The 57,671-nt window shown below is 77.3% G+C and carries 46 protein-coding genes and 2 riboswitches (2 of these 48 cut by a window edge); of the genes, 17 read left to right on the top strand and 29 right to left on the bottom strand.

Going from position 1 to position 57,671, the window contains the following annotated elements:
• Positions 1–1,749, bottom strand: the 5' portion of a protein-coding gene (locus ACFVXN_RS05855) for a glycosyltransferase (protein WP_389228745.1). It extends 138 nt beyond the left edge of the window; 1,749 of the gene's 1,887 nt are visible here — the first part of the coding sequence; it begins with the start codon at positions 1,747–1,749; its stop codon lies beyond the left edge, outside the window.
• 144 nt (positions 1,750–1,893) lie between these two features.
• Between ACFVXN_RS05855 and ACFVXN_RS05850 the strand changes: the two genes are divergently transcribed.
• Positions 1,894–3,183 carry an EAL domain-containing protein gene (locus tag ACFVXN_RS05850; protein WP_389228742.1) on the top strand — a complete coding sequence of 430 codons (1,290 nt, stop codon included), beginning with the start codon at positions 1,894–1,896 and terminating at the stop codon, positions 3,181–3,183.
• Positions 3,184–3,201: 18 nt separating this feature from the next.
• Here the strand turns inward: ACFVXN_RS05850 and ACFVXN_RS05845 are convergent, their stop codons facing one another.
• The 3 genes from ACFVXN_RS05845 to ACFVXN_RS05835 form a co-directional block, all read right to left on the bottom strand.
• Complete coding sequence (locus ACFVXN_RS05845; protein ID WP_389228739.1) at positions 3,202–4,047, bottom strand: aminotransferase class IV; 846 nt, start codon at positions 4,045–4,047, stop codon at positions 3,202–3,204.
• Between the two features lie 100 nt (positions 4,048–4,147).
• The gene (locus ACFVXN_RS05840; protein ID WP_389228736.1) at positions 4,148–4,813 is read right to left on the bottom strand and encodes an ANTAR domain-containing protein; all 666 of its coding nucleotides are present in this window, start codon (positions 4,811–4,813) and stop codon (positions 4,148–4,150) included.
• Positions 4,814–5,080: 267 nt separating this feature from the next.
• Positions 5,081–5,839, bottom strand: coding sequence for an ANTAR domain-containing protein (locus tag ACFVXN_RS05835; RefSeq protein WP_389228733.1), 759 nt, complete (start codon positions 5,837–5,839; stop codon positions 5,081–5,083).
• A gap of 114 nt (positions 5,840–5,953) precedes the next feature.
• Here ACFVXN_RS05835 and ACFVXN_RS05830 point away from each other — a divergent pair, with 114 nt between their 5' ends.
• The gene (locus tag ACFVXN_RS05830; protein WP_389228730.1) at positions 5,954–6,562 is read left to right on the top strand and encodes a DinB family protein; all 609 of its coding nucleotides are present in this window, start codon (positions 5,954–5,956) and stop codon (positions 6,560–6,562) included.
• 84 nt (positions 6,563–6,646) lie between these two features.
• On the opposite strand, the gene ACFVXN_RS05825 is transcribed toward ACFVXN_RS05830, so the two are convergent.
• Positions 6,647–8,302, bottom strand: coding sequence for a diguanylate cyclase (locus tag ACFVXN_RS05825; RefSeq protein ID WP_389228727.1), 1,656 nt, complete (start codon positions 8,300–8,302; stop codon positions 6,647–6,649).
• 154 nt (positions 8,303–8,456) lie between these two features.
• On the opposite strand from ACFVXN_RS05825, the gene ACFVXN_RS05820 reads away from it, so the two are divergent.
• A complete protein-coding gene (locus ACFVXN_RS05820) occupies positions 8,457–9,350 on the top strand; it encodes a formate/nitrite transporter family protein (RefSeq protein WP_389228724.1) in 894 nt (297 codons plus the stop codon).
• Here ACFVXN_RS05820 and ACFVXN_RS05815 read toward each other — a convergent pair.
• The 9 genes from ACFVXN_RS05815 to ACFVXN_RS05775 all read right to left on the bottom strand — a co-directional run bounded on the left by ACFVXN_RS05815 (position 9,341) and on the right by ACFVXN_RS05775 (position 21,775).
• Positions 9,341–10,339 carry a D-alanyl-D-alanine carboxypeptidase family protein gene (locus ACFVXN_RS05815; protein WP_389228722.1) on the bottom strand — a complete coding sequence of 333 codons (999 nt, stop codon included), beginning with the start codon at positions 10,337–10,339 and terminating at the stop codon, positions 9,341–9,343. The genes ACFVXN_RS05820 and ACFVXN_RS05815 overlap by 10 nt on opposite strands.
• Before the next feature lie 207 nt (positions 10,340–10,546).
• On the bottom strand, positions 10,547–10,810 hold the full coding sequence (locus ACFVXN_RS05810; RefSeq protein ID WP_389228719.1) for a hypothetical protein: 264 nt from the start codon (positions 10,808–10,810) through the stop codon (positions 10,547–10,549).
• A gap of 130 nt (positions 10,811–10,940) precedes the next feature.
• Positions 10,941–13,718: a hypothetical protein gene (locus ACFVXN_RS05805; protein ID WP_389228717.1), complete on the bottom strand. Its 2,778-nt coding sequence runs from the start codon at positions 13,716–13,718 to the stop codon at positions 10,941–10,943.
• Positions 13,719–13,774: 56 nt separating this feature from the next.
• Positions 13,775–17,134: a hypothetical protein gene (locus ACFVXN_RS05800; protein WP_389228714.1), complete on the bottom strand. Its 3,360-nt coding sequence runs from the start codon at positions 17,132–17,134 to the stop codon at positions 13,775–13,777.
• Complete coding sequence (locus ACFVXN_RS05795; protein ID WP_389230485.1) at positions 17,131–17,799, bottom strand: ABC transporter ATP-binding protein; 669 nt, start codon at positions 17,797–17,799, stop codon at positions 17,131–17,133. Before ACFVXN_RS05795 ends, ACFVXN_RS05800 begins: the two co-directional genes overlap by 4 nt.
• 44 nt (positions 17,800–17,843) lie before the next feature.
• Positions 17,844–18,830 (bottom strand): ABC transporter ATP-binding protein, encoded by a 987-nt coding sequence (locus ACFVXN_RS05790; protein WP_389228711.1) that lies wholly within the window; start codon positions 18,828–18,830, stop codon positions 17,844–17,846.
• A 117-nt stretch (positions 18,831–18,947) separates the two neighbouring features.
• The gene (locus ACFVXN_RS05785; protein ID WP_389228708.1) at positions 18,948–19,415 is read right to left on the bottom strand and encodes a hypothetical protein; all 468 of its coding nucleotides are present in this window, start codon (positions 19,413–19,415) and stop codon (positions 18,948–18,950) included.
• Positions 19,416–19,479: 64 nt separating this feature from the next.
• Positions 19,480–20,727 (bottom strand): amidohydrolase family protein, encoded by a 1,248-nt coding sequence (locus ACFVXN_RS05780; protein ID WP_389228705.1) that lies wholly within the window; start codon positions 20,725–20,727, stop codon positions 19,480–19,482.
• Between the two features lie 4 nt (positions 20,728–20,731).
• Positions 20,732–21,775, bottom strand: coding sequence for a LacI family DNA-binding transcriptional regulator (locus ACFVXN_RS05775; protein ID WP_389228702.1), 1,044 nt, complete (start codon positions 21,773–21,775; stop codon positions 20,732–20,734).
• Between the two features lie 276 nt (positions 21,776–22,051).
• Between ACFVXN_RS05775 and ACFVXN_RS05770 the strand changes: the two genes are divergently transcribed.
• The 6 genes from ACFVXN_RS05770 to ACFVXN_RS05745 all read left to right on the top strand — a co-directional run bounded on the left by ACFVXN_RS05770 (position 22,052) and on the right by ACFVXN_RS05745 (position 29,101).
• Positions 22,052–23,899, top strand: coding sequence for a chorismate-binding protein (locus tag ACFVXN_RS05770; RefSeq protein ID WP_389228699.1), 1,848 nt, complete (start codon positions 22,052–22,054; stop codon positions 23,897–23,899).
• A gap of 198 nt (positions 23,900–24,097) precedes the next feature.
• Complete coding sequence (gene dinB, locus ACFVXN_RS05765; RefSeq protein WP_389228696.1) at positions 24,098–25,270, top strand: DNA polymerase IV; 1,173 nt, start codon at positions 24,098–24,100, stop codon at positions 25,268–25,270.
• 97 nt (positions 25,271–25,367) lie between these two features.
• Positions 25,368–26,297: a UbiA family prenyltransferase gene (locus ACFVXN_RS05760; RefSeq protein ID WP_389228693.1), complete on the top strand. Its 930-nt coding sequence runs from the start codon at positions 25,368–25,370 to the stop codon at positions 26,295–26,297.
• A gap of 49 nt (positions 26,298–26,346) precedes the next feature.
• Positions 26,347–27,468, top strand: coding sequence for a type III polyketide synthase (locus ACFVXN_RS05755; RefSeq protein ID WP_389228690.1), 1,122 nt, complete (start codon positions 26,347–26,349; stop codon positions 27,466–27,468).
• Positions 27,465–28,031, top strand: a complete 567-nt coding sequence (locus ACFVXN_RS05750; protein WP_389228687.1) for an isoprenylcysteine carboxyl methyltransferase family protein — start codon at positions 27,465–27,467, stop codon at positions 28,029–28,031. Before ACFVXN_RS05755 ends, ACFVXN_RS05750 begins: the two co-directional genes overlap by 4 nt.
• Entirely contained in the window at positions 28,028–29,101 is a 1,074-nt protein-coding gene (locus ACFVXN_RS05745; RefSeq protein WP_389228684.1) for an NAD(P)/FAD-dependent oxidoreductase, read from the top strand. The genes ACFVXN_RS05750 and ACFVXN_RS05745 overlap by 4 nt, the downstream gene beginning before the upstream one ends.
• Positions 29,102–29,192: 91 nt before the next feature.
• Here ACFVXN_RS05745 and ACFVXN_RS05740 read toward each other — a convergent pair whose 3' ends face one another.
• Positions 29,193–30,176, bottom strand: a complete 984-nt coding sequence (locus ACFVXN_RS05740; RefSeq protein WP_389228681.1) for a diguanylate cyclase domain-containing protein — start codon at positions 30,174–30,176, stop codon at positions 29,193–29,195.
• Positions 30,177–30,317: 141 nt separating this feature from the next.
• On the opposite strand from ACFVXN_RS05740, the gene ACFVXN_RS05735 reads away from it, so the two are divergent.
• Positions 30,318–31,130 carry an alpha/beta fold hydrolase gene (locus tag ACFVXN_RS05735; protein ID WP_389228678.1) on the top strand — a complete coding sequence of 271 codons (813 nt, stop codon included), beginning with the start codon at positions 30,318–30,320 and terminating at the stop codon, positions 31,128–31,130.
• A 22-nt stretch (positions 31,131–31,152) separates the two neighbouring features.
• Here ACFVXN_RS05735 and ACFVXN_RS05730 read toward each other — a convergent pair whose 3' ends face one another.
• From ACFVXN_RS05730 to ACFVXN_RS05710, 5 genes are all read right to left on the bottom strand, one after another.
• Positions 31,153–31,920 carry a class I SAM-dependent methyltransferase gene (locus ACFVXN_RS05730; protein ID WP_389228675.1) on the bottom strand — a complete coding sequence of 256 codons (768 nt, stop codon included), beginning with the start codon at positions 31,918–31,920 and terminating at the stop codon, positions 31,153–31,155.
• A 17-nt stretch (positions 31,921–31,937) separates the two neighbouring features.
• Positions 31,938–34,358: a family 43 glycosylhydrolase gene (locus tag ACFVXN_RS05725; RefSeq protein WP_389228672.1), complete on the bottom strand. Its 2,421-nt coding sequence runs from the start codon at positions 34,356–34,358 to the stop codon at positions 31,938–31,940.
• Between the two features lie 91 nt (positions 34,359–34,449).
• Entirely contained in the window at positions 34,450–36,609 is a 2,160-nt protein-coding gene (locus ACFVXN_RS05720; protein ID WP_389228669.1) for an iron ABC transporter permease, read from the bottom strand.
• 21 nt (positions 36,610–36,630) lie between these two features.
• Complete coding sequence (locus ACFVXN_RS05715; RefSeq protein WP_389228666.1) at positions 36,631–37,632, bottom strand: ABC transporter substrate-binding protein; 1,002 nt, start codon at positions 37,630–37,632, stop codon at positions 36,631–36,633.
• A gap of 95 nt (positions 37,633–37,727) precedes the next feature.
• Positions 37,728–38,543: an ABC transporter ATP-binding protein gene (locus ACFVXN_RS05710; protein WP_389230482.1), complete on the bottom strand. Its 816-nt coding sequence runs from the start codon at positions 38,541–38,543 to the stop codon at positions 37,728–37,730.
• 160 nt (positions 38,544–38,703) lie between these two features.
• On the opposite strand from ACFVXN_RS05710, the gene ACFVXN_RS05705 reads away from it, so the two are divergent.
• The 6 genes from ACFVXN_RS05705 (at position 38,704) to ACFVXN_RS05680 (ending at position 44,356) form a co-directional block, all read left to right on the top strand.
• Complete coding sequence (locus ACFVXN_RS05705; protein WP_389228663.1) at positions 38,704–39,888, top strand: NAD(P)/FAD-dependent oxidoreductase; 1,185 nt, start codon at positions 38,704–38,706, stop codon at positions 39,886–39,888.
• Positions 39,889–39,923: 35 nt separating this feature from the next.
• Positions 39,924–40,032, top strand: a riboswitch (TPP riboswitch).
• 49 nt (positions 40,033–40,081) lie between these two features.
• Positions 40,082–40,747, top strand: a complete 666-nt coding sequence (locus tag ACFVXN_RS05700; protein WP_389228660.1) for a YkoF family thiamine/hydroxymethylpyrimidine-binding protein — start codon at positions 40,082–40,084, stop codon at positions 40,745–40,747.
• Between the two features lie 49 nt (positions 40,748–40,796).
• Entirely contained in the window at positions 40,797–41,372 is a 576-nt protein-coding gene (locus ACFVXN_RS05695) for an ECF transporter S component (RefSeq protein WP_389228657.1), read from the top strand.
• Positions 41,362–43,071, top strand: coding sequence for an ABC transporter ATP-binding protein (locus ACFVXN_RS05690; RefSeq protein WP_389228654.1), 1,710 nt, complete (start codon positions 41,362–41,364; stop codon positions 43,069–43,071). Before ACFVXN_RS05695 ends, ACFVXN_RS05690 begins: the two co-directional genes overlap by 11 nt.
• Positions 43,068–43,838 (top strand): energy-coupling factor transporter transmembrane component T family protein, encoded by a 771-nt coding sequence (locus ACFVXN_RS05685; RefSeq protein ID WP_389228651.1) that lies wholly within the window; start codon positions 43,068–43,070, stop codon positions 43,836–43,838. Before ACFVXN_RS05690 ends, ACFVXN_RS05685 begins: the two co-directional genes overlap by 4 nt.
• A 35-nt stretch (positions 43,839–43,873) precedes the next feature.
• A complete protein-coding gene (locus tag ACFVXN_RS05680) occupies positions 43,874–44,356 on the top strand; it encodes a glutathione peroxidase (protein ID WP_389228648.1) in 483 nt (160 codons plus the stop codon).
• Positions 44,357–44,515: 159 nt separating this feature from the next.
• On the opposite strand, the gene ACFVXN_RS05675 is transcribed toward ACFVXN_RS05680, so the two are convergent.
• Positions 44,516–45,193: a GPP34 family phosphoprotein gene (locus tag ACFVXN_RS05675; protein ID WP_389228645.1), complete on the bottom strand. Its 678-nt coding sequence runs from the start codon at positions 45,191–45,193 to the stop codon at positions 44,516–44,518.
• A 100-nt stretch (positions 45,194–45,293) separates the two neighbouring features.
• Here ACFVXN_RS05675 and ACFVXN_RS05670 point away from each other — a divergent pair, with 100 nt between their 5' ends.
• Positions 45,294–45,896, top strand: coding sequence for a class I SAM-dependent methyltransferase (locus ACFVXN_RS05670; protein ID WP_389228642.1), 603 nt, complete (start codon positions 45,294–45,296; stop codon positions 45,894–45,896).
• Positions 45,897–45,947: 51 nt separating this feature from the next.
• Here the strand turns inward: ACFVXN_RS05670 and ACFVXN_RS05665 are convergent, their stop codons facing one another.
• The 8 genes from ACFVXN_RS05665 to ACFVXN_RS05630 all read right to left on the bottom strand — a co-directional run.
• Positions 45,948–46,160 carry a hypothetical protein gene (locus tag ACFVXN_RS05665; RefSeq protein ID WP_389228639.1) on the bottom strand — a complete coding sequence of 71 codons (213 nt, stop codon included), beginning with the start codon at positions 46,158–46,160 and terminating at the stop codon, positions 45,948–45,950.
• Positions 46,161–46,245: 85 nt separating this feature from the next.
• Entirely contained in the window at positions 46,246–49,857 is a 3,612-nt protein-coding gene (locus ACFVXN_RS05660; RefSeq protein ID WP_389228636.1) for an ATP-binding cassette domain-containing protein, read from the bottom strand.
• A 106-nt stretch (positions 49,858–49,963) separates the two neighbouring features.
• Positions 49,964–51,673 (bottom strand): dipeptide ABC transporter ATP-binding protein, encoded by a 1,710-nt coding sequence (locus ACFVXN_RS05655; RefSeq protein ID WP_389228633.1) that lies wholly within the window; start codon positions 51,671–51,673, stop codon positions 49,964–49,966.
• Positions 51,670–52,581, bottom strand: a complete 912-nt coding sequence (locus tag ACFVXN_RS05650) for an ABC transporter permease (protein WP_389228630.1) — start codon at positions 52,579–52,581, stop codon at positions 51,670–51,672. The genes ACFVXN_RS05655 and ACFVXN_RS05650 overlap by 4 nt, the downstream gene beginning before the upstream one ends.
• Positions 52,578–53,558: an ABC transporter permease gene (locus tag ACFVXN_RS05645; RefSeq protein WP_389228627.1), complete on the bottom strand. Its 981-nt coding sequence runs from the start codon at positions 53,556–53,558 to the stop codon at positions 52,578–52,580. The genes ACFVXN_RS05650 and ACFVXN_RS05645 overlap by 4 nt, the downstream gene beginning before the upstream one ends.
• A complete protein-coding gene (locus tag ACFVXN_RS05640) occupies positions 53,540–55,171 on the bottom strand; it encodes an ABC transporter substrate-binding protein (protein WP_389228624.1) in 1,632 nt (543 codons plus the stop codon). The genes ACFVXN_RS05645 and ACFVXN_RS05640 overlap by 19 nt, the downstream gene beginning before the upstream one ends.
• An 80-nt stretch (positions 55,172–55,251) precedes the next feature.
• Positions 55,252–55,366, bottom strand: a riboswitch (SAM riboswitch).
• An 89-nt stretch (positions 55,367–55,455) separates the two neighbouring features.
• On the bottom strand, positions 55,456–56,553 hold the full coding sequence (locus ACFVXN_RS05635; protein WP_389228621.1) for an LLM class flavin-dependent oxidoreductase: 1,098 nt from the start codon (positions 56,551–56,553) through the stop codon (positions 55,456–55,458).
• A 12-nt stretch (positions 56,554–56,565) separates the two neighbouring features.
• Positions 56,566–57,671: the 3' portion of an LLM class flavin-dependent oxidoreductase gene (locus ACFVXN_RS05630; protein ID WP_389228618.1), read on the bottom strand. It continues 7 nt past the right edge of the window; the window shows 1,106 of its 1,113 coding nt (coding positions 8–1,113); its start codon lies off the right edge, out of view; its stop codon occupies positions 56,566–56,568.

The following is a 57,671-nucleotide window of genomic DNA, read 5'->3' as shown; positions in this document are numbered from 1 at the left end:
GTACGCCGGGTTCGCGATGCCCCAGATCACCAGGCGGTACCGGCGGCGCTTGAACGCGCCCATCATCGAGACGTAGATCATCAGGGCGCTGCCGACGCCGAGGTTGAACATCGACAGCCAGAGCACCCACCCGGGGAACAGGAACGCGAGCTGCTGGGGGTCCAGGAACAGCGACGCGAGGAACACCCCGTAGAGCAGGGGCACCGCGAGGAACGTCGCGGGCGTCCCGCCGACCAGGAACAGGAACGACAGCGTCTGGCGGAGCCCCGCGACCCGGACCAGCCGGAACGGGTTGCGCAGGTGCACGAGGGTGGTCTGCATGTAGCCCTTGATCCACCGCGACCGCTGGCGCACGAAGTTCGGGTACGAGGTGTTGGCCTCCTCGTACGTGGTCGAGTCGATCACGCCGACCCGCATCCCCTCGGCGGCGGCGCGGATGCCGAGGTCCGCGTCCTCGGTGACGTTGTACGGGTCCCAGCCACCGAGCCGGCGCAGGCCGCTGACCCGGAAGTGGTTCGACGTGCCGCCGAGCGGGATCGCCAGCCGGCCGTACTCCAGCCCGGGCAGCATGTAGTCGAACCAGAACGAGTACTCCAGCGTGAACATCCGGGTCAGCGGGTTCTCGTCCGCGTTGAAGTAGTTGAGCGCCGCCTGGACGCAGACCAGCTGCTCGCCGGCGTCCCGGAACGCCAGGACCGCCTTCTTCAGCTGGTCCGGCTCGGGCTTGTCCTCCGCGTCGAAGATGACCAGGAACTCCCCCGTGGCGAACTCCAGACCGACGTTGCACGCCTTCGGCTTGGTCTGCGGGGCGCCCGCCGGGACCGTGATGAACCGGAAGTGCGCGGGCGGGTTCGCGGCCTCCGCCGCGGCGCGCGTCTCGGTGTCGTCCTCCTCGACGAGGATCAGCACCTCCAGCAGGTGCGCCGGGTAGTCGAGCGCACCCAGGTTCCCGATCAGGTTGGCGACGATGTTCGCCTCCTTGTACACGGGCACGAGCACCGTGTACCGGGGCAGGTCGGTGTCGGCCAGCGCGGCGAGGGCCGCGGCGTCCGTGCGGGTCACGTGCTCCATCCGCGCGCCGCGCAGCGAGGCCCAGAACTTGAAGCCCGTGCCCACGAGGAACGCCAGGCCGACGACCACCGACAGCGTGACCACGACGGCCCGCGGGCTGGCCACGGCGGCGAGCGCGACCGCGATCACGGCCAGCACCAGCGCGACGCGCTGCCACGGCACGAGCACCTGCCGCGCGGAGTGCGCGGGCGAGCGGCCCCACAGGCCGAGGCTCGCCCGGTCGCGCAGGTCGCTGCCGTACCGGTCCAGCACGGCCTGCTGGAACTCCCAGCGGTCGGCGAGCACGAGGAACGGCTCCTCGCCGAGCGTCGCGGCGATCGACGCCCGCCGCTGGGGCGTCGGCTCGTCGGTGATCGCGACGACCAGCACGCCGTCCGCGCGCCGCTCCAGGGGGAGCCAGTGGTCGCCGAGCACCGTGCCGACGTCGACGCCGGGGGTGTCCAGCGCGTCGAGCGCGGCGGCGGTGCGACCGGGGACGGCGTAGGGGATCTCCCAGAGGTCGGCGAGCGCGCGGGTCAGCGACTCGGAGTCGATGGCGCCGATCGAGACCAGCACCTCGCCGATGTACGCGCCCGACTCCTGTGCGACCCGCGCGGCGGCGTCCAGGGTGGTCTTGCCCACGAGGCCGCGGTCGACCAGTTGGTCGCCGATGCGTCGGTCCTGCTGGTGGCGTGCCACGCCCGCTCCTGTCCCCCGGTGGTGTGCGTGTCACGCTACCCATCGACCGGCGGTCACGCGGTCGGAGGGTTCCGGCGTGGCGGCGTGGCGCACCCGACGCCCCAGGACCTTCAGGTCTGCGCCGTCGTGGCCGATGAGAGGGGCGTGACCCTTCTGTCCGCCGATCCGCTCCCCGACCGGGTCCCGGTGCCGGAGCTGCTGCGGACCGGCGCCGTGCACTGCGCCTACCAGCCCGTGGTGGAGCTCGCGACCGGCGCCGTGCTGGGCCGCGAGGCGCTGCTGCGCACCCCGCAGGGGTCCGGCTGGGGCTCGCCCCTGGACGTGCTCGACGCCGCCGAGGAGGCGGGGATGCTCGGCGAGCTCGAGCGCGCCGCGATGACCTACGCCCTGACGGACGCCGCCCGAGCGTCCGGCGGCGTCGCGCAGACCCTGTTCCTCAACATCGAGCCGCGCACGCTGTCGCGGCACCTGCCGCTCGTGCTCGAGACGCTGGCGCAGCGCGCCCCGCAGGTCCGCGTCGTCGTGGAGATCACCGAGCGCGCGCTCGCCCTCGACCCCGCCGGGATGCTCGACGCGGCCGCGCGGCTGCGGTCGGTCGGCTGCGCGATCGCCCTCGACGACGTCGGCGTGGTCCCCGAGTCGCTCGCGTTCATCCCCCTGCTCGCACCCGAGGTCATCAAGCTCGACCTGCAGCTGCTGCGGACCCTGGAGGACCCCGAGACGATCACCGTCGCGGGCGCGGTCCGGGCCCGTGCGGAGGCCACGGGCGCCCGGGTGGTCGCCGAGGGCATCGAGACCCGCGACGACCTGACCCGCGCGCTGGTGCTGGGGGCGGACCTCGGCCAGGGATGGTTCCTCGGCCGCCCGGCCCCGTCGCTGCCCGACGGCGAGCGGCACGCCGGCCGGATCCCCCGGCCGCACGCGCCCCTGGGAGGTCGGTCGACGCCGTTCGAGATCGTCGCGTCCCGGCGCGCCGTGCGCGTCGCGCCCAAGCAGCTGCTGCTCCCCCTGTCCCGGACGCTGGAGACCGCGGCGGTCACGCACCGCGTGCCCCCGCTGGTGCTCGGCGCGTTCCAGGACGAGCGGTTCTTCACCGGCCGGCCGGCACGCCGGTACGGCCGGCTCGCCCAGCAGCTGCCGTTCGTCGGCGCGCTCGGCACCGGGCGGCCGGAGGGCCTGCCCGCGGGCGTGCGCTGGGCCGCGATCGACCCCACCGAGCCCCTCGCGCGGGAGTGGATCGTGCTGGTGCTCGGCGCGCACGAGTCCGTCGCGCTCGTCGCCCGGGAGATCGGCGACGGCCGCTCGGGAGGACCCGGGAGCGCGGGCGACCCCGCGCGCACCTTCGAGTTCGCCGTCACCTACGACCACGGTCTGGTCGCCGAGGCGGCGCAGTCGCTGCTGCGGCGGTTCGGCGCGGAGGGCCGGGTCGGCTGAGGGCGTCCGCGACCCGCCTCAGGGGTCGTCGTGCTCGCGCTGCCGCTCCGCGAACACGCGGGCGACCTCCCGCGTCACCGGCCCGGGCGTGCCGGCGCCGAGCACGACGCCGTCCACCGCGACGACGGGCTGCACGTCCCGCGCGGTCGAGGTGAGGAACACCTCGTCGGACGTGGTGAGCGCGTCGTAGGGGAGGTCGACCTCGCGGCCCCCGGACCAGTCCAGCACCAGCGCGCGGGTGACCCCGGCGAGGCAGCCCGACGACAGCGGCGGGGTCAGCAGCTCGCCGTCCCGGACGACGAACACGTTCGTCCCCGTGCCCTCGCAGAGCAGCCCGCGCGTGTTGGCGAACACCGCCTCGCTCGCGCCCGCGGCGTGCGCCTGGGCGAGCGCCAGCACGTTCTCGCCGTAGGACGTCGTCTTCAGCCCGGTGAGGGCGCCGACGTCGTTGCGGCGGTACGGCACGGTGATGACCGAGGTCTGCGGGTCCGGGTCGTGGCCCGGTGTCAGGCCGAGCACGAGCGTCGGCGGGCCGTCGACGCGCCCGCTGCCCAGGAGCCCGGGGCCGCCGGTGAACGTGATCCGCAGGACGTCGAACCCGCTGGTCAGCAGCTCCCGGTTGGCGTCGACGACCTCGTGCGCGGCCCGGCGGACCGTCTCCGGATCGAAGCCGCGCAGCCCGATCCCCGCCGCCGAGCGTGCCATGCGGTCGACGTGCCGGGTCAGCGCGAAGATCCGGCCGTGGTCCACCTTGACGGCCTCGAAGACGCCGTCGCCGACCACGAACCCGTGGTCGCGTGCCGAGGTCGTCGCCTCGGCCTCGGGCACCAGCGTGCCGTTGACCCAGAAGACCGTCGAGGTCACGTCCACCGTCGCTCCCGTCCACGCCGCCGGCGCCCGGTGCGCCGTCGTCCGTCCGCGAGCGTACGCGCCGGGTGCGCCACCCGGCCCGCCGGGTGCGGGGTCAGGCCCGGCGGACCGGCAGCGCCCGGCCGTCGGCGGCCCGGCGCACGGCGTGCTGCACGACGGCCAGCGCGACGACCTCCAGGGGCCGGCCCTGGTCGGCGCTGAGCACCTGCAGGACCCGGCGGGCCGCGTCCTCGTCGCACCCGCGGGTCTCCATCAGCACGCCGACGGCGTGGTCCACGGTCGCGCGGTTGCGCCCGGCGACGCCGCCGGGGAGGGGCAGGCGGTCACGGGCCGGGATGGTGCTGTGCAGGTCGATCAGCGACGCGACCTGCTCGGCGAAGCCCTCGGTGCGCCGCACCACCTCGGGCCCGGCAGCGCCGGCGTCCTCGAGGTACAAGGTCAGCACCGCACCCCCGCCCCGGGCCAGCGCGGCCGGGACCGCCACGACGCAGCGGAACCCGTCGTCCAGCACGGGCCGCCACCAGGACGTGTCCCCGGCAGCGTCCCCGGGGTCGGTCGCGCGCAGGTCGGGCAGCACCACCGGCTCCCGCGAGTCGAGGACGGACCGCCACGGCCCGGACCCCGTCGCGGGCCCGCCGCCGACGACCCGGTCGCCCGAGCCCCCGACGAACCAGTCCGTCCCGCGCCGACGCGCGTGCACCGTGCCCTCGACGGCGCTGCCGGTGCGCCCGGCGACGATCTCCAGGAGGTCGTCGAGCACCGCGACCACGCTCCGAGCCGGTTCCGCGCCCGGCCACACCGCACACACCTCTGCCATCGTCCGCCCCCTGCGGCAGCGGGATGGGGGCCGGCCTCTTCGCCGAGGCGGCGCCGTGCGTGCGCTGCCGGCACGCACGGACATGGTGGCACGGCCCCCTCCCCTGTCAACCACGTGCGGCCCGGTCACGACCCGGCTGCCGCACCGGGGTCGCCCGGGCGGGTGACGGCGCGGCCGGCGCGGCGGGTACGGCTCACCCGGTCGCGGGGGTCACCGGCTCGGCGGCGCGGTCCCGTCCGGCTCCTCGTCCACGAGGTCGACCGAGCGCGCGAGGACCGCGGTCGCGAGGTCGACCACGCGCAGCCCCAGCGCCCACGCCCGGGCCCGGAGGAGCTCGGCGGCGTCGGCGGGCGGCAGGTGCGTCTGCGCGACCACCATGCCGACCGCGCGCCGCACGTGACCTGCGTCGTGGCCTCCGTCGCGGAGCGCGTCCGTCGCGCCCGCGTGCAGCGCCGGCGCCAGGGCGTCGGCGAGCACCTGCCCGTCGTGCACCACCTCGCCGCCCCGCGAGGACGGCAGCCCGTGCACGGTCAGGGCGCCCAGCGTGCCGGTGCCCGACCGGACCGGCCACGACCGCACCGCCACCGGTCCGGCCCCCGGCGCCGTCTCGACCACGATCTCGGCCGCGAGGACGCGGTACAGGGGCAGCGCGTCGGCGGGCCGTGCGTCGCGAGGTCCGTCCTCGGGCGACCCCGGCCCCAGCGGGACCTCGACCGACCGGCCCTCGCGGTACGCCCGCGCCCCGGGGCCGTCGCCCAGCATCTGCTCGAGCTCGCCGAGCCGCGCCGCCACCGGGTCGGTGGCGCAGGCCGGGGTGCCCCCGACGTCGCACGGGGCCGCCGTCAGCACGCCGCCGCGGGCGCCGAGCAGGTCGACCGCGCGGCCGCACGCCCGCTCGGCGGCCGGCGCCCCGGACGGGGTCGCGACCGCCCGCGCGAGCTCCTCCAGGAGGAGCAGCCGGTCCGTCACGGCGCCAGTGTGTGCCGGGGCGGCGGGGGGCGCACGTCGGGCCGGACGGGCTCCGCCGCCCGGGTGACGGGACCCGCCCGGTCGGGTGTCGGTGGTCACGGGCACACTGACCGAATGGACGAGAAGACGACCCTCCTGCGCTACCTCCGCGAGCAGCGCGACGGCCTGCTCGGCAAGCTCGACGGGCTCGGCGAGTACGACGCGCGCCGGCCGCTGACACCGACCGGCACGAACCTGGCGGGTCTCGTCAAGCACGTCGCGAGCGTGCAGCTCGACTACCTCGGGGTGGTGTTCGACCGGCCCTCGGGTCGCGCGCTGCCCTGGCTGGCCGACGACGCGGAGCCCGAGGCCGACCTGTGGGTGCCCGCGCACGAGACCCTGGCCGAGGTGCGGGAGCTGCACGCGTTCTCGGCCGCGCACGCCGACGCCACCGTGGAGGCGCTGCCGCTCGACGCGATCGGGCGGGTGCCGTGGTGGTCGGAGCGCAGCGCGACCGTGACGCTGCACCAGGTCCTGGTGCACCTCGTGGCGGAGACGGCGCGACACGCCGGGCACGCGGACATCCTCCGCGAGCTGCTCGACGACGCGCGCGACGGGGGCCCGACGGGCGGGTCGCTCGGCAACGGACCGCAGGACCCGAACGTGCCGGACCGGGACGCCGCGGCGTGGGCCGCCCACCGGGCCCGCGTCGAGGCGGGCGCCCGGGAGGCCGCCGGGGAGTGAGCCGCACCCCGCCGGGTACCGGTGCCTGACGCGACGGCGACGCCCGGCCCCGTCGACGGGGTCGGGCCGTCGGTACCGCCGCGGTCAGGCCACGGGCGGTCCGGAGAGGCACACCCGGTTACGGCCCTCGGCCTTGGCCCGGTACAGCGCGGCGTCGGCGCGGGCGAGCAGCTGGGCGACGGTCTCGTCCGCCTGCCGCACCGCGACGCCCATGCTCACGGTCAGCGTGGCGCCGGGCATCAGGTCGTCCCAGCGCAGCCCGGCCACGGTCGCGCGCAGCCGGTCGCAGACGTCGTGCGCCGGCGGCCCGCTGAGCCCGTCCAGCAGCACCGCGAACTCCTCGCCGCCGTACCGCGCGGCCAGGTCGTCGCGTCGCAGCGCGCGCTGCAGCACGTCGGCCACCCGCACCAGCACGGCGTCCCCCACCTGGTGGGACCACGTGTCGTTGACGCGCTTGAAGTGGTCGACGTCGACCAGCGCGACCGTGAACGCCGAGCGCTCCTGCGACCAGCGCTCGAGCTCGGTGTCGAGGGTGCGCCGGTTCGCGAGCCCGGTGAGGCCGTCGTGCGCGGCCTCGTGCGCGAGGCGCGCGTTGCTCTCCTCCAGCGCCTCGGACCGGCGGCGCTCCGCCTCGGCCTGGCGCTCGGCCTGCTCGACCTCCATCCGCGCGCCGAGCAGCGTGGCGCGGCGCTCGGCCTGCGCGTCGCCCATCCGCACGGTCAGCGCGTACAGCTCGCGCAGCTCGGCCAACGCCGCCGCCGTGTCGCCCAGGACCTCGTGCGCGTCGGACAGCACCCGCAGCAGCTCCATCCGCTCGGCGGGCCGGCTGACGGCGTCGCTGAGCGTCATGCCCGCGCGCGCCTCCGCGACCGCGTCCTCGAACCGCCCCGCCTCGGCGAGCAGCCCTGCGCGGATCCGGTGCAGCGTCAGCAGCTGGCCGGTCGACGGGAACCGGCGGAGCATCGACTCCGCGGCGTCGAGCACGGCCGCCGCCGAGACCGCGTCCCCCGCGAGCAGGTGCGCGGTCGCCACCGTGAGCCGGGCGTCCACGCCGGTGCGGCTCAGCCCGGCGGCGTCCGCCTCGTCGACGGCCTCCAGCGCGAGCGCGAGCGCACGCCGCGCGGAGGCGCGCGCACCGCGGGGGTTGTCCTGCGCCAGCCGGCGGCTCGCCTCCACGAACGTGCGCGCGAGGTTGGCGAGCGCGATCGAGGCACGGTCCGGGTCGCCCGCGGCCAGCCACAGCCGGCGGGCCTGGGTCAGGACGCCCGCGGCCTGCGGGGCGAAGTGCGGCATCGACGTGTAGACCGAGCCGAGGATCGTCAGGACGTCCGCCGTGCCCTCGGTGTCGTCGGCCTCGCGCCGCAGCTCCGCGGCACGGGTCAGCAGGTCGACGGCGTCCTCGAGCTGGCCGAGGTCGTGGTGCACGACGCCCTGGCGCGCCAGGGCCCGCGACTCCCACACCAGGGCGCCTCGCTCGCGCGCCAGGTGCTCGGCGCGGACCGCGTGCGCCAGGGCACGGCTGTCCTCCCCCAGCGCGTGGTGGGCGACCGCCGCGTGGTAGCGCAGACGCATCTCGGCGCCACCGGCCCGCTGGGCGGTCGCCGCGGGCAGCAGCTGCTCGGCGCGGCGCGCGCAGGCCGCCGCGTCGGAGTCGGCCAGGAGGGCGAGCTCGTCGACCGCCGTGTCCCAGTCCGTGAGGGGCGCGGTGGTCCCCGTCACCTCGGTGAGTGTCGCCGTCATGGTCCTTCGTCCTGCCCGCGGTCCGTCGCGGGTCACCCTGTGCATCGGGCCGCCCACCTGCGGCGATGAGGGTCCCGGGACCGCTTCACCCGGACCCGCGCGCGGTTCACCCGCAGTGACGGCGATCGCGCCCGACCTGTGGCACGGTGTGCGCGTGAGCATCGCCGACCCGCAGTCCCTGTTCCCGGGCAAGCAGTTCATCAGCACCGCCCTGGAGGCCCTCGAGACCAAGACGGCGATGTCCGGCGGGCTCGCGCGGCGCTACCTGCAGCGGGCGGCGATGGCGGGTGTCCTGATCGGCCTCATGTACGCCACGTACTACGCCGTGATCGCGGCGTTCGACGCCGTGCCGGCGGGCGACGCGACGCTGCGACCGGTCGGTCGGCTGGTCGGTGCGGTGGTGTTCGGCTGGGCGCTGGTGTTCATCTACTACTCGCGGTCCGAGCTGCTGACCTCGAACATGATGATCGTCTCGATCGGTGCCTACCACCGGCGCACCTCGTGGCTCCGCGCGCTGCGGATGCTCGGGCTGTGCTACCTGGGCAACCTGGTCGGCGGGCTGTTCGTCGCGGTGCTGCTGCGGTTCTCCACCCTGGCCGACGGCGGACCGGAGCAGCAGATGGTCGACTCGGTCGCGCACAAGCTCGCCTACGTCACCGACGGGCCGGCCGGCTGGGTGGACCTGCTGCTGCGCGCGGTGCTCTGCAACTTCTGCATCAACATCGCGATGCTGCTCGTCTACAACGGCCTCATCAAGAGCGACCTGACCAAGTGCCTGGTGATGATCACGGCGGTGTTCATCTTCGCGTTCCTCGGCCTGGAGCACTCGGTCGCGAACACCGTCCTGTTCTCGATCGTCGGCCTCCGCGAGGGCATCGACCTCGCGGCCGCGGCCGGCAACGTCGGGCTGGCGCTGGTCGGCAACTTCATCGGCGGCGGGCTGCTGATCGGCCTCTACTACGCCTACGTCAACGACGACAGCCAGTGGCTGCGCCAGCAGGCCGACGCCGCCGGGTCGGCGACGCCGCCCGCCCCGCCTCAGCGGTAGTCCGGGCCCCCGGGGACGCCGAACAGCTCCTCCAGCGTCGTGACCCCGCGCCGCTGCATCTCCGCGACCAGGTCGGTCCCCACGTACCGCAGGTGCCAGCCCTCGGGCGCGTAGCCGGTGACGGCCTGGTTCCCCGCGGTGTACCGGACCACGAAGCCGAACTCCGCCGCCCGTGCCGCGACCCAGGTGCCCTCGGGCGTCGCGTCGAAGCAGGACTGGAAGTCGCACTCCGGCCGGCTGCCGCTGCCGACGTCGACGGCGAGCCCGGTCTGGTGCTCGCTGTGCCCGGGCCGCGCGGACACCTCGTCGACGCGCTGCGGGCCGACCCGGGACGCCCAGTCGGCGTGCACCTGCTGCTGGTAGGCGGCGGACCGGAACCCGCTGCGCAGCTCGAGCCGCACCCCCTCGGCCGCGGCGGCCGCGAGCATGCGGGTCAGCGGGTCCTGGAGCGCGGCGCGGACCTCGTAGCCGCCGACGACCACCAGGTCGGTCGGGGCGAAGTCCGCGGGCGCGAGCGGCAGCGCCTTGTTCACGACCACCCACGGGCTGGCCGGGTCCGTGGTGGCGTACCGGGCGAGGTCGAGGCCCGCGGCCGCGGGAGGCAACGGCACCCGGAGCGGTGCGGTCGGGGCCGGCGCGGACGGCGCGGACGGTCCGGCCAGCAGGTCCCCGGCGCGGTCCGCGGGGCCCGTCGGCACGGTCGGGGCGGGCGTGGTCGGCGGTGCGGTGCGCCCCGCCGTCGGGACGGCGCGGGGACGCGGCGACGGGTCGGCGGGGGCGTCGGCTGCGACCTGCGGCGGCTCGGGTGCCGACGACGGCACGTCGTGCAGCAGGAGACCGACGGTGAGCGAGCCGACCGCGACCGTGGAGAGCACCTGCACCGTGCGGGCCCCGGTCCACCGGGTCCGCGGCGCGGCGGAGCGCTCGTCCGCGGGCGCGACGCGTCCGCCCGTCGAGGTGCGACGGGCGCGCGGGGGGCGGGAGGTCACGCCGGTGCTCCAGGGGATGTCGGACGGGGGTCGTCACCCAGTGTGGGGTGCGTCGACGCCGCGCGACAGTCCAGCGGCTGATCCGGGTCCGACGAGCGTTGAGTGGTCGCCCGCGGCCGACTGGGTGGCCGTGGCGGCGCGGCTTGCGTGGTCGGCCCCGGCGGGACTAGGTGGTGGACCGGCTCCCTCGCTCCGCGCTGCCGGCCGTCACACGCGCAGGTCGCGGTCCAGCGCGCCCAGGGCGGACGCGCGTCGGCCGTGGTCCAGGGCGAGGCCGCCGTCGGCGGTGCGCCGCACCGAGCCGGCCGCGACGAGCTCGGCGACCGCGTCGACGCCCTGGTGACGGTCCACCCACGTCCGGGCGTCCGCGGCGCTCATCGCCCCCGGCAGCAGGGCGGCCAGCAGGCGGGCCTTGGTCAGGGGCGGTGCGGTGCCGGTGAGGACGGCGGACTGGCCGACGGCGGTGGGCATGGGTGTCTCCCCGGGTTGCTGGGTCGCCCGGGCCGTGGGGTGGCCGCGGGTCGCGACCAGCCTGGGCGGCGCGGGGACCTGAGTACCGCCGTCGCCCCGACCGGGTCCGGACTGCGTAGGTGGTCCTCGGTCAGTCGGCGGCGCGCAGCACGTCCCCGAGCCGGTGCGTGCCGCCGCGCCCCTGCTCGAGCAGCACCACCGCCGCCGCGGTGACGGCCGCCACCAGCACGGGGACGGCACCGGCCGCCCACGCCACGTCCGCCCAGCGGATCCCGGCCCCGCCGACCAGCGGGCCGAGGACCACCGCCGAGACGATGGAGCCCGTCGCCGCGCCCGCCGCCGTCGCGACGACGGCGCCCGGTGCCAGCTCGGCGGCCGCGACCCGCCACGCCTCGGCATCGCCCAGCCCGACCGTGCGCAGCGTGTCGAGCGCCCGGCGGCGCGCCGGACCACCGCGCGCGGCCCCGACCAGGACCGTGAGCGCGACCAGGATGCTCAGGAGGCCGGCGCTCGCCCAGCCCGCGGCGGCGCGCGCCCGCGGCAGCACCTCGGCGCGCAGCTCGGCGAGGACCACCGCGCGCTCGGTCACGGCGAGCGCGCCGCCGTCGGACGCCGCCGGGCTGCCCGGCCCCGCCGTGCTGGCGGGCTCCGCCGGGCTGCCGTCGGACGTCGGATCGCCGCCGCGGGCCGCGACCGCTGCAGCCGACCCGGGCCCGACCAGCCAGGCGACGCCCTGGGCGCGGTCCACCTGCGGGGTGCCGGCGCGGACCTCGGCAGCAGGAATGAGCAGCACCGGGGCGTCCCCGCCTGCACCGGCAACGGCACCGGCGAACGGCACCTCGGTGGCCGCGACGGCCCGGGTCGACCCGTCGACCTGCACCTCCACCTCCCCCGCCGCCGCCGGCGCCGCCCGGCCCGCCGCTGCGGTCAGCGCACGGAGCGCCGCGGGGTCGCCGACCAGGACCCGCGCGTCGGTGCGCCCGTCGGCGGTGCGGACCCGCACCCCGTCCAGCCGCTCGGCCGTCACCACCAGGTCGACCCCGGGCTGCTCCGCCCACCCCGCGGCGAGCGTGGACAGGTCGGCGGCCGGTCCGGTCACCCGCACGTCGCCTCCGACCTCGTCCCAGGACGCGGCGACCCGGTCCCGGTCGACCGCGAGAGCGGCCGAGACGCTGACCACCAGCAGCGCGGCGGCGGTCCCGAGCGCCAGCAGCGGCAGCGCCGCCAGCCCGTCCGACCTGGCCCGCGCCAGCGCGAGCACCGGCACCGCGCGCCGGGACCGCTCGACCACGGGCGCGAGCCGACGCAGGACCACCGGCAGCAGGCGCGCGACCACGGCCGCACCGACCGCGGCGAGCGCCGCGGGAGCGGTGGCACCGAGCGCGTCCGGTCCGCCGCTGGTCCCCCGGGTCCCGCCGTGCAGGGTCACGACCGCGGCCCCGGCGAGCGCGACCAGGGCGAGCTCGACGGCGGTGCGCCGACCCGCGGCACCGGCCGTCCCGCCGTGCGGGGTGCCCGGGGGGTCGGCGACCCGGCGCGCGGTCAGCAAAGCAGCCCCGGGCAGCGCCAGCAGCGCCACCACCGCGGCAGGCAGCACGAGGGGCCCCGGCGGTGGTCCGGGCAGGACCGCCGCCGCGACCGCCAGCCCGGCACCGACGCCGACCACGACCACCACCAGCGCCTCGACGCCCTGCTCGACGCCGAGCGCCAGGAGCCGGGCGCCGCGGGTCCGGCGTGCGGCGAGCTCGCCCGTGCGGCGGAGCGCGAGCAGCCCGGCGGTGAGCAGCAGGAGCAGCACGCCGACGGCGACCACCCCGAGGACGAGGGCCCCGGCCTGCGCGCGCGCCCGCTCGACGTCGTCGAGGGCGCCGCCGAGCGTCGTGCCCAGGCCGGTGTGCACCGACACACCGGACGCCGCCGGGCCGAGCACGGAGGGCGACGCCCGGACCGCCGGCAGCTCGTCCAGCACGACCCGCGCGGCGCCCGCACCGAGACCCGGCGCCGGCGACAGCCGCACGGTGCGGGTGACCTGGCGCGGGTCGACCGCCTCGAGCAGGTCGGGCAGCGCCGCGTCGGACAGCACCGCGGCCGCCTCCGTCGTCGTCGCGGGCCCCGAGGTGGTGACCCGCGCGACCACGGCCTCGTCGAGCACGTCCCACGCCCGGGGCCGCTCCGGGGCGAACACCCCCGTGACGAGCAGCGTGACCCCGCCGCCCTCGGACGACTCGGTCGTCAGGGTCGAACCGACCCGCGCGCCCAGCGCCTCGGCGACGTCACGCGCCAGTCCGACCTGCACGGGTGCCGCTGCGGTGCCGGGGCCGGAGCCGGCCGCGGTGCCCGCGTCGGTGCCCGCCGCCGCTGCGTCCGCGCCGGCCGCCGCTGCACCCGTGCCCGCCGCGGCTGCACCGGTGCCCGCCGCGGCGGGGGCCTGCCCCGCCGTCCACGTCACGCCCGTGCCGTCGCCGTGCAGCCACGCGAGCCGGACGGTCGTCTCCCCCGCGGTGGGCGTGGCCGCGGCGCCGCCGGGGTCCGTGGTCGCCCGCAGCGCGAGCGGTCCCGAGGTCACGAGCGTCACCGGCGGTGCGAGCACGTCGCCGATCCGGGCGCCCAGACCCGTCGCGAGGGCGTCGGCGGCGTCGAGGGCGTGCGCGGCCGCCTCCGGGTCGGCGGCCTGCCCGGTCTGCGCGTACCCCACGGCGGCGGTGAGCACGACGTCCGCCGAGTCCCCGGCGCGCGCGAGCGCGTCCGCGACGGCGTCGTCCGCGACCCGTGCCACCGCCCGCGGCCCGGCGGAGGCCAGTGCGGTCACGAGGGCCAGCAGCAGCACGACGAGCAGCAGCGGACCCGCCTGCGCCCGTGCGCGCCGCGGCAGCGTCCGCAGGTCCAGGCCCAGCGCCCCCGGACGCACGACGTCCCGGCTCCGCCTGCCGACGCGACGGCGCGTGCTGTCGCGGTGCCGGGCGGTCACTCGGCGTCCCCCAGCCGCAGGTGCGCGGCGGTCGCGCGCCGCACCAGTCCGCGCAAGACGGGCACGACCACGACCGTCGACCCGAGCAGGACGACCGCGAGCAGCGTCGCCTCGGCGCCCCACGGCCACACGGCGAGCGCCCGCGGCACCGCGACCGCGCCGGACTCGGACACCGTGAGCGCCGGGGTGAGCACGCGGGCGACCACCGCCCCGACCGCCGTCCCCGCGGCGACCGCGAGCAGGTCGACGGCGACGTGCTGCGTCAGGTGGGTGGCCGCCACCGACCGCGGGGACGCACCGAGCGCGAGCAGCCGCGCGACTTCCTGACCCCGGTCGTCGGCGGTCTGCGCGCCGTGCAGCGCGGAGCCGACCAGCGCGAGCGCGACGGCCCCGACGACCAGCAGACCCAGCGCCGCCAGGACCCCGACGCGCAGGGGTCCGTCGCGCAGCGCCGTCGCCACCTCGGTCCGGACCGTGACGTCCGCGCCCGCCGCACGCAGCGGCGCAGCCCCGTCGGACGAGCCGAGCCACCAGCCGTCGACGAGCGTCGCCGTCTCCCCCGCGGCCAGCGCCGCGCGTGACAGCGCGTCGAGGTCGACCAGCACCGCGGGACCGTCCGGCGCGCCGGGGACGTACGGGAGCACGCCGACGACCCGGGCCGGGACCGTCGTCCGGCCGACGAGGACGTCGAGGTCGTCCCCGGTGGTGAGCCGCGCGTCGGCGGCCAGGCCGGCGCCCACCGCGACCGGCAGCACCTCCGGCACCGCGAACCCCGCGAGCAGCACGTCCGCGGGTCGCAGCGTGAGGTAGGGGACGTCCACCTCCGCGGTCAGGAGCAGCCCGACGCCACCGTCGGCCCCCGCCGGGTCGGGTACCAGCGTCGGGTCCAGCACCGTCGCGGGCTCCCCCGTGGGGGGTGCCGGCACCGCCGCGGTCCAGGCGGCGGCGTCCGCGGCGTCCGCCCCGTCCGCACCCGCCCCCGTCCGCTCGGCATCCGGGGCCGACCAGCCCACCGACACCGCGACGTCCGCGGTCCGCCCGGCGTCGAGCCCGGCGAGGTCGGGAGACGCCAGCGTGACCAGCACCGCCACCACCCGCGCGGGGCCCGCGGTGCCGCCCGGGACGGCCGCCCGGACGTCGTGGGCCGCCCCGTCGAGCGGCACCTCGTCCGCGGGTGCGGCGACCCGGGCGCCGTGGCCGTCGTCGAGCACGAGGGTCGCGGTCGCGTGCAGGGCCACGGGCGCGTCGGTGCTGCCGGAGACCCGCAGCGCGACGCCCCCGTCGTCCTCGATCCGGGCGGGCAGCACCGGCGGGTCGGCGGCGTCGGGCGCCAGGGCCGTCAAGGGGGCCGCCCAGTCCGCGCCGCCGGGCAGGAGGTCGGCGGTGAGCGCCGCGCGGGTGTCGACACCCACGAGCCGGATGGCGTCCTCGCCGGTGACGAGCGTGCCCAGCCCGGTGACCCGGTCGGTGACGGGCAGCGCTGCCGGGTCGGCGGCGCGGACGGCGGCACCCTGGCCGAGGAGCTGCCCGGGCACGTCGACCGCCGTCGCGGCGGCCGGCACCCGCGCCGCGGCCTGCGCACCGGCCGACCGGTCCCAGGTGGCGGCCCACGCCACGCCCGAGGTCGCGGTGGCCGTGGCCAGCACGAGCAGCAGCAGCGCCGTCGCCGAGCGGGGCCGGCGTGCGGCCTCCAGCGCGGCCAGCGGCAGCACGAACCCGCGGGACCGGGCCGCCCACCGCTCGCCGGCACGGGCGGCCGGGGGCACGAGGCGCAGCGCCAGGACCGACCCGGCGACCAGGGCCAGGACCGGCGCGAGCACCCGGACCGGGTCGCCGCCGGCGACCCCCGCGACCGCGCCGAGCCCCGCCACCGGTCCGGTCCCGTCGCCGGACCGCAGGCGCAGGACCGCGAGGACGGCCAGCACCACCAGCAGGACGTCGGCTCCGGACCGCGCGAGCCGCCGTCCGGCGCGCGCACGTGCCCGCCGGCCGCCCGGGGGTCGCGGCGCGGGCAGCAGCAGCGCGAGGACGAGCACCGCCGCGCCCGCGCCCACCACCGCCGGCAGCGCGGACCCCGCGTCGCCCGGCCCCACGGGCCGCAGCCCGGCGGCAGCGAGGGCGGGCACCCGCACCACCAGCCCGTACCCGACGGTCGCGACGGGCACGGCGAGCACCGCGGCGAGCACCGCGAGGACGACCGCCTCCACGCCCTGCTGGCCGAGCAGCTGCCGGGTGCTCGCCCCGCGGTCGCGCAGCAGGTCGCGCTCCGCCGACCTGCGGGTCGCCACCAGCCGGCCGGCGAGCAGCAGCGCCGCGCCGGCGAGCGCCAGCCCCACCAGCCCGCCGACCACGACGACCGACCCGGTCACCTCGTGCTGGCGGAGCGCCCCCGACAGGGTGTCGGGGAGCGCGGACCGGACGACGACGCGGTCGGCTCGGTCGCCCAGGTCGCGGACCAGCTGGGCCCGCAGCCCCGGGACCGCCCGGGCCACCGCGGTGAGGTCGTCCGGCCGCGCGTCCGCCGCGTCCGGGCGGACGAGCACCGCCACCGCGCCGGCACCCGTCGCCGTCGACGGCGCGCCCGGAGCGAGCACGAACGGCCCGTACGCCGGCGAGCGCTGCCGACCGGACGTGCCGGGCCGGTCGTGGTCGAGGTCGACGCCCGCGCCGCGGAGGCGGTCCCGGTCCCAGACCGCGCCGTCGGTGCCCGGAAGCGGGGACCACGCCCCCACCACCCGGACCGCGGTGACCGGGTCGGCGCCGGGTGGGCCGTCCGCGGTGGCACCGAGGTCGAGCACGTCGCCGACGGCCAGCCCGAGCGCGTCCGCGGCCGCGAGCGGTACCGCCACCTCCACGGCCCCCGCGTCCCCACCGGCAGCGTCCTCGGCGACCCCGCCGGCCACGGCCCCCGTCGCGGGCCAGCGCCCCGTGACCAAGCGACCGGCCTGCGCGACGTCCGGCGCGTCGACCAGGTACGCGAAGGACCCCGTCGTCCCGCCCGCGCCCACGCCCGCCGGCAGCCGGAGCAGCGGCGACTCGACCCAGGTGGTGGTGCGCACCGGCAGCGGGGTCGCCGCGGCCTCGACGGCACCGGCCACGGCAGCGGCGAGCGGCGCCGGGTCCGCCGCGCCGTCCGCGGGCACCACCCGCGCCACCACCTGGCTCCGGGCGGGGTCGACGTCGCCGAGCGCGGTGCTCAGGGCGTCCTGGCGCCCGGCGGTGAGCAGCAGCGTCCCCGTGCCGAGCACGGCGAGCGCGACCAGCGCGGTCGCGAGCACGGCGAGCAGCAGCGGCGCCTGCGTGCGGGCACGCCGGAGCACGAGGCCCGGCGCGGCGGCCGCCCACCCGGCCGTCATGCGGGCTGCACGTGCCCGTCGACCAGCCGGACCGCCCGGTCGGCGAGGCCGATCATCACCGGGTCGTGCGTGGAGACGACGGCGGCCATGCCCTCCGCCTCCACGACCGCCCGGATCAGCGCCATCACCGCGAGCCCGGTCTCGGTGTCGAGCTGACCCGTCGGCTCGTCCGCGATCAGCAGCCGCGGCGACCCGGCCAGCGCGCGGGCGATCGCGATCCGCTGCTGCTGGCCGCCGGAGAGCTCGTCGGGCCGCAGCGCGGCGTGGCCCTCCAACCCGACCAGGCGCAGCAGCAGCGCGACGCGGCGCTCGCGGTCGGCGACGGGCAGGGCGCGCAGCCGCAGCGGGACGGCGACGTTCTCCGCGGCGCTGAGCACCGGCACCAGCCCGAACGTCTGGAACACGAACGCGACGACGTCCCGGCGCAGCCGCACCTGGCCCGCGCGGTCCAGGGTGGCGACGTCCGTGCCGTCGACGTGCACGGTGCCCTCGTCGGGCCGGTCCAGCCCGCCCACGAGGTTGAGCAGGGTCGTCTTGCCCGACCCCGACCGCCCCACCAGCGCCACGAGCTCACCGGGGGCCACGTCCAGGTCGATGCCGCGCAGCGCGTGCACGGCGGCGCGACCGCTGCCGTAGGTCCGGCGCACTCCCCGGACGCGGACCATCGGGGTCGTCGCTGCAGGTGCCGGAGGCGTCGTCGCGCCGGTGCTCACGCGGCACCGTGGCGACGGCGGCGCCGCTCGGGGGCGGGGGCCGTGCCGGTGTCGGCCCGTGTGGTGTCCGGTCGCACCGCGACGTGGTCGTCCTCCAGCGCGAGCCGCACCCGGCGGGTCAGGTCGAGGGCCTCCCGGTACTCGCGCGGGACCTGCACGCGCCCGGCGCGGTCCATCACGGCGTACTCCTCGGCGACGAACCCGTGCGCCCCGTCCGTGCCCACGTGCGCCCGCCGCAGCACCTCCGTGCTCGTCCGGCCGTCGCGGATCGCGACGGTCCGCTCGACCTGCCCGCTCACCGCGGGGTCGTGCGTGACGACGACGACCGTGGTGCCGGCCTCGCGCTGCGCCGCGCGCAGCGCCTCGAACACCTGCTGACCGGTGGTGGTGTCGAGCTCGCCGGTGGGCTCGTCGGCGAGCAGCACCTGCGGGCCGTTGGCCAGCGCGACGGCGATCGCGACCCGCTGCTGCTCGCCGCCCGACAGCCCGGCGGGTCGGCGGTCGCGCGCGTCGGCGAGGCCGACCAGCTCCAGCAGCTCGTCGACCCGGGTCCGGGCGGTGCGGTGCGGGCGGCCGGCGAGGGTCAGCGGCAGCGCGACGTTCTGCCGCGCGGTGAGGTACGGCACGAGGTTGCGGGCGGTCTGCTGCCGGACCGTGCCGACGACCGTCCGGCGGTACGTCACGCGGTCGCGCGCGCTGAGCGCCCCGAGGTCCCACCGTCCGACCCGCACGGTGCCCGCACTGGGCGCGTCCGCGGCGGACAGGATCCGCAGCAGCGTCGACTTCCCGGAGCCGGACGCCCCGACGACCGCGATCATCTCCCCGCGCCCGACCAGCAGGTCCAGCCCCTGGAGGGCCTGCACCTCGACGCCCCCGGTCCGGAAGATCCGCACGACCGCGTCGCAGACCACCAGCGCCTCCCGGCCGAACTCCTCGGGCGCGGCGAGGCGCGCACCGAGCTCGTCCACGACGGTGTGCTGCACGGCGGCCTCTCCTTCGGGTGCGACGCGTGCGGATGCTATCCCGCGGACGACCTGGCGGGGCAGCCCCGGACGGGCGCGTCACCCGCGCGCAGCACGCCGCCCCGCACCACCCGCCGGTCAGGCCTCCGGCCGCGCCTCGTGCCCGGGCCGCCCCTGCGTCCGGTTGCGCTCCTTCAGCTGGGACTCGTAGACGTGCCGACGCCCGTCGAGCAGCCGGTCACGGGTGCGGCGCTCGGCGTCGGCGAACGTCCGGTAGTACCCGTCGTCGAAGTCCTCGACGACCTGGAACGTCCACCGGCCCGCCAGGACGTTGCGGCCGACGACCTCGGCGCGCAGCTCGTCGGCGATCTGCGGGTGGCCGGCGGCGGCGAGCCGGTCGAGGGCCTCGGCGAGCTCGGCGTCGGCACGGCCGATGAGCCGGTGGAACGCGTAGAGCATCCCGCGCGCGTGCTCGACCACCTCGAACGCCGCGGTGACGCCGCCGACGGCCTCGACCACGTCGTCGGGCACGCCGGCAGGCGGCAGGTGAGCGGGGTCGGGGTGCTCGGCGTCGCCGCCGGCGACGTCCTCGTGCGCGCGGGTCATGCCGCCATCCTCACCACGCCGGGTGCCCGGGCGCACGCCGGGCGTCCGGGCACCCGGCGTGCGCTCAGGCCCGCTCGGCCAGCACCCGCCCGCCGCCGAGCACGAGCTCGCGGGGCGGGGTCCGCACCAGCGCGTCGAGCGGGTTCTCCGCGTCGAGCAGCACCAGGTCCGCGCGCGCACCCACGACGAGGTCGTGCCCGTCCCGGCCGACCGCCCACGCGCCGTCGGTCGTCGCGAGCCGCACCACCCGCAGCAGGTCCTCGTCCCGCACCAGGCTCGAGGCGCGGGCGAGCTGCCACGCGATGCCGAGGGTGTCGCCGGTGCCGTAGGGGCTCCACAGGTCCCGGATGCCGTCGGTGCCGAGCCCGAGGCGGACGCCGGCCGCGGCCAGCTCGGCGACGGGCAGCTGCGGCAGGCGCAGGGGCGCGACCGTCGTCATCGCGATCCCGAGCGCGCCCATCCGCGCCAGCAGGTCCGCGCGCTGCGCGTCGGGCAGCTGCGCGACGGCGAAGCCGTGCGCGATGGTGACGCGGCCCTGCAGCCCGAGCCGCTCCGTGCGGTCGGCGACCAGCTCGATCTGGAAGGCGCCGAGCTCCGCGGGGTCGTGCAGGTGCAGGTCGACGCCCACGCCGTGCTCGGCGGCCAGGGCCAGGACGGCGTCGACCTGGCCGACGGGGTCGCGGTCGATGGACGCCGGGTCGAGCCCGCCGACGTGCTCGGCACCCGCACGGGCGGCCGCGTGCAGCAGGTCCAGCACGCCGGGCCGGCGCAGCACGCCGTCCTGCGGGAACGCGACGACCTCGACGTGCAGCGCGCCGTCGTACGCCGCGGCGGCCTCGCGCACCGCCTCGATGCCGCGCAGGCCCACGCCCAGGTCGACGTCCACGTGGCTGCGGACGGCCGTCGTGCCGTGTCGCACCAGCTCCGCCAGCACCGCCGCGGTCGTGCGCGCGCCGGGGATGCCGAGCTCGTCGCGCCGCGCGCGCTCGTGCCGGATCCGGCCGTCCGTGCCGCCCTCGCCGCCGTAGGACTGCCACGGCAGCCCCCACCACGACTTGTCGACGTGCGCGTGGGCGTTGACGATCCCCGGCAGCGCGAGCAGGCCCCGGCCGTCCACCACGTCGCCGTCCACCCGCCCGCCGTCGACCTCGGCCGCACCGGCGGGCGACGGGCCGGCCGGCGTGATCGCGGTGATGACCCCGCCGTCGAGGTGCAGGTCCACGGGGGCGCCGCCCCACGGTCGCACGTCGCGGACCAGCCGGACGGTGCGCAGCGAGGGGGTCGGGGGTGCGTCGAGCGCGTCGGTGCTCATCGCCTCATCCTGCCCGCGGCGGCGCGAGGGTCGTGCCCGGGACCACGGGGCACTCGACCAGCGTGCGCAGCCCGTCCTCCGGGGGCGGGTCGCCGTGCAGGATCCGCGCGAGCAGCAGGACCGCCTGCCGGCCGATCTCGCCGCGCGGCGGGTCGAGCCGGGTCAGGTCCACCAGCGCCGCGTCGGCGCGCGCGGGCGGGAGCAGCGAGACGACGCTCAGGTCCTCGGGGACCCGCAGCCCCGCGTCGCGCGCCCGCAGCACCAGCGCGGTCGCCAGGGCGGCGTCCTCGACGACGAGCAGCGTCGGGTCGTCGGCGGCCCGCACCGCCGCCCACGCGGCCTCGGCGTCCTCCGGGCCCGCGGGCACGACCACGGGATCCACACCGGCCGCCGCGAACGCCTGACCGGCCCCGGCGAACCGGTCGCGCACCGACTCGCCCTCCCGGGGCAGGTGCAGGTGCACGACCCGCCGGTGCCCGAGGTCGAGCGCCTGCGCCACCACCCGACGCGCGCCGCCGGCGTAGTCGACGCCGACCGACGGGATGCCGGGCGTGTCCCGACGACCGACGGCGACGACCCGGAACCCGCCCGTGACCAGCCGCTCGAGCTCGCCCGCGTCCATCTCGACGCCGAGCAGCAGCACCCCGTCCGCCAGCCGCAGCCGGCTGCCCTCGTGGAAGATCTTCCGGCGCCCGTCGGTGACCGGCGCGCTGGTGAACATCAGCAGGTCGCAGCCGACCTCCTCGGCCGCCTGCTCGATGCCGGTCAGCAGCGGTCCGTAGTACTCCTGGATCCGGGACGGGAACGCCGGCTCGTAGGTGAACACCCCGATGATCCGGTTGTCCATGCCCGCCAGCCGCCGGGCGGACGGGTCGGCGACGTACTGCGTCTCCTCGATCACCCGCAGCACGCGGGCGCGGGTCTCCTCCGGGATCCGGGTCTCACCGGCGCCGCCGTGGTTGAGCACGAGGGAGACGGTCGCCTGGCTCACCCCCGCGAGCTCCGCGATCTGGCGCTGGGTGACGCGTCCGCCGCTGCTGCGAGCCATCTGTGCTCCTCGGGTGCTGCCGGCCGCTCCCGCGACGGCACTGGGACGCTAATGCGTAGCACCGCACGCGGCAAGGCACCACGCCGCCCCCTGGCTCGTCGCCGTGCGCCCGGTGCTGCTGTGCGCCCGGTGCTACGGTGTGCGCCATGTTCGCGTCGCAGACCTCCTGGTGGCCCGCCTCCTAGGCGGACCTCGACGCGTCGACGACCGCCCGGACCGGCGGTCGTGCCAGCAGTGGCGGGCGGGCGCCGATCCCCGACCCGATCGGCTGCCCGCATGACCACCGCTCCCCTGCTCCGCACCCTCCTGACCGAGGACGCACCCCCGTTCGTCGTGCTCCGGCGCGGCGACGCCCCCGTGCTCGACGTGCTCGTCGGGGACGTCCTCGACGTCGACCGCCTCGCGGACATCCCCCTCGACGGCGCGACCGTCCTCGCCCTGGTCCCGTTCCGCCAGGTGCGCGAGCGCGGGTTCGTGGCGCACGACGACGGCGCCCCGCTGCGCTGCCTCGTCGTCCGCGACCGCGAGCAGGTGCCGCTGGCCGACGCCCTCGCGCTGCTGCCCCCCGAGCCCGTCGCGATCGACCCCGTCGGGTTCGACGTGCCCGACGAGGCCTACGGCGCGCAGGTCCGCGCCGTGATCGACGACGAGATCGGGCGCGGGGAGGGCGCGAACTTCGTCATCCGGCGCGACTTCGTGGCCCGCACCGACGCCGCGCCCGGCACGGCCGTGCTGTCGTGGCTGCGGGCGCTGGTCGAGCGCGAGCAGGGCGCGTACTGGACGTTCGCGCTGCGCACCCCCGGGCTCGCGGCGGCGGGGGCCACCCCCGAGCGGCACGTGTCCGTCTCCGGCGGCGTCGCCCGGATGAACCCGATCAGCGGGACGTTCCGGCACGGCGCCGACGCCCCCACCGGCGCGGAGCTGCTGGCGTTCCTCGCCGACGCCAAGGAGAGCGACGAGCTGTTCATGGTCGTCGACGAGGAGATGAAGATGATGAGCGCCGTCTGCCCCGACGGCGGTCGCATCCTCGGGCCGTACCTGAAGCAGATGTCCCGGCTCACGCACACGGAGTACGTGCTGGAGGGGCGCACCGACCTCGACGTGCGCGAGGTGCTGCGGCTGACGATGTTCGCCCCGACGGTGACGGGCTCGCCGATGGGCAACGCCTGCACGGTCATCGCCCGGCACGAGACGACGCCGCGCGGGTACTACTCCGGGGTGCTCGCGCTGTTCGAGCCCGACGCCGTGGGCGGGTACGCGCTCGACGCGCCGATCCTGATCCGCACCGCGTACCTCGACGACGCCGGCCGGGTCACCGTTCCGGTCGGCGCGACGCTGGTCCGGCACTCGTCGGCCGCGGGCGAGGTCGCCGAGACGCACGCCAAGGCCGCCGGGGTGCTCACCGCTATCGGCGCCGTCCCCCGCCCGACCGCCGGGCCCGCCCCTGTGCTCGCCGACGAGCCCGGCGTCGCCGCCGCGCTGGCGTCGCGCAACGACCGGCTCGCGACGTTCTGGCTCCGACCCCAGGCCGCCGAGCCCGAGCCCGGCCTCGCGGGGCGCACCGCCCTGGTCGTGGACGCCGAGGACCAGTTCACGACGATGCTCGCCCACCAGCTGCGGCACCTCGGCCTCGACGCCCGCGTCGTGCCCTGGGACGCCGTGCCCGACGACCCCGACGCGGACCTGCTCGTGCTCGGCCCCGGGCCGGGTGACGCCCGCCGCCTGGACGACCCCCGCGTCGCGCGCCTGCACGCGCTGCTGGCCGCGCGGCTGCGCACCGGGCTGCCGCTGCTCGCCGTCTGCCTCAGCCACCAAGTGCTCGCGTTGCAGGCCGGGCTGCCGGTCGCGCCGCTGGAGTCCCCGCGCCAGGGCGTGCGGCTCGAGGTGGACGTCCTCGGCGAGCCCGCGGCGATCGGGTTCTACAATACGTTCGCCGCGCGGGTGGCGCCGGGGACGACGCGGACGCCGCTGCTCGACCTCGAGGTCGGCGCCGACCCGGCCACGGGCGTGGTGCACGCGCTGCGCGGCCGGGCGGTCGCGTCGGTCCAGGGCCACCTGGAGAGCGTCCTGTCCGCCGACGGCCTCCCCACCCTGCGCCGCCTCACCTGCCACCTCCTCCCCTGACACCCCGGGGCCCCGCTCCCCTCCCGTCCACGCCCCTCCCGTCCACCCCCTCCCGTCCGCCGGGGGCGAGTGGTCACGACACGCTGCCGCGCGCCCCCGCGGACCAGCGTGTCGTGACCACTCGTCGGCGGGCGCTGGCGCGTGTCAGAGGTCGGGTCGAACATGTGTTCTATGGAGAGGTCGACTCGAGGGGCCGGGGTGCTGCACGCGGACCTGGACGCGTTCTACGCGTCGGTCGAGCAGCGCGACGACCCGCGGCTGCGCGGGCGGCCGGTCGCCGTGGGCGGCGGCGTGGTGCTCGCGGCGTCGTACGAGGCGAAGCGGCGCGGGGTGCGGACCGCGATGAGCGGCCGGGAGGCCCGGTCCCTGTGCCCGGGGCTCGCCGTGGTCCCGCCGCGGTTCGACGCGTACACGGCGGCCAGCCGGGCGGTGTTCGCGATCTTCGCCGACACCACGCCCGCGGTGCAGGGGGTCTCGATCGACGAGGCGTTCCTCGACGTGCACGGCCTGCACCGGATCGACGTCCCGCCGGTGCAGATCGGGGCGCGACTGCGGGCGCGGGTGCGGGCCGAGGTCGGCCTCACGATCACCGTCGGGGTCGCGCGCACGCCGTTCCTGGCGAAGGTCGCCAGCCGGGTCGCGAAGCCCGACGGCCTGCTGCTCGTCGAGCCGGATCGCGAGGACGCGTTCCTGCACCCGCTGCCGCTCGAGGTGCTCTGGGGCGTCGGCGAGGTCACCGCCGGCAAGCTGCGCGCCTACGGCCTGGCGACCGCCGGTGACGTCGCCGCGCTCCCGCCGCAGGTCCTCGTCGCGGCGCTCGGGCCGGCGATGGGCCGGCACCTGCACGCCGTGGTGCACGGGCGCACGCCCGAACGGGTCCGCACCGACCGGCGACGCGCATCCGTCGGCGCCCAGCGCGCGCTCGGCCGCGGACCGCACCGGCCCGAGCAGGTGCACGCCGCGCTGCTCGGCCTGGTCGACCGGGTGACCCGGCGGCTGCGCGGGGCGCACCGGCTCGCGCGGACGGTGGTGCTGCGGCTGCGGTTCGCGGACTACACCGCCGCGACCCGGTCCCGGTCGCTGCCCCACGCCACCGCGTCCGGCGAGCGGCTGGCCGCGGTCGCCGCTGCACTCCTCGCCGAGGCGGCGCCCCTGGTCGCCGAGCGCGGCCTCACCCTGGTCGGTGTGGCGCTCACCGGGTTGGAGACCGACGCGTGGGAGCAGCCGCAGCTGGACCTCGACGGCCGCGACCGGTCCGGGCTGGACGGGGCCCTCGACGCCGTGCGGGCGCAGTTCGGCTCCGGGGCGGTGCAGCGCGGGGCGCTGCTGCGCGGCGGCAGCGGGACGGAGGTGCCGCACCTGCCGGACTGACCGCTCCCCCGGCTGCGCGCACGCGGGACGGGGTGCTGCCGCGAGCGGCCTGCGGCAGGATGGCCGCGCCGAGCGACGCAGGAACGGGAGGGACGCCATGCCGCGGACCGCCACGCCCGACCCGGCGCCCCGCCGCGCACCGGTCGGCGCCGCGCGCCCCCCGGTCCGTCCCGTGACGGCGCTGGTCCGTCCCGTGACGGCGCTGGTCCGTCCCGTGACGGCGCTGGTCCGCGCCGCGCACGCGGCACCGGCCGCCGCGGTCACCGTCTTCGCCACCGCGTACGCGGCGGGCCCCGCGGACGCCGGGCCCGGCCGGTCGGCGCTGGTCGGTTCCGCGGTCCTGGCGGGGCAGCTGTCGGTGGGGTGGTCCAACGACTGGATCGACGCCGCCCGGGACCGGGCGGTCGGGCGCACCGACAAGCCCGTCGTCCGCGGGGACGTCACCCCGGCCGCGCTCCGGACCGCCGCGCTGCTGGCGGTCGCGGCGTGCGCGGGTCTGTCGCTCACGCTCGGGATCCGGGCCGCCCTCCTGCACGGCGTGCTGGTCGCCGCCGCGTGGGCGTACAACGCGCGCCTGAAGTCGACGGCGTGGTCGGCGCTGCCCTACGCGGTGGCATTCGGCGGGCTGCCCTCGGTCGCCACCCTCGGCGCCGGGCCGGGTGCCGGTGCCGCGCCCTGGTGGGTGACGGCCGGCGGTGCGCTGCTCGGCGTCGGCGCGCACCTCGCGAACGTGCTGCCCGACCTCGAGGACGACGCGGCCACGGGCGTGCGGGGCCTGCCGCACCGGCTCGGTCGGCGCTGGACCGCGTTCGGCGCGGCCGCCGTGCTGCTCGCCGCCGTGCTCGTCGTCGTGCTCGGCAGCCCCGGGGCGCCCGGACCGCCTGGGGTGGCCGCGCTGGGCGGGGCGGGAGCGCTCGCGGGGTCCGCCGTCGTCGTCGCGCTCCGCCGCCCGACGAGCCGCTGGCCGTTCACCGCCGCGATGCTCGTCGCCGGTCTGGCGGTCGTGCTGCTGGTCACCACCGGCTGAGACCCCGCCACCGGTCGCGGGCCGCGACCCCCCGCGAGAGGATCCGCGCATGTCCCGAGTCGTGGCCGTGGTCCCCGCACTGCCCGAGCACGTCTACGACCAGGCGGACATCACCGCGGAGATCGGCGGGATCGTCACCCGCGACCCGCGCCGGCGCGCCGTGCTCGAGCGGGTCCACCGGTCGAGCGGCATCGACACCCGGCACCTGGTGCTGCCGCTGGAGAAGTACGCGGGGCTGTCCAGCTTCGGTGAGACGAACGACCTGTTCCTGCGCGAAGGCACCGAGCTGGCCGCTCGCGCCGTGCACGACGCCCTCGACGCGGCCGGCCTGCGCCCCACGGACGTCGACCACCTGTTCTTCACCACGGTCACCGGGGTGTCCGCGCCCTCGCTGGACGCCCTGCTGGTCGAGCGGATCGGGTTGCGCCCCGACGTGCGCCGGGTGCCGAGCTTCGGGCTGGGCTGCGCGGGCGGCGCCGCGGGCCTCGCCCTCGTGCACGACCACCTCGACGGGCACCCCGACGACGTCGCCGTGCTGCTGTCCGTCGAGCTCTGCTCGCTGACGCTCCAGCACGACGACGACTCGACCGCGAACCTCGTCGCGAGCGGCCTGTTCGGCGACGGGGCCGCAGCCGTCGTCGTGCTCGGCGACCGCCGCGCGGCCGCGCTCGGTCTCGACGGACCCGCGGTCGTCGGCACCCGCAGCGTGCTCTACCCCGGGACCGCCGGGGACCTCGGCTGGCAGGTGGGCGCGTCCGGGCTGCGCATCGTGCTGTCCGGCGCGATGGCCGACACGGTCGCCGCCCACGCCGCCGCGGACGTCGACGCGCTGCTGGCCCCGCTCGGCGCGACGGTCGCCGACGTCGACCGCTGGGTCGTGCACCCCGGCGGGCCGAGGATCCTCGACGCGGTCCGCGACGCCCTCGACCTGCCCGAGGCGGCGCTCGCGGTCAGCCGGGCGACGATGGCCCGCACCGGCAACCTGTCGTCCGCCGCGGTGCTGCACGTGCTCGCCGCGACCCTCGCCGGCCCACCGCCCCGACCCGGCGGGCTCGGCGCCCTGGTGGCGTTCGGCCCCGGCGTCGGCGCGGAGCTCGTCGCCCTCCGCTGGCCCGGCACGCCCGACACCACGACCCCTGCCCCCGCCCCTGGAACCGAGGAGACCGCATGAGCTCCGTCGCGTGGTTCGACCTGCTGGTCGCGCTCACCGCCCTGGAACGCCTCGCCGAGCTGGTGGTGTCCGCCCGCAACGCCCGCTGGTCCGTCGCCCGCGGCGGCGTCGAGTCGGGCCGGGGCCACTTCCCGCCGATGGTCGCCCTGCACACCGGCCTGCTGCTCGCGTGCGTGCTCGAGGTGCACGTCGCCGACCGGCCGTTCGTCCCGTGGCTGGGCTGGGTCGCGCTCGCGCTGGTGATCGGCAGCCAGGCGTTGCGCTGGTGGTGCATCGCGACGCTCGGCCCCCGGTGGAACACCCGCGTGATCGTCGTCCCGGGCCTGCCGCTGGTGTCGACGGGCCCCTACCGCTGGATCCCGCACCCCAACTACGTCGCCGTGGTCGTCGAGGGCATCGCCCTGCCGCTCGTGCACACGGCGTGGGTGACCGCGCTGGCGTTCACGGTGCTGAACGCGGTGCTCCTCCTCGGGTTCCGGATCCCCGCCGAGGAACGCGCCCTGCGCGCCGCGACCGCCACCGGGGTCGCCGACGGACCCACCACCGCACCCGCCCGGCCGTGACCGCGTACGACGCCGACGTCCTCGTCGTCGGCGGCGGCCCGGTCGGACTGGTCGCAGCGATCGAGGCCCGGCTCGCCGGGTACACCGCCCTGGTCGTGGAGCCCCGGTCCGGCGCGATCGACAAGGCGTGCGGCGAGGGCCTGATGCCCCGGGCCGTCACGGCGCTGCACCGCCTCGGCGTCGACCCCGCCGGGCGCGACCTCGCGGGCATCGCCTACGTGCGCGACGACCTGCGCGCCGAGCACCGGTTCGCCGGCCCGCCCGGGCGCGGGGTCCGTCGCACCGTCCTGCACGCGGCGCTCGCGGACCGCGCCGACGCGCTGGGGGTCGAGCGGGTCACGGGGCGGGTCCTGCAGGTCACCCAGGACGAGGACGGCGTGGTCGCCGGCGGGGTGCACGCACGGTGGCTGCTCGCGTGCGACGGCCTGCACTCGACGGTCCGGCGGCTGACCGGCCTGGAGGCGAGGCCGCCGCGTGCCGTGCCCGCCGCCGTGTCCCGCGTCCTGGCACGCTCCGGGCCCCGGACGGCCCGTCGGTTCGGCGTGCGCCGGCACTACCGCGTGGCCCCGTGGACCGACCTGGTCGAGGTGCACTGGGGCCGCCGGACCGAGGCGTACGTGACCCCCGTCGCCCCGGACCTGGTGGGTGTCGCCCTGCTCGGCGCCGCGCCGGTCGACGTCGACGCGGAGCTCGCGGCGGTGCCGGCGCTCGCCGACCGGCTCGCGGGGGCGGCCGTCGACGCGGCGGACCGGGGTGCGGGTCCCCTGCGCCAGCGCACCCGCGCGCGGACCGCGGGCCGGGTGCGGCTGGTCGGCGACGCCTCCGGGTACGTCGACGCCCTCACCGGCGAGGGCCTCCGGCTCGGCTTCGCGCAGGCGCGCGCCGCGGTCGCGCACCTGGACGACGCCGCCGGGTACGAGCGGGCCTGGCGCACCGAGACCCGGGACTACCGCCTGCTCACCTCCGCCCTGGTGGCCGCCGCGACGTCGCCGCTGCGGGGCGCGCTGGTCCCGGCGGCGGTGCGGCTGCCGCCGGTGTTCGCCGGCGCGGTCGAGCGCCTCGCGCGGTGAGCGCCGGGCCGGGAGCGCCCTGCCCGGCGCACGTCACCCGGTCACGTCCCGGATCGCGTCGTCGGTCACGCCACCGGGTCGAGCCCGGGCGTCACGCCACCGGGTCGGTCACGACCGTGCGGGTCGGCTCGGCGTCGGCCTTGCGCTGCTTCGCCGCGAACAGGTCGGCGTCCGCCCGGGCCAGCAGCGTGCGCATCGTGTCGTCCGCCCGGAGCTCGGCGACCCCGGCGCTGCTCGGCAGGGCGGTCCAGCTGCTCGCGAGCGCGGCCCAGCCGCGGGCCAACCGCGCGTCGTGACCGGGGAGCACGGCCACGAACTCGTCGCCGCCGACCCGGCCGACGAACGCGTGCCTGTCCAGGTCCGCCCGCCACGCCCCGACCAGGGACGCCATGAGGTCGTCGGCCCCGAGGTGGCCGTGCGTCGCGTTCACGACCTTGAAGTCGTCGATGTCGAGGGCGACCACGGCGAGCGGACGGCTGGTGCGCTGCGCCCGGTCGACGGCCCCGGAGAGCCGCTCGTAGAACGCGCCGCGGCTGAGCGCACCCGTCAGGTGGTCGGTGCCCGCGTCGACGCGCAGGCAGTGCGTCTGCCGCCCGAGCAGCGCCGACGTCATCAGCCCCAGCACCACGACGACCACCGTGCTGCTCGGCCGCACCGGGGCGGGGGCGACGCTCGCGGCCACGGCGATGGTCGAGACGCACACCGCCCCGACGGCCAGCGCCCGGCGCAGGTCGAGCGCGTACGCGGCCAGCTGCCCCGCCAGGATGATCCCGAGGCACCCGGTGAACACCCCCTGCGCGCTGTGGCAGCTCCCCGTCACCACGCCCGCGGCCAACACCCCGGTCACGAGGATCGCCTGCGTGGTCCGCGGCGCGGCGGGCAGCGCCAGCGCCAGCACGGCGAGCACCGCGTACAGGGACGCGACCGCCACCCAGCGGCCGACGGCGGTGTCCGGGTCGGCCGGGGTCAGCCCGCCGAACGCCACCAGCAGCGACACGACCAGGAACGCGGCCGCGAGCTGGGGCCGCAGCTCGCGGTCCCGCTCGACGTGCGGTCCCTCGTCGGTCGCCGGCATGGCCCCAGTATGGGAAAGCGGATGCCGGCGCGGGCGCACCGACCGGGTGAGAGATGCCGGGGAACGGGTGATTCACGCGGGCCCGGGTGCGGGCGTGCGACGGCGGCGGACGACGGCGGGCGCCTGGGCTAGCGTCGCCCGGTGACCTCCGCCCCGCCCGCGTCCCGCCGCACCGCCCCCGCCGACGACGGCGTCGACCTGCTGTGGACCGCGCTGGGGTCGGGACCGCCGGTCCTACTGCTCCAGGGCCAGGCGACGCCGACGGCCGGCTGGGACCCCGTCGTGCACCGGCTCGCGGACCGGTTCCGGGTGCTGCGGACCGAGCAGCGCGGCACCGGCGGCAGCGCGCCCGGACGTCGGGAGGACGCGCACGCCCGGTTCACCACCCGGGCGCTGGCCGGGGACGTGCGCGCGGTCCTGGACGCCGCCGGGGTCGACCGCGCGCAGGTCGTCGGGCACTCGATGGGCGGCAAGATCGCGCAGTGGCTGGCGGTGGACGCCCCGGACCGCGTGGCGTCCCTGGTGCTGCTGGCGACCAGCGCCGGTGCCGGCGACGGGGTGCCCCGGGACGCCGCGGCGCACCGGCTGCTGCTCGGCGGGGACCCGGTCGAGCGCCGCCGGCTGTTCTTCGCCGACGACTGGGCCGCGGCCCACCCCGACGAGGTGCGCCGGTTCTTCACGCTCGACGCCGACCGCCCGACGCTGCGCGCGCTCTACCGGGCGAGCACGACGCACGACGCGCTCGCCGTGCTATCGCGGATCACGGCGCCGACGCTCGTCGTGCACGGTACGCACGACCGCCTCGCCGCCCTCGCGTCGGCCGAGCGGCTGGCCGCTGCGATCCCCGGCGCCGAGCTGGTCGCGATGCCCGGCGCCGGGCACGGGCTGCACCTCGACAGCGCCGGTGCGGCCGCGGCGGTCGACGCGTTCCTCGACCGGCACGCGGCGGGCTGAGGGCGGCGGGCCGAGGCGCCGGTCAGGCGCGCGCGACCAGCAGCCGGTAGGTGTTCCGGAACCGGAACCCCCCGCCCGGCGTCCGGAACCGCTCCGCCGCGTCGACGACGACCGGGCCCCGCTCCCGCAGCCCGGCGGCGTCCTCGCCGAGCAGCACCCCACGGACCAGGGCCTCCTCGTCGTCGGCCGTCCACGACACGTCGACCAGGGTCACGGTCTCGACGGTCAGGCCCGCAGCGGTCAGCAGCGCCCGCACCGGCGCCTCCTCCCGCAGCGGGTGCTCGTCGCCGAGCGGCTCGCCGTCGTCCAGCGCGAGGGCGGCCTCGACCACGTCCAGCTCGTTGCGGTCGCGCTCGGCCCAGCCGCACACCGCGACGCGGCCGCCCGGTGCGACGACGCGCGCCACCTCGGCCAGGGCGACCTCCGGGTCCGGCACGAGCTGCAGCACGTTGACCGCGGCGACGACGTCGAACGCCCGGTCGGGCCAGGGCAGCGCCTCGGCCTCCGCGACCCGCACGTCCGCCCCGGGTGCGACGGCGCGGGCCCGCTCGACCATCCCCGGGGCGGCGTCCGCCCCGGACACCGCGGCCCCGAGCGACGCCGCGTGGGCCAGCAGCTCCCCGCTGCCGCACCCGACGTCGAGCAGCCGCGTCCCCGGGCCCACGCCCGCCGCCGCGACGACGGCGCGCCGGACCGGCTCGGCCGACGGGGCCCACAGCCGCGCCCAGTCGTCGGCGATCAGGGTCCAGGGGTCGTCCGGCGCGAGGTCCACGGCCCCAGTCTCGGTCACGCGGTCGGCCGTCGCGCTCAGTCCGCCCAGATCCGCAGGTGCTCGAACTGGGCCGTGGCGCGCGGGTCGGTCCCGTTCCAGCCGTGGGCGACCAGCCCGACCCGCAGGTCGGTGCCCGCGGGGAACGTCCACACCCCGCCCGCGACCCACGTGCTGCCGTCGGTGCTGGTGAGGCCGCGGACCTCGTGCTCGCCGGTGTCGTCGGTCCGGTGCACGAGGCGCAGCCAGGTGGTGTCGCCGGGCGGCCCGACGATCGTGCCGCCGTACGCGAGCCGGCCCGCGTACGGGGTCTCGTACCCGAGCTCCGTCTGCCGGGTGTTCCAGATCGCGACGTGCGACAGCCGGGCGAACAGGTCGTCGCCGCCGTACGCCACCAGCCCTGCCTGCTGGTAGTTCCGGACGTCGTCGACGCCCAGGTCGGTCGTCACCTGCGTCTCGGCGGTCCAGCCGCCGTCCGGCACCGCGCGCAGCAGCACCCCCGCGTCGTTCCCGCTGCCGGTGAGGTCGGCCTGCTCCACCGGCCAGACCAGCGCGCCGTCCGCGACCGTGACCTCGGGCGCCCGCAGCGCGGTCCAGCCCGCGCCGAGGTCCGCGTCGAACGTCACGTCGTCCGTCAGGGTCCCGGTGGTCGGCAGCGGCACGGGCACGACGTCGTCGCCCGCGAGCGGCACGACGCTGAGGTCGTCGACGTGCACCCCGGCGCCGCGGGCGACCGCACCCGCCGAACCGGCGCCGACCCGGCGCGGCAGGTCGAGCGCCACCGCGGCCAGCGGGTCGCCGAGGCGCGCCTGGCTGACCTCCGCGCGCGCCGTGCGGCCGTCGAGCTCGAGGACCACGGCGTGCCAGGTCGACCAGTCGACGCCCGGGGGCAGCGGGGCGGTGGCCTCGCCCGACCCGGACCTCAGCACGAGCAGCCCGGCGCCGGGGTCGACCACCGCGCTCACGCCGGACGGTCGCCCGCTGCCGCCCCGGCCGCCGTCCGCGCGCGACCAGTCGGCGTCGTCGTGCCGGTCGCCGCGGCCCGAGCCCGCCTGGCCCGCGACCACTCCGCCGGCCGCCGTCCCGTCGAGCCGGAGATCGCCCTCGACCCGCACCGGGACACGCTGCGGCTCGCGGGTGAGCAGCGCTCCCGCGCGCCGCGACACGGCGTGCGGGCCGCCCTGCGGGTCCGTCGGCTCCGTGCGCCAGGACGCGCCCCGGAACGGGGACCCGGTCCCGGCGTCGAACCCGGTCACCGCGCGGCCGTCCGTCACCGGTGCGGTCTGCTCGCCCTCGGACGCACCCGCGCCGCCGTTCACCACCGGCCAGCCGTCGACCCAGTCCAGCCGGTCGATCAACATCGGGCGCTCGTTCACGCCGTCGGTGCCATCCAGGTACGGGTCCGCCCGGTCGATGGCGTGGTAGACGATCCAGTCCTGGCCCGCCAGGTCCGTGGCGACGGCGTTGTGCCCGGTGCCGACCCACGCGTTCCCGTTCGGCGTCAGCACCGGGGTGCCGCCCGCGCGCGACCCGTCGAGGGGCACGCCCTCGCGGTCCAGGTACGGCCCGGTGAGGTCCGTCGCGCGGCCGACCTGCACGCTGTACCCGGTCGTGGGCCCGGCGCAGCAGTTCGCGGTCGACGCGAACAGGTACCAGAACCCGTCGCGCTGCACGACGTACGCGCCCTCGAACTTGTTGTCGACGGCCACCCGGGTCGGCGCGCCCACCGCCTCGGTCCCGGTCGCGTCGAGCTCGGTGACCCAGATGCCGCCGTAGTAGGACCCGTAGAACAGGTGCTCGGTGCCGTCCGGGCCGACGACGTGGTGCGGGTCGAACGTCCACAGGAAGTCGTCCGGTCCGCCGCCGCCGGGCCGCGGGTCGACGACGGGGTCGCCGGAGTCGGTCCACGGGCCGGTGGGGGTCGGGGCGGTCGCGACCCCGATCGCCCCGTCGCCCGCGCCCGGGGTCAGGGTCGTCTGGGTGACGACGTAGTAGAGCCGGTACTCGCCGTCGACGTAGCGCACGTCGGGCGCCCAGAGCGCCGCGAGCCGGTCCGGGTCGGTGTCCGCCCAGGTGGGCAGCGTCGGCTCGGTGAACGCGTCGCCGACGTACTCCCAGGTCACGAGGTCGGCCGACCGCGACACCGGCAGCAGGTGCCGGGTGCCCTCGCCCTCGCGCAGGGGGTCGGTCGTGCCGTACGCGTACCACCAGCCGTCCTGCCCGCGGACGACCGCCGGGTCGGCGTACGTGTCCGCGAACCCGGCGCTCACCGGGTTGGCGTACGTCCCGACCGCTCCCCCGCCACCGGGTCCGCCACCGCCGTGCCCGCCGCCGGACGGGCCGCCCGCACCGCCCGCGCCAGCCGCGGCCGGGACCGCGAGCAGCGGCAGCGCGATCAGGACGGAGGCGGCTCCGGCGACGAGAGCGCGCCGCGGGGACCAGGGGGTGCGCTGCGCCATCGCAGGCTCCTGCCGTTCGAGAGGGACGGTGGTGCGTCCCTTCTACCCCGGCCACCCGCCCCCCGCCACCGGCGAGCGGCGCGGGGGTGGGTCAGCGGCGGGCGCGCATGCGCCAGAGCAGCCACAGGAAGTACGGCGTCCCGACGACGGCCGTGACCAGCCCCGCGGGCAGCTGGGCGGGGGCGATCGCCGTCCGGCCCACCGCGTCCGCCACGGCGACCAGGGTGGCGCCGAGCAGCACGGTCGTCGGGAGCAGCCAGCGGTGCCGCTTGCCGATCAGCATCCGCGCGGCGTGCGGCGCGACCAGCCCGACGAACGCGATCGGCCCGATGGCGGCGGTGGCGGCGGCGGTGAGCAGCACGGCCAGGGCGAGGTGCGCGTACCGCGACCGGGGCACGTCGACGCCGAGCACCCGCGGGGTGACGTCGTCGACCTGCACCAGGTCGAGGTCGCGGTGCGTCCGGGCGACGACCAGCACGCCGATCAGCAGCGCGACCGCCATCGGCACCAGCTGCGGCGTGCCCGCGCCGAACGTCGAGCCCCCGAGCCAGGTGATCGCGCGGTTCTGGTTCCACGGGTCGGTGCGGACCAGCAGCAGCGTCGTGATCGCGCTGGCGCCCGCGCCGGTGCCGAGTCCGACGAGGACCATCCGCCCGGCGGCGGCGCCGGTCCCGGCGCTCACCCCGAACACGAGCAGGCCCGCGACGACGGCCCCGACGAGCGCCCCGGTGAACACCAGGGCGAACGACGGCCCGGTGACGAGCACGATGACCAGCACCGCGCCGAGGCCCGCGGTGTGCGCGACGCCGAGCACACCGGGGTCGGCCAGCGGGTTGCGGGTGACGGCCTGCACGAGCCCGCCGGCCAGCGCGAGGCACGCGCCGGCGAGCAGGGCGGCGGCCACGCGCGGCACCCGGGAGTCGAGGATGATGTCGAGCCGCACCGACGCGCGGCCGGCGAGCCAGTTCTGCACGTCGCCGAGCAGCACGGTCGAGTCGCCGAGCAGCACGCCGGCGACCAGGGCGGCGACGGCCAGGACGGCCACGACGCCGAGCACCACGGCGGGCGCGCGGCGGGACAGCGCGGTCCCGGCCCGCAGCGTGACGAGCGTGTCCGGCTCCAGCGCGGCGCGGGCGCGTCGGGCGAGCAGGACGAGGGCGACGGCGCCGATCAGGCTGGTGACGACGCCGGTCGGCACGGTCACGCCGCTCACCGGGCCGAACACCGCGCGCAGGGCGACGTCCGAGGTCAGCACCAGGGCCGTTCCGGCGACCCCCGCAGCGGGGATCAGCAGCCGGTGGCGCGCCAGCGGCCGCACCCACGTCGCGAGCAGCCGGACCAGCAGCGGCGCGCACAGCCCGACGAACCCGATGGGCCCGGTGACCGTCACCGCGCAGGTGGCGAGCAGCACCGCCAGCACGACCCCCACCAGCCGGGTGCGGCCGACGTCGACGCCGAGCGACCGGGCTGCGTCGTCGCCGAGCTGCAGCAGGTCGATCCGCCGGCCGAGCAGCAGCAGCCCGGCGAGCGCGACGAGCACGACCGGCAGCACGGCGCGGACGGTGCCCATGCCGTTCTGGCCGAGCGACCCGGCACCCCACGCGAACAGGCCCTGGGTCTCCCAGGGGAACAGCACGAGCATCGCCTGGGTCACCGACACCAGGCCGAGGGTGATCGCGGAGCCGCCGAGCACCAGCCGGACCGGCGACGCGGCCGCCCCGCCGGACAGGGCGATGACCAGCCCCGCCGCGGCGAGGCCGCCGACGAACGCGACGACGACGCTCGGGATCGCCCCGAGCGTCGCGCCGAAGACGGCCGCCGCGGTGACCGCCACGTACGCGCCGGCGTTGACCGCCAGCGTGTCCGGGGCGGCCAGCGGGTTGCGCGCCACGCCCTGGAGCGCGGCGCCCGACGCGCCGAGCGCGCAGCCGACCAGCACGCCCGCCGCGAGCCGCGGCAGCCGGGACGCCGTGACCACCGCGGCCGCCTGGTCGAGGTCGCCCTGCCCCGTGAGCGCCCGCCAGAGCTCGGCGACGGTCACGTCGGCGGTGCCCTGGGTCAGGTGCCACGCGGCGGCGGCCGCCAGCCAGGCGAGCAGGAGCGCGAGCACGACGACGACCCGCACCGGCTGCCGGTCCCGCCCGGTGCCGTCCGGGACACCCGCGAGGGCCGGCGGGACGGCGCCGGGACCGGCGGCCCGGACGCGCGGGGCGTCGGGCCGCCGGGCGGCGGTGGTCGGTGGGGTCGTCACGGCGTGCTCAGCGGGTGCGGGTCACTCGGCGGCGGTGAGCTGCGCGACGAGGTCGTCCGACCAGCCGGCCAGCGACTCGGGGCCGCCGTAGGCCCAGATGCCGACGCCCGCGCGGGACACGTGGCCCTGCTGCACGAACGGCAGGGACTGCCAGACCGGGTTCGACGCGAGGGAGGTCTCGACGACGTCGTCCTCGGAGTCGTTGCCCCAGTACAGGAACCGGGTCTCGGCCGGCAGCGCGGTCAGGCCCTCGACGTCCACGTACGACAGGCCGTACGCGTCGTCGCCCGGGTCGGTCCACGCGGCGGTCAGGCCCATCTCGTCGGCGACGGCCTGGAACGCGGTGCGCGGGCCGTGCATCCGGATGGTCACGTTCGCGCCCTCGGCGTACGGGGAGGCGAACACGACCGGCGTACCGGCCAGCCCGGCGTCGGCGAGCGTCTGGGCGTTCTCGGCCACCTTCGCCTCGGAGGCCGCGACGACCTCGTCGGCCGCGTCGTCCTCGCCGACCAGCGTGGCGACGGACCGGAAGGTCTGCTCGACGTAGCCGATCGGGTCGGCGGCGTCCGCGCCGTCGAACAGCGCGACCGGGGCGATCCGCTCCATCTGCTCCATCGCGCCCTCGGGGATCGAGGAGGTGACGCCGATGATGAGGTCCGGCTCGAGCGCGGCGATGGCCTCGACCGAGGGCTCGCCGCGGGTGCCGACGTCCTCGGGCTCGCCGACCAGCGGCACGCTGGTGCCGACCCACGAGGTGTAGCCCTCGACGTCGGCCGCGCCGACCGGGGTGATCCCGAGCGAGGTGAGCATCTCGGTCTGCATCCACTCCAGCGACACCACGCGGGTCGCGGGGGCGTCGAGCTCGACGGTCTCGCCGCGGTCGTCCGTGATCGACACCGCGCCCGCGCCGTCCGCCGCGGGGGTGGAGGCGTCGGAGGTGGGCTCGTCGGTGGTGCCGCAGGCCGCCAGGGCAGCCAGCGCGCCGACGGCCACCAGGGCGGTCAGCGTGCGTCGCGTGGTCATGGTTCCTCGTGTCTGCGCGGGTGGGTTCCGGGGCTCCGCGCGTCTCGCCCCTCGGCGCCGCACCGGTGGTGCGGCGGTGGTCTGGTCGGGGTGCCTCAGGCGCCGACGGGCGCCGGTTCCACGGCGGCGACCCGCCGCAGCGCCAGCCGCGGGGTGCGCACCGCGAGGTGGCCCGTCCGGGGGTCGGCGTGCACGTCGACGTCGATCTCGTACACCTCGCTGAGCAGCGCGGACGTGAGCGCCTGCTCGGGGGGCCCGTCCGCGACGACCCGGCCGGCGCTGAGCACCAGCACCCGGTCGGCGACGGCGGCGGCCTGCTCGAGGTCGTGCAGCACGACGCCGACCGCGACGTCGTGGACGTCCGCGAGCGCGCGCATCAGCTCGAGCACCTCCACCTGGTAGCGCAGGTCGAGGTGGTTGGTCGGCTCGTCGAGCAGCAGCACCCCGGTGTCCTGCGCGAGCGCGGACGCGAACCAGACGCGCTGCACCTGGCCGCCGGACAGGGCGTCGATGTCGTCGCCCGCGAGGTCGGCGATCCCGGCGAGCTCCAGAGCCCGGTCGACGGCGTCGTGCCCGTCGGGGTCGGTGCCGCGCCAGCCCTGCCGGTGCGGGTGCCGGCCGAACTCGACGGCGTCGCGCACCGTGATCCCGGCGGGCGTCGGCCGCTGCTGCGCGAGCAGCGTCACCTGACGCGCGAAGTCGCGGGCCGACAGCCGGGACGCGTCGGCGCCGCCCAGGGTCACGTCGCCGGCGGACAGCCGCTGCAGCCGGGCCATGCCGCGCAGCAGCGTCGACTTGCCCGACCCGTTCGGGCCGACCAGCGCGGTCACGCGGCCGGCGGCGAGGTCGACGGTGGCGCCGGTGACGACGGGGTCGCCGCCGTAGCCGATGCTGACGTCGGCGGCGGTCATCGCGGCGGGGTGGGCGGGCACGTGCGGGACATTAGCCAAGCCTTACCTCATCTGGCAATCCGCGTCCCGACCGGCGGGCACGTCCCGGCTCGCCTAGCGTGGCCGCAGCACCCCGAGGCTCAGGACCCGGGCCCCGCACGACGACGGAGCGAGGCGCACCATGAGCACCCCCCAGCGGCACGACGTCCTCATCATCGGCGGCGGCAACGCCGGCCTGTCCCTGGCGGGCCGGCTGCGGCGCGACGGGTGCCGGGACGTCGCCGTGGTCGAGCCGGCGAGCGTCCACCACTACCGCCCGATGCTGTCGTACGTGGCGTCGGGCACGGCGACCCTCGACGAGCTGCGCCGGCCGCAGGACGAGGTGGTCCCCGCCGGGGTGCACCGCTACGCCGACCACGTGGTGCGCGTCGACCCCGGGCGGTCCGTCGTGCACCTCGCCGACGGGACGGAGCTCGGCTACGGCGACCTCGCCGTCTGCCCCGGGTCCCAGGTGGACTGGGACGCGGTCCCCGGGTCCCGTGCGGCCGTCGCCACCCCGCACGCCGCGACGAGCTACCTGCCCGAGCTCGCCGAGCGGACCTGGACGATGCTGTCCGCCCTCACCGCCGGCCGCGCCGTGTTCGCGATCGCGGACCGGCACACCCCGTGCGCCCCGGTCGGGCTGAAGCCGCTGTTCGCCGCCGCCGACCACTGGCGGCGCACCGGCGTGCTCGGGGACATCCGCGTCGACCTGCTCGTCGAGGCCCCGCACCTGGTGCAGCACGCCCGCGCGGACCGCGAGCTGCGCGCGGCCGCCGCGGACTACGGCGTCCACGTGCGGACCGGCGTGCGCCTCGACGCCGTCGACCCCGACGACCGCGCGCTGCACGTGTCCGGCGACGACGGCCCCGCGAACCTCCCCTACGACGCCCTCTACCTCGCCCCGCCGCACCGCGCGCCGGCGTGGGTCACGGACAGCGGGCTCGGCGACGCCGAGGGCTTCGTCGACGTCGACCCCGGCACCCTCCAGCACCGCACCCACCCGCGGGTGTGGGGGCTCGGCGACGCGGCGGCGGTCGCGACGGTGCCCTCCGGCGGGGCGCTGCGCCGGCAGGTGCCGGTCGTCGCCCGGAACATCCGGGCCCGCCGGACCCGCGGCGGGATGCGGCGCTACGACGGCTACACGGTCGCGCCCGTCACCACCTCGCTGCGGCACCTGCTGCTCGCCGAGCACGACCGCGACGGCCGCCCGCTGCCGACCCTGCCGTTCCCCGAGCTCGCCCGGCCTCGCCGCAGCCTGCTGCTGTTCGACCGGTACCTCGAGCCGCAGATCTACTGGCACCGGCTGATCCAGGGGAAGGTCTGACCCCTGCTCGTGCGCGCGGCCGGGTGCTAGCGTTCCGGTCGAAGCACGGGAGTCCGGTGAGCCGGGCTGAGAGGGAGTACTCGAACTCCGACCGTTGAACCTGATCTGGGTCATGCCAGCGCAGGAAGCGAATGCAGGGCGCCGGGCACCCGTCCGCCGTCCTCCCGTGCCGACCGACGCACGGAGGACGCCGATGACCGACACCGCCCCCACCACCCTCGCCCGCGCCGCCGAGCCGGCCGCCGACCTGACCGCCGACCCGGTGCGGTTCGGCGTCGGCGCGCGCGTCACCGTCGCCGTCATGGCCGACCGCTACGTCGACGTGATCCGCGGCGCGCTCGCCGCCGCCGACCCCGCCGGGCTCGTCCTGCGCACCGGCGACGTCAGCACCTATGCCGGCGGCGACGAGGCCGACCTGCTGCGCTGGCTGACCGACCTGACCGAGGCCGTCGCGGCGTCCGGCGAGCACGCCGCCGTCACCGTGCACCTGTCCCGCGGCTGCCCCGGGGAGGTCCGGTGCGACCTGCCGGGCGGCGCCGGACCTCGCGGTGTCGAGCCGCCCACCGGTCGGCGCACCGGCCGGTTCGCCGCCGCCGAGTGGGCGCTCTACCCGCTCGCTGACGACGTCCGGGCCGGGGTCGAGCCGGACCACATGCGCGACATCGAGGCCGCGATCGCGCTCGCCCGGGCGGGCGGCACCGTCCGCGCCTCGGAGCACTTCGTTACCCGCCTCGAGGGCGACCTCGGTGCGGTGCTCGAGGCCGTCGTCGGCGCGTGGACGACGGTGGGCCGCGGCGTGCAGCACGTCACGAGCCACCTGACCCTGTCGCTCAACAGCCCGTCCCACGCCGGTGCGTGACGCGGGGCCGGGGCCGACCCGGCGGGCCCGTCTCGAGCTCAAGGAGATCGTGCTGCTCGTGATGCTGGGCGTCGTTTTCGGCTTCCTGTACTGGGCGCTCGTCCAGGCGTGGAACGCCCTCGCGGTGCTGATGGGACCGGCCGGCGACCTCGCGCAGCATGTGCTGCTCGGCGGCTGGTTGATCGTCGCGCCCGTGGCCGTCGCGGTGATCCGCCGCCCCGGCGTCGGGATCCTCGCCGAGGTGATCGCGTCGGTGGTCGAGGTGGTGTTCCTGGGCTCCCCCGTCGGGCCGCTGCTGCTCGTCGCCGCCGCGATCCAGGGACTCGGCAGCGAGCTGCCGTTCGCGCTGGGCCGGTACCGGCGGTTCGGCTGGGCCCGGTTCGCGGTGTCGGGCGCACTCGGCGCCGGGCTCGTGTTCGCCTGGTCGGCCGTGCGGTTCGGCTGGTACGGGCAGGACATCCTGCTGCTGCGGCTCGGCCTCCAGGTCGCGTCCGGGGTGCTGCTCGGCGGGCTGCTCGCGAAGGTGCTCGTCGACGCGCTGCGCCGGACCGGGGTGCTGGACGGGTTCGCGATCGTCCGCGCGGAGCGGGACCTCGAACCCGCCGTGGTGCGTCGTGACCGCTGACGCCGCGACCGACGACGCCGTGCCGGTCCTGCACACCGAGGCGCTCGAGGCGGTGTTCGCGACCGGCGACGGCGTCGGGCCGGTCGACCTGCGCGTCGCGCCCGGGGAGCAGGTGCTGCTGCTCGGGCCGTCCGGGGCGGGCAAGTCCACGGTGCTGCGCTGCCTGCACGGCGCCGTCCCGCACGTCGTGCCCGCCCAGGTCACCGGGCGGGTCCGCGTCGCCGGCCGGGACGTCGCCACGACGACCGTCGCCGGGCTGGCCGACGTCGTCGGCGTGCTCGCGCAGGACCCCGAGACCGGCGTGTGCCTGCCCGACGTCGACGAGGAGGTGGCGTTCCCGCTGGAGAACCTCGGCGTCGACCCCGACCGGATCGGCGCCGCGGTCGACCGCGCGCTGGACGTCACCGGCGCCGCGCACCTCCGCGACCGGCGCACCGACGGGCTGTCCGGCGGGGAGCTGCAGCGGGTCGCCCTGGCGGCGGCCCTCGCGCCCGGGCCCGCCCTGCTGCTGCTCGACGAGCCGACCTCGATGCTCGACGCCGACGGGGTCGCAGCGGTCCGGTCCGCGCTGGCCGCCGCCCGGGACCGGACCGGGGCGGCCTGCGTCCTGGTCGAGCACCGGCTCGACGAGCTCGCGGGCGACGCGGGCCTCGACGGCCTGCCCGGGCGGTGGGTGGTGCTCGACCGGCAGGGCCGCGTCACGCACGACGGCCCCGCCGCCGACGTCGCGAGCCGGGCCGGCGCCGACCTGCTCGCCCGCGGCTGCTGGCTGCCGCTCGACGTGGAGCTCGCCGCGGCGTTCGGCGGTCCGGTCGGGTCGCCCGACCACCAGCGGCGCGTGCTGGACCTCGCGGCGCGGGCACCCGCGTCCCCGGTCGTGCCCCGCGGTGCCGGGCCGACGCTGGTCGCCCGCGGGCTGGCCGTCGCTCCCCCGCCGGCACCCGGTCGCCGGCGCCGGGACGTCGCCCCCGTGCTGCACGACGTCGACCTGACCCTCCGGGCCGGCGAGGTGGTCGCCCTGGTCGGCCCGAACGGCAGCGGCAAGTCGACGCTCCTCGCCTGTCTGGCCGGGGTCGCCCGCCCCGCCGCGGGCACGGTGACCGGACCCCGCGCGGGCCTGGTGCTGCAGAACCCCGAGCACCAGCTGTCCCGGACGACCGTGCGCGCCGAGGTCGCCGCCGGACTGCCCCGCGGGCCGGCGACGGACGCGCGGGTCACCGACGTGCTCGAGCGGTTCGACCTCACCGGGCACGCCGACCACCACCCGCACCAGCTCTCCGGCGGGCAGCAACGCCGTCTCGGCCTCGCCGCGGCGCACGTGCACGACCGGCCGTTCCTGCTCGCCGACGAGCCGACGTTCGGTCTCGACCGGCACGGCACCGTCGCGGCGCTCCGAGCACTGACCGCCGCCGCGGCGCAGGGCCGCGGCGTGCTGTTCTCCTGCCACGACCTGCGGGCGGTCGCCGGCACCGCGGACCGGGTGCTCGTCGTCACCGACGGGCGCCTGATCGCGGACGTCGGGCCGCTCACGCTGCTGCGCGACCCCGGGCTGCTGGACGCCGCCCGGCTGCGGGTGCCGCGGGTGCTGCGCTGGCTCGCCGACGCGGTCGACGACCTCGGACAGCTGCGGCACGCGCTGCGGGAGCTCGACGACCGGGCGCTGCGCGGCGTCGACGCGGCAGCGGGGGTCGCCCCGTGAGCGCGCTGGCGGCCCGCAACCCCACGGTCAAGGCCGCGGTGCTGCTCGGGGTCTCGCTGGCGACGCTGCTGCTGCTCGACCCCGTCACCCTGCTGGCGCTGTACCTGCTGGGCCTGGTCACCGTGCGCGTGGCGGCGGGCGTCCGCGGTCGCGCGCTGCTCACCGCGCAGGTGCCGTTCTGGACGTTCGGCGTCGGCCTCGTCCTGGTGAACGCCCTGAGCCGCCCCGGCACCCCGGTCCTCACCGGCGCGCCCGTGCGGATCACCCACGAGGGCCTGGTGATCGGCACGGCGCTCGCGCTGCGCGGCCTGGTGATCGGCGTGCTCACCGTCGGGTTCCTCGCCAGCACGCCCCCGCGCGCCCTCATGGTCAGCCTCACCCAGCACGCCCGGCTCAGCCCCCGGTACGCGTACGCGCTGCTGGCCGGGCACCGGATGCTCGCCGCACTGCCCGCGCAGTGGGCGCACATCCGCGCGGCGCACCTGGTCCGCGCACCGCTGGGCCGCGACGGCCGACCCCGCACCGGCCCGGCCGACCTCGGCCGCTGCGCCTTCGCCCTGCTGGTCGTCTCGGTCCGGGCCGCCGAGCGCACCGCCCTGGCCCTGGAGTCGCGCGGGCTGTCCGACCGCCCGCGCACCCTCTGGCGCCCCGTACCCCTCGACCGCCGTGACGCGCTGCTCGCCGCCGGGGTCGTCGCGGTGGTCGCCGGCGTCGTCGGCGTGGGGGCCGTCGTCGCCCCGCTGCTCCCCGGGTGGATCCACCCCTGAGGCCGCGCCCGACCGACGCTGCTAGCGTCGCCGCCATGCAGCTCGACGACATCCCGGTCCGGACGCTCCGCGGTCAGGACACCACGTTCGGCGCGCTCACCGAGGGCCGGGTGGCGCTGGTGGTCAACGTCGCCTCTCGGTGCGGCCTGGCCCCGCAGTACGAGCAGCTCGAGGCCCTGCACAGCGCCTACGGCCCGCGGGGGTTCACGGTCGTCGGCGTGCCGAGCAACCAGTTCCTCCAGGAGCTCGGTTCCGCCGAGGCCATCGAGGAGTACTGCTCGACCACCTGGGGCACCACGTTCCCGATGCTCGAGAAGGCCAAGGTCAACGGCCGGCACGCGCACCCGCTCTACGCCGAGCTCACCCAGGTCCCCGACGACGACGGCAAGGCCGGGCGGATCACCTGGAACTTCGAGAAGTTCCTCGTCGCCCCCGACGGCCGCGCCCGCCGCTTCCGCCCCCGCACGCTCCCCGACGCCCCCGAGGTCGTCCAGGCCATCGAGTCGCTCCTGCCCTGACCCCGGGCGCCCGTCCGTCGGGCTGCCCGCCAGCCGCAGCCGCCAGCCGCAGCCGTCAGCCCGCTGCCGAGACAGGGCGTGCGCGTCGACATCGGGCGCTGCGGGGTCCTGTCTCGGCGCGGACGTCCTGTCTCGGCGCGTCCGCCCGGGCGGGCAGCGTCAGGAGGATGCCGTCGTGGCGACCGTCGCCGCCGTGATGCCCGCGGTGATCGCCGCGACGGACGCCGCGATCGCGTCCTGCACGGCCTTCGCGGCCCAGGTGCCCTCCGCGACCTGCTTGGCCCGGCGCTTGATCTCCCGCGCGGGGACGCCGGGGTGGTCGACGGCGGACGGGGCCTTGTCGACGGCCGCGAGCAGCGCGACGAGCGCCCCGGTCCGCGCGTCGGGCGCGAGCCCCTGGACGAGCACGGCCGTCAGCGCGCCCCGGACCGCGCCCTCGTGGCGGGTGTCGGCCGCGAGCCACCGGGTGCGCGGGAACAGCCCGAGCACCCGGTCGTCGTGCCGGGTCAGCAGGCCGCGCTCGACGAGGCGGTCGGCGAGCGCGTCCTTCGCGCCCTTGCCCAGGCGGTTGACCAGGTCCGACGCGGACCGCTCCCGCTCGGCCACACGGGTCAGCGCCGCACCGAGCACCGGGTCGGCGACGGCAACACCGGGGTCGACCAGCACCTTCGCCGACGACCAGACGCTGGTCCGCTCCTGCACGTGCACCGCCTCGGCCAGCGCGAGCTCGACCAGCAGCGCGCCGCCGAGCGCGGTGTCCAGGTACGAGGACGTGGGGGTGCCCTTCACGTCGTCGAGCAGCAGGAGCAGCAGGTCCTCGGCGATGAGCGTCGTCATGGCCCGAGGCTACCCAGCCGGACCACCCGCGGCACCGGGCCGCAGGTCGTAGGTTCGTCGCGTGGCGGCGCACCGGGCGGCGCCCGGGAGGGGGCCCGCCGTGCCGGTCGACCTGCGGCGACGCTGGAACCACAGCACGCACTACCACCGGTTCGTGCTGCGTCAGGTCCCCCGCGGCGCGACCACGGCGCTCGACGTCGGCACCGGCGACGGCCTGCTCGCCGCCGACCTGCGGGAGCGGGTGCCGGACGTGACCGGGCTCGACGCGGACGCCGCGGTGCTCGCGCGCGCGGCCGGGACCGGGGCGGACGTGCGGTGGCTGCTGGGGGACGTCCGGACCGCGCCGCTGCCGGTCGGCGGCTACGACGTGGTCACCTCGGTCGCGACGGTGCACCACCTGCCCGACCTGCACGCGGGGCTGCGACGGCTCGGCGAGCTGACCGCACCCGGCGGCCGGCTGGTCGTGATCGGCTGCGCGCGCAACGCCCGGCCCCGCGTCTACCTGGCGGACCTGCCGGGCATCGTGCAGCACCAGGTGCTCGCCCGGACCCGCGGCTACTGGGAGCACACCGCGCCGGTGCGCGCGCAGCTCCCGCACACCTACGACCAGACGCGCCTCATCGCCGCCGACGCGCTGCCGGGCGCGCGGTGGCGGCGGCTGGCGCTGTTCCGGTACGCGGTGCTCTGGACCCGCCCGGCCTGAACCCCGGCCCGCGGACGCCGCACGGTCCCGGCCGGGCAGCGTCCGGGCCGGTCAGCGCGTCGCGACGACCAGGACCACCACGGCGAGCACGACGAACGGCAGGGCGGTCAGCAGCTGCGCGCCGACGCCCTGGGGCCGGCGCCGCGGTCCGTCGCGGAAGGCGGCACCGAGGGGGTCGCCGTTGAGCCCGGGCCGCTCGCCGGGCAGCCGCGTGTCCGACGTCGGGCGGTCGTCGCCGCGGTCCCGGTCCTCGTGCTCCGCCATGCCGCCCCCTCGTCATCGACCAGCCCCACGCCGGTGCTCCCGACCTGCCGGGTCCCCGGCGCGCCACGCGCCACCCTGCCAGGTCTCAGCCCGCCAGGTGGCCCCACCGCGCGGCGAGCTCCGTCCACGGTCCCACGGCCGCGACCGCCCCGTCCTCGAGCACGACGACCCGGTCCGCCCGGGACAGCGCGGCGCGTTTGGACGTGGAGCCGATGACGGTGGTGCCGCGCTCGCGCAGGGACTGCCAGAGCTCGATCTCCGTGGCGGCGTCGAGGGCGCTGGACACGTCGTCGGCGAGCAGCACCTCGGCGTCCGTCGCGAGGGCGCGGGCGAGCGCGAGCCGCTGCACCTGACCGCCCGAGAGCCGCACGCCGCGGTGCCCGACGAGCGCGTCCGGGCCGCCGGCCTCCGCGACGTCGGTGGTGAGCCGAGCGGCGTCGAGCGGCCCGGCGACGTCGCGCGGGTGGTCGAGGCGCACGTTGTCCGCGAACGTCCCGGACAGCACCCGCGGCACCTGGGCGACGTGCGCGACCCGCCCGGGGCGCAGGAACGTCTGCGCGTCGGTGACCTCGGTGCCGTTCCAGACGACGCGGCCGGTGTGCTCCATCAGCCCGGCGAGCGCGGCGAGCAGGCTCGACTTGCCCGCGCCGACCCGCCCGAGCAGCAGCACCAGGTCGCCGCGGTCGACGGCGAGGTCGACGCCGCTGACGCCGATGGTCCCGTCGTCGTGCACGGCGGACAGCCCGCGCACCTCGAGGCGGTCGAGCCGGTCGCGGTGGTCCGGCGCGGGCCGGGGTGCGGTGCCGGCGGCCAGGTCGACGTCGTCGGGCAGCGCGGCGAGGTCGGCGCCGCCGGCGAGCTCCGCGGTGATCCGCTGCCAGCTGCGGGTGCCGGGCGCCTCGGTGATGACGGCGCCCGCGACCTGGCCGAACCAGTTGAACCCGGCGACCGCGCCGGCCACGAGCAGCGTGCTGCCGAGGTCCCAGCCGCCCGCGAGGAACACGCCCCACGCGGCGACGACGCCGGCCTGGACCATGACGATCGGCACGCCGTCGAGGACGGCCTGCACCCGGTGCTCGAACACCGCGGCCTCGACCCGGCCCGCGTCCACGGACCGCAGGTGCGCGTGCACCTCCGGCGTGCGGGCGGCGAGCTTCACGGTCCGCGCGGCGTCCAGCGCGGACACGAGCGACCGGCCGAACCCCGCACGCGCCGCGGCGGACCGGGTGGCGGACCGCCCGGCGACCGGCCGGCCCACCAGCGCGCACGCCGCGCTGACCACGAGCACGGACAGCAGCACCGCGCCCGCGAGCAGCGACCAGCTGAGCAGGGCGGTGACCGCGACCAGCACCAGGCCGTTGACGAGGTCGACCCACCGGTCCGCGTAGAGCACGAACCGGTCGCCGTCGAGCCCGCGGGCGACGACCTCCCCCGGCGGGGTGCGGCGCAGCCGGTGCTGCCGCGTCTGCCCGACGAGCACGGACATCCGCACCCGCAGCAGCACCTCGATCCACCACTTCGGGTACAGCCGGAACGCGAGCGAGTTCACCGGCGCGACGAGCAGCAGCAGCACGACCATCGCGGCGACCAGCAGGGTCGGCGACGCGCCGGCGCGCAGGTCCTCGACGGTCCGGCCCCAGAAGAACCCGGTGACCGCGCCCTGGGCGGCGAACAGGCTGGACAGCAGGAACAGCAGGCCGCCGACCACGCCCCACCGCGGTCGGACGACCAGGGCGTGGGCGATGCCGCGCGCCAGGCTCGGGCCGGTCCCGGGCTCGGGGAGCACCGGCGCCGGTCCGGTCCGACGCCGGGCGCCGAGACCGCCGGAGGTGAGGTCGGCCGGCTGCTCGTCGTCCGGGGCGTCCGCGTCCGGCGCGTCGCCGTCGGGCTCCGCGTCGTCGTCGAGGACCTCGGCGTGCCCCTCGCTCCGGCTGGCCGTCAGCAGCGTGCGGAACGGCCCGTCGGCGCGCGCGACCTCGGCGCGCGGTCCCTGCTGGACGACGCGGCCGTGGTCGAGCACCACGACCTGGTCGGCGCGCTCCACGGTGCCGAGCCGGTGCGCGACCAGCACGCCGGTCCGGCCGCCGAGCAGCCGCTCGGACGCGGCGACGACGCGCGCCTCGGTGAGCGGGTCCATCCGCGCCGTGGCCTCGTCGAGCACGACCACCTGGACGTCGCGCACCAGGAGCCGGGCGAACGCCACCAGCTGCTCCTCGCCGGCGGACAGCGACGTCCCGCCCGGGCCGAGCACCGTGTCGAGGCCGTCGGGCAGCCCCGCGACCCAGTCGGTGAGGCGCAGCTCGCGCACGGCGTCCTCGATCGCGCGCCGGGGCACGTCGGCGAACAGGGCGATGTTCTCCGCGAGCGTCCCGGCGACGATCTCAGTGCGCTGCGTCACGACGCCGACGGCCGCGCGCAGCGCCTGCAGGTCGAGGTCGCGCACGTCGACGCCGCCGAGCAGCACCGACCCGGGCTCCGGGTCGACGGCGCGGGACAGCAGCGACGCGAGGGTGGACTTGCCCGAGCCGGTGCGTCCGACGAGCGCGACGGTCTGGCCGGCGGGCACCCGCAGCCGGACGCCCTGCAGCGCGAACGTGCCCTCCTGGTAGGCGAAGTGCAGGTCGCGGACCTCGAGGTCGAGCGGTCCGTCCGGCACGGGCAGCCCGCCGGTCGGCTCGGGCGGCGAGTCGAGCAGCTCGCGGATCCGGATGGCCGCGCCGATGCCCTCCTGGAGGTCGGGCAGGTGCCGGGCGAGCATGTCGAACTGCCCGACGAAGGACGCGGTGACGAGGAACAGCGTGACGAGCCGGGCGATCGACAGGTCGCCCCCGCCCGCCAGCGCGACCCCGGCCACCGCGACCGCGGCGAGCAGGGCGTGCAGCAGCAGGCCCGCGCGTGCCGTCATGCGGGTCTCCACCGCGAGCACCCGGTCGAGCGTGCGGTGCACGACGGCCGACGCCTCGGCGAGCCGCCGGACCGCGAACGCCTGCCCGTGGCTGGTGCGCAGGTCGTCCCGGGCGGCGACGGCCTCCTCGAACGCGGCGGCGTTGTCGGTCCACGCGCGCTCCTCGACGACCTTGCGGCGGGCGATCTCCCCGAGCGACGGGCGCACCACCAGGACGGTGAGCACGCCGAGCACGGGGAACAGCGCCCAGGCGGGCCACCAGGTCAGGCCGGCGACCACCCACATCGGCACGCAGCCGACCACGGTGCGTCCCATCCCCCACAGCTGCCGGCGGACGAGCGAGCCGACCGCGTGCGTGTCGTCGTCCACCCGGTCCAGGACCTCGCCGACGGCCTGCTCGGACAGGGTCGCGAGCGGCTGGTGCAGCGCGGCGCTCAGCAGGTCGCCGCGCAGCCGGCCCTCCGCCCGGTCCACGACGCCGGCCCAGGCGACCTGCCCGGCGGCGTCGACCAGCGCGGCGCCGACCAGGCAGGCGAGCAGGAGCAGCAGGCCCGCCGTGGTTGGGTCCTCGGCCATCGTCCCCGCGACCCAGGTGCCGAGCGCCGACCCGACGGCGCCGACGGTGAGCGCGAGCAGCGCGAGCACGGCGACGGGACCGCGCAGCCGGCGCCAGTCGAGGCGGCGGGCGGGGTCGGCGTGGGGACCGCGCACGGCGGGACCTCCGGCTCCGTCGGGCCCGGCGGTCGTGGGGTCGGTGGCGGTGGCGCTGGTGGCCGTGGTGGTGTCGAGCATGGTTCCTCGACCCTAGGCCGGACGTCCCACATCCCCGAAGCGTTTTGCGCCGCCGGGCCCGGTCAGCCCAGGAACGCCGTGACCACGTCGTGCAGCGCCGCCGCGGTCACCGGTGCGCCCCCGCCCGCACGCGCCCGCCGGGGATGGCGGCGACCAGCTCGCGGGTGTAGTCCTGCCGCGGGTCCAGCAGGATCGCCTCCGCGGGGCCCTGCTCGACGAGCCGGCCGCGGTGCAGCACCCCGACGTCGTCCGCCACCTGCCGGACCACGGCGAGGTCGTGCGAGATGAACAGGTACGTCAGCCCGTGCTCGGCCTGGAGCCGCACCAGGAGCTCGAGGATCTGCGCCTGCACCGACACGTCCAGCGCGGACACCGGCTCGTCCAGGACGACCAGGTCGGGCCGCAGCGCCAGCGCCCGGGCGACGGCGACGCGCTGCCGCTGCCCGCCGGACAGCTCCCGGGGGCTGCGCCGCAGGACGTCGGCGGGCAGGGCCACGTCGGCGACCAGCTCGCGGACCCGGTCGGCGCGCTCGGCACGGCTACCGACGCCGTACGCGCGCAGCGGCTCGGCGATGACCTGCTCGACCGTGAACCGCGGGTCCAGGGACGCGTACGGGCTCTGGTAGACGACCTGGAACCCGCGCCGCAGCCGGCGCAGCGTCTCGCCGCGGGCGGCGGTCACGTCGTCGCCGCGGAACAGCACCCGGCCCGACGTCGGCCGCTCGAGGCGCAGCGCGATCCGGGCGGTCGTGCTCTTGCCCGACCCGGACTCCCCGACGAGCGCGTACGTCCGGCCGCGCTCGACGCGCAGACCGACCCCGTCGACGGCCACGACCGACCGGGCCGCCGCGCCGCGCGGCAGGGCGAACTCCTTGCGGACCGCGTCGAGCTCCAGGACCGGCGCGGCGGGCACGGGGTCCGCCGGTCCGGGATCGGCCGCCGCCACGGGCACCCGGACGTCGGTCGCCACCAGCCGCCCGCTCGCCAGGCTCGGCGCGGCGGCGATCAGCCGACGCGTGTACGGGTGCTGCGGCGCGCGCAGCACCTCGGCCGCGGGCCCCTGCTCGACGACCACGCCCTGCTCGAGCACGACGATCCGGTCGGCCCGGTCCGCCGCCACGCCGAGGTCGTGGGTGATGAGCAGCAGCGCGGTGCCCCGGTCCCGGACGAGCGTCTCGAGGTGGTCGAGGATCCGCCGCTGCACCGTCACGTCCAGCGCGCTGGTGGGCTCGTCGGCCACGACCAGCCGCGGGCCCGCCGCGATCGCGATGGCGATGAGCACGCGCTGCCGCATCCCGCCGGACAGCTGGTGCGGGTACTGGCGCGCGCGGGCGGCCGGGTCGTCGATGCCGGCCTGCTCGAGCAGCGCGACCGCCCGCTCCCGGGCGGCACGGCGCCGCGCGAGCCCGTGGACGACCAGCACCTCGGCGACCTGGTCACCGACGCGCTGCACGGGGTTGAGGGACACCGTCGGGTCCTGCGGCACGAGGCCGACCTCACGTCCCCGGACGGCCTGCCACTCGCGCTCGGTCAGGTCGGAGACGTCCCGGCCCGCGAGGCGGATGGTGCCGCCGGTGACGGCGCCGCCGCGGGACAGCAGGTGCAGCGCCGCGTGCGCGGTCGTGCTCTTGCCGGACCCGGACTCGCCGACCAGGGCGACGACCTCCCCGGGCCGGACGACCAGGTCGACGCCGCGCACCGCGCGGTACGTGCCGCCGTCCGCCCGGTAGCCGACCTCCAGCCCGGTGATCTCGAGCACCGGGGTGCCGGGCGCACCCGCCGCGACGGGCGAGGCCTCCTGCTGCAGCTGGGTCACTGGTCCTCTCCCGTCGTCTCGAGGGCGCGCGCGACGCGGTTGGCGGCCAGCACCACCGCGACGATCACGAGCCCGGGCAGGGTGGTCAGCCACCAGGCGGTGGCGAGGAAGTCGCGGCCGCCGGACACCAGCGAGCCCCACTCGGGCGTGGGCGGCGGGGTGCCGTAGCCGAGGAAGCTCAGCGCGGACACCGCGAGGACGGCGCCGCCGAGCTCGAGGGCGATCAGCGCGAGCACCGGCCCGGCGGAGTTCGGCAGCACGTGCCGGCCGAGCACCGCGTACCAGCGCGAGCCGGACGCCCGGGCGGCCTCCACGTAGACCGACGTGGACGTGCGCAGCACCTCGGCGCGCATCACGCGGGCGAACGTCGCGACCGCGCCGACGCCGACCGCGACCGCGATCTTCGTGGACCCGGTGCCGAGCGCGGTGATGATCGCGAGCGACAGCAGGATGCTCGGCACGGCGAGCAGCACGTCGACCAGGCGGCCGACCACGTCGTCCACCCAGCCGCGCAGGAACCCGGCGAGCAGGCCGAGGGTCGACCCGACGACGAGCCCGACGAGCACGGCCAGCACGGTGGTGCGCAGGGACAGCGACGCGCCGTGCACCACGCGGGTCAGCACGTCGCGGCCGAGGTGGTCGGTGCCGAGCAGGTGCGCGGCCGAGGGCGGCTGCAGGCGGTCGGCGGGGACGCCGGTCAGGGGGTCGCCGGAGGCGAACACGGCCGGCGCGGCGGCCCAGGCGGCGACCAGCAGCAGGACCAGCCCGGCCAGCACCAGGCCGGGTCGGCGCACCAGGTACCGGGCCGCACGTCGCGCCCACGGGCCGGCCGCGCGGGCGCCGCGCACCCGGCCGTGCCGGATGATCGAGCGGGCGTCGTGCCGGTCGGCGATCTCGATGGTGGTCATGCGGGCACCGCCTCTCGGGGGACGCCCCGCGACTCGATGCGCGGGTCGAGCACGGGGTACAGCAGGTCCACGACGAGCGTGGTCACCACGAACACCAGCGCCGACAGCGACACGATCGCGAGCACCACGGGCACGTCCTGGGTGTTGACGGACTGGACCGTCAGCCGGCCGAGCCCCACCCGGGAGAACACCGTCTCGGTGACGACGGCCCCGCCGAGCAGCGCCCCGACCATCACGCCGAGCATCGTGAACGCGGGGATGGCCGCGTTGCGCAGCGCGTGCCCCAGGTGCACCCGGAGCCGGCCGGCGCCCTTGGCCCGGGCGGTCTCGACGTAGGGCTCGCCGAGCGTCCCGCGCAGGCTGCGCGACAGGACCTGCGCGAGCTGCGCGCCCGGCGGGACCGCGAGCGTCACCGCCGGGAGCACGAGGCTCTGCCAGCCGGCGTTGCCGATCGCGGGGAGCAGACCCGCGCGGAACGACACCCACTGCAGGAGCACGAGGCCGACGAAGAACGTGGGCAGCGCGACGCCGAGCGGCGGCAGCGCGGACAGCACCTGGCGCAGCGCCCGGCTGCGGGGCAGCACGCTCGCCACGGCCAGCGCCGTCCCGGCGAGCACCGCGAGCACCAGCGCGGCGCCGGTCAGCTTCAGGGTCTCCGGCAGCGCCTGCGCGACGAGCGAGCCGGCGGGCGCCCCGGACTGGTACGACGGCCCGAAGTCGAGCCGGACCGCGTGCAGCAGCGCGTCGCCGTACTGCACCAGCAGGGGCCGGTCGAGGCCGTAGCGGGCGCGCAGGTCGTCGAGCAGCGCCGGGTCGACGTCCTGCACCTCGCCCCCGGCGCCGGCGGCCAGGGCCGCCGGGTCGCTCGGGAGCAGGTACAGCACGAAGAACGCGAGCGTGAACGCCGCCCAGAGCACCACGAGGCCCTGGGCGGCGCGCCGCAGGAGGTAGCGGCCCATCAGCTCGCGTCGACCCACGCGTCGTAGAAGTCGATCCGGCTGGACCCCTCGAACGCCAGCCCGTGCACGCGGTCGGCCGCGGCGACGGTCGTCGAGAGCTCGTAGACCGGGATCGCGTGCCCCTGCTCGATCAGCAGCCGGGAGGCCTGGGTGACGAGCTCGGCGCGCTCGGCCGGGTCGGTGGCGGCCGCGGAGCGGTCGAGCAGGTCGTCGACCTCCGAGGGGGTCCGCTTGTTCACGTTGCGGGCGTTCGCGGAGAACACCGAGCGCAGCACGTCCGGGTCGGACCGCGTGAGGTTGTAGTAGTCGAAGTCGAAGTCCCCGTCGGCCTTGATCGCCGTGGACTCCGCGATCTCGACGTGCTGCAGCTGCAGGTCGACCCCGATCTGGCGCAGCTGCTGCTGCACGAGCTCCAGCGGCGCCGGGTCCTGCCAGAACGTCACGGTGGTGGACAGCCGCCGGCCGTCCTTCTCGCGGATGCCGTCGTCGCCGAGCTCCCAGCCGGCGTCCTCGAGCACCTCGACGGCACCGTCCGGGTCGTAGGCCAGGTCGTCCGCGAGGGACTCGTACAGCGGCGTGGAGTGGGACAGCACGGCGGTCGCCGCCTGGTCCCGCTCGGTCAGCACCGTGTCGACGATCTGCTGCCGGTCGATGCCCTTCGAGATCGCGACGCGGACCGCCTCGTCGGACGCGAGGGCGCTCGACTCGTTCGGGAACAGCTGGTACGCCACGCCGGGGTTGGCGCGCTGCTGCAGCCAGAACCCGTTGCCGTCGAACTGCGGCTGGTCCACCGCGGCGATCGCGGCCGTCGCGTCGATCTGCCCGGACTGCAGGCTGCCGGCGCGGACGGAGGACTCGGGGATGACCTGGAACGTGACGGTGTCGAGGTAGGCCTCGCCGGTGTGGTCGTCGGCCGCGGAGCCCCAGGCGTAGCCGGGCACCTTGGTCAGCACGACCTCCTGGTCCGGCGTGTACGACTCGACCGCGAACGGGCCGGACCCGATGTAGTCGCCGGCGCAGCGCTCCTCGGGCGTCAGCGCCGCGGACGCGGGCGACAGCAGACCGAGCGAGAAGGTCGACGACGCCTGGAGGAACTGCGCGCTCGGGGCGGCGAAGTCGACGGTGACCGTCAGCGGGTCGACGACCGTCGTGCCCTCGTAGCCGACGAGGTACTGCGAGCCGAGCGACGCGGTGGCGCCCAGCGCGACGATCGCGTCGAAGTTGGTCTTGACCGACGCGGCGTCGACGGGGGTCCCGTCCGCGTAGGTCGCGTCGTCGCGCAGGTGGAACGTGTAGCTCGACGCGTCGTCGTCGATCTCCCAGCTCTCGGCGAGCCACGGGACGATCTCGCCGGACTCCGGGTCCTGCGCGGTGAGCGAGGCGACGGTCTGCCGGGCGACGGCGATCGCGTCGTTGTTGCCGACCTGCTGCGGGTCGATGCACCGGGAGTCGACGGTGATGGCGAACCGCAGGTCGCCGCCGGCGACGGGTTCGGCGGACGCGGCCGCGTCGGTGGCCGCGCCCGTGCCCGTCGACCCGCCGGAGCAGGCCGTCAGCAGCAGCGCGGTGGTCGTCAGCGCCGCGGCGGCCGCAGCGGGGCGGGTGGCGCGTCGCGAGGGGGAGGTGGTCATGCGTGCACTCCTGGTCGTCACCGGCCGTGGCCGGGGTGGGGCGCCGGCCGGGGCGCGCGGGGGCGCGCTCCGGCGTGTCGTCGCCGTGCTTACCCGGTCCGCGGTCGCGGTCGGGTCAGGTCGTTCCCGGAGCACCCCGTCACGTCGAAGGGTTGCTGGCCAGCAAGCCGGGCCTGCGCGCTGGCGCTCGTCACCTGGGGGTGAGGGAACCCTCGGCGGCGGACCTGGTCAAGGAACCGCCGCGGGTTCTCACATCGCGGATCTTCGTGTGGTGGCCGGCGGGGTCACGCCGCGGTGAAGCCCGCCGCGCGCCGCGGGTCGGCCTCGGTCCACAGGTCGGACTTCACCTCGGCGCGCACCAGCGGCACGACCTCCTCGGCGAACCGGCGCAGCACGTCCTCCTGCTCGGCGGGGTCGAGCAGGTGGTTCACGGACACGGACTGGAGCACGTGCCCGTACGACCGGTGGTAGTCGAGGATCTTCTCGGCCACGCGCTCCGGGGAGCCCACCAGTGCGGGACCCCGGTCGACCGCCTCCTCGAGGGTCCGGAAGCTCGGCGCCCGCCCGACGGCGTCCGCCCCGTAGCCGCGCCGCGCGGCCGCGTCGACCTGACCCTGGTACAGCGGCCGGTACTGCCGCACCGCCGCCTCCGTGGTGTCGGCGAGGAACAGCCCGCCGGACCCCGACCCGACGTGGGCGTGCGCCGGGTCGTGCCCGTGCGCCGCGTACTGCTCACGGTAGTGGTCGATCAGCACCTGGTAGTTCTCCCGCGGTTGCAGGGCGTTCGCGGTCACGATCGGGTCGCCCCACCGCGCCGCGAGCTCCACCGCGAACCGCGACGTCGCCGAGCCGTGCCAGATCCGGAACGGCCCCGCGTACGGCCGGGGCAGCGTGGTGGCGTGCTCCAGGCGGTGCCGGTGCCGGCCCTCCCAGGTCACGTCCTCCTCCGAGAGCAGCAGGCGGAGCAGCTCGTAGTTCTCCGCCAGGTACTCGTACTGCTTGTCGATGTCCAGGCCGAGCAGCGGGTACTGCAGCACCTCGTTGCCCTTCCCGATCACGATCTCGAGGCGGCCCCGGGACAGCTGGTCCACGGTCGCCAGGTCCTCCGCGACGCGCACCGGGTCGAGCAGCGCGAGCACGGTGACGCCGGTCGACAGCAGGATCCGGCTGGTGGACGCCGCGATCGCCCCGAGGATCACGGTCGGCGCCGAGGACAGCACGTCGCCGGCGTGCCGCTCCCCCACGGCGAACGAGTCGAACCCGATCTCCTCGGCCAGGACCGCGTGCCGGACCGTCCGCGCCAGGCGGTCCGCCGGGGGCACCGCCGCGCCCGTGACCGGGTGCGGCGGGTTGAACACGATGTCGAGCAGCTGGAACCGCACGCCCCCGCCCCCTCAGGCGGCGACGGCGGCGGCCGCGCGGTCCCGGGCGGCGACGCCCTCGCGGACCAGCGGGATGACGTACCGGCCGAAGTCGACGGCGTCGTCCAGCAGGTCGTAGCCGCGGGCCGAGATGATCCGCACGCCCCGGTCGTAGTACGCCAGCAGCGCCTCGGCGACCTGCTCGGGCGTGCCGACCAGCGCGTTGGAGTTGCCCGCGCCGCCGGTCGCCCGCGCGGTGGCGGTCCACAGCACCGAGTCGAACCGCTCGCCCTGCGCCGCGATCTCCAGCAGCCGCTGCGACCCGGCGTTCTCCGGCGCGGTGACCGGGTGCCGGTTGCTCAGCACGCCCCCGAGCGCCGCCTTGCGCGCCTCGATCGCGTCGAGCACCCGGTGCGCCTTCTCCCAGGCGAGCTCCTCGGTCGGGGCGATGATCGGCCGGAACGCCGCGTGGATCCGCGGCGGGGTGGTGCGACCGGCGGCGGCGGCCTCGGCGTGCACGCGGTCGATCTGCTCCTGGGTGCGGTCCAGCGGCTCGCCCCAGACCGCGAAGATGTCCGCCTCCGCGGCGCCGACCCGGAACGCCGCGTCCGAGGACCCGCCGAACGAGATCGTCGGCACGTGACCGTCGGCGGGCTTGGTGTCGAGGTGGAAGTCGTCGAAGTCGTAGAACCGGCCGTGGTGGTCGAACGCCTCGGTGCTGGTCCACGCCCGCTTGAGGATCTGGATGTACTCCTGGGTCCGGGCGTAACGCTCGTCCTTGGTGAGGGTGTCGCCCTCGCGCTGCTGCTCGTGGTCGTTGCCGCCGGTGATGACGTGCACGGACAGCCGGCCGCCGGACAGCTGGTCCAGGGTGGCGAACGTCTTCGCCGCGTAGGTCGGGTAGGACACGTTCGGCCGGTGCGCGAGCAGCAGCTCGATCGACTCCAGCCGCGCCGCGGTGTACGCGGCGAGCGCGGCGGGCTCGGGGCCGGACGACCCGTAGGCGAACAGGACGCGGGTCCAGCCGTTGTCCTCGTGGGCCCGGACGATCCGCTCCAGGAACGCGGGGTCGAACGGGCGGGTGGTGGCGGCGCGCGTCTCGGACGCGTCGCTGGCGGTCGCGATGCCGAGGAACTCGA

The sequence above is a fragment of the Cellulomonas sp. NPDC058312 genome (assembly GCF_042880135.1).
In the GTDB taxonomy this organism is placed as follows: Bacteria; Actinomycetota; Actinomycetes; order Actinomycetales; family Cellulomonadaceae; genus Cellulomonas.
The sequence above is the reverse complement of the archived record's forward strand: the minus strand, read 5'-3'. Positions and strand labels throughout refer to the sequence as shown.

Bases quoted from the DNA above. Each gene is read 5' to 3' on its own strand.
- ACFVXN_RS05830 (WP_389228730.1), top strand. From the start codon at position 5,954: ATGGACGAGAAGACGACCCTCCTGCGCTACCTCCGCGAGCAGCGCGAC.
- ACFVXN_RS05825 (WP_389228727.1), bottom strand. From the start codon at position 8,302: ATGACGGCGACACTCACCGAGGTGACGGGGACCACCGCGCCCCTCACG.
- ACFVXN_RS05810 (WP_389228719.1), bottom strand. From the start codon at position 10,810: ATGCCCACCGCCGTCGGCCAGTCCGCCGTCCTCACCGGCACCGCACCG.
- ACFVXN_RS05800 (WP_389228714.1), bottom strand. From the start codon at position 17,134: ATGACGGCCGGGTGGGCGGCCGCCGCGCCGGGCCTCGTGCTCCGGCGT.
- ACFVXN_RS05795 (WP_389230485.1), bottom strand. From the start codon at position 17,799: ATGGTCCGCGTCCGGGGAGTGCGCCGGACCTACGGCAGCGGTCGCGCC.
- ACFVXN_RS05785 (WP_389228708.1), bottom strand. From the start codon at position 19,415: ATGACCCGCGCGCACGAGGACGTCGCCGGCGGCGACGCCGAGCACCCC.
- ACFVXN_RS05780 (WP_389228705.1), bottom strand. From the start codon at position 20,727: ATGAGCACCGACGCGCTCGACGCACCCCCGACCCCCTCGCTGCGCACC.
- ACFVXN_RS05775 (WP_389228702.1), bottom strand. From the start codon at position 21,775: ATGGCTCGCAGCAGCGGCGGACGCGTCACCCAGCGCCAGATCGCGGAG.
- ACFVXN_RS05770 (WP_389228699.1), top strand. From the start codon at position 22,052: ATGACCACCGCTCCCCTGCTCCGCACCCTCCTGACCGAGGACGCACCC.
- ACFVXN_RS05760 (WP_389228693.1), top strand. From the start codon at position 25,368: ATGCCGCGGACCGCCACGCCCGACCCGGCGCCCCGCCGCGCACCGGTC.
- ACFVXN_RS05755 (WP_389228690.1), top strand. From the start codon at position 26,347: ATGTCCCGAGTCGTGGCCGTGGTCCCCGCACTGCCCGAGCACGTCTAC.
- ACFVXN_RS05750 (WP_389228687.1), top strand. From the start codon at position 27,465: ATGAGCTCCGTCGCGTGGTTCGACCTGCTGGTCGCGCTCACCGCCCTG.
- ACFVXN_RS05740 (WP_389228681.1), bottom strand. From the start codon at position 30,176: ATGCCGGCGACCGACGAGGGACCGCACGTCGAGCGGGACCGCGAGCTG.
- ACFVXN_RS05725 (WP_389228672.1), bottom strand. From the start codon at position 34,358: ATGGCGCAGCGCACCCCCTGGTCCCCGCGGCGCGCTCTCGTCGCCGGA.
- ACFVXN_RS05715 (WP_389228666.1), bottom strand. From the start codon at position 37,632: ATGACCACGCGACGCACGCTGACCGCCCTGGTGGCCGTCGGCGCGCTG.
- ACFVXN_RS05710 (WP_389230482.1), bottom strand. From the start codon at position 38,543: ATGACCGCCGCCGACGTCAGCATCGGCTACGGCGGCGACCCCGTCGTC.
- ACFVXN_RS05705 (WP_389228663.1), top strand. From the start codon at position 38,704: ATGAGCACCCCCCAGCGGCACGACGTCCTCATCATCGGCGGCGGCAAC.
- ACFVXN_RS05700 (WP_389228660.1), top strand. From the start codon at position 40,082: ATGACCGACACCGCCCCCACCACCCTCGCCCGCGCCGCCGAGCCGGCC.
- ACFVXN_RS05680 (WP_389228648.1), top strand. From the start codon at position 43,874: ATGCAGCTCGACGACATCCCGGTCCGGACGCTCCGCGGTCAGGACACC.
- ACFVXN_RS05675 (WP_389228645.1), bottom strand. From the start codon at position 45,193: ATGACGACGCTCATCGCCGAGGACCTGCTGCTCCTGCTGCTCGACGAC.
- ACFVXN_RS05665 (WP_389228639.1), bottom strand. From the start codon at position 46,160: ATGGCGGAGCACGAGGACCGGGACCGCGGCGACGACCGCCCGACGTCG.
- ACFVXN_RS05660 (WP_389228636.1), bottom strand. From the start codon at position 49,857: ATGCTCGACACCACCACGGCCACCAGCGCCACCGCCACCGACCCCACG.
- ACFVXN_RS05650 (WP_389228630.1), bottom strand. From the start codon at position 52,581: ATGACCACCATCGAGATCGCCGACCGGCACGACGCCCGCTCGATCATC.
- ACFVXN_RS05640 (WP_389228624.1), bottom strand. From the start codon at position 55,171: ATGACCACCTCCCCCTCGCGACGCGCCACCCGCCCCGCTGCGGCCGCC.